We start from the raw sequence: 57,671 nt of genomic DNA, 5'->3' as shown, positions 1-57,671 counted from the left end.
CTATCATTCCGACGACGACCGGTGCTGCGAAAGCCGTATCGTTAGTGCTTCCGGAACTAGAAGGGAAATTGAACGGCTTCTCCCTGCGCGTTCCCGTTCCTAACGTATCTGTCGTCGATTTGGTCGTCAATTTAGAACGTAACGCCAGCAAAGAAGAGATCAATGGGGCGCTCCGGAACGCTGCCGCAGGGGAACTAAAGGGTATTCTGGCCGTTTGTGACGATCCGCTTGTGTCGAGTGATTTTAACGGAAGTCATTTCTCCTCGATCGTCGATGCCATGTCCACGATGGGAACCAAGAGCGGAAAAATGGCCAAAGTAGTCGCTTGGTATGATAATGAATGGGGCTACTCCTGCCGTGTACTTGATCTAGCCGCGAAAGTGGGAAGTTTGCTATAATTTAGATCAAAAGGCAGGGGGGATATTGTGGAGGCTCGCTGCATGCTTTGCGGAAGAAAAGAAGTCATCGGACCAGATCACCCGAAATGGACCGATTTTGAGGGCAAAACGAAAATCTCCGCTTATATCTGTTTACGTTGTACCGCCAAAGTAAACTATGAAGCCAATGAAAACCAAAAAGTCCCTAAACCGATGTGAGAGCAGCCTTCGCTGCTCTTGCTTTTTTGTCGGAACTAGGAATTGCAGGGTTGACAGGTCTTTCGGTAAGGAGTAAATTAAATGAGGATCATGTCAATAATCGCATAAAGGAGTTCTCGTTAGGTGAGGCTCCTGTACAGACATAGGCTACTGCCCAGAAATGTCGAGAGACGCCGATGGGTTGAACAGGCTTGTACCGAATTAAGGTCTAGCTTAATGTAGCTGAGCATGGCTCTAAGCTGTACAGTGCTAAAACTGGACGAAGGGGAGTTCATTAGGATTATTCTGCGTATAAGCTTCCCTTTTTCGGGGAAGCTTTTTCCGTTCAGCCTTTTTACTGCTTGACAACGAGGAGGTGGTGATTCCGTGGACAGTTTACCTGGTAGACAGATGCAGAAAAAAGACAACAAAATGTGCGGGTTACCGCGGAACGCCCTGCAATGGAGTCGGCGGAGCCCCTAAGGGAGGGCTAACGGTTGATCAAGACGTACTTGTACAATGCCCAAGCGGATCAAGTACTTCATGATATCGAACTGGGACAGACTAATCAATGGCTGTCACATCCCGATAATTTGCTTTGGATTGATCTTTACGATTACAACGCCAAAGAGGTTAATTATATCGGACAAGTCTTCGACTTTCACCCCTTGGCCATTGAGGACGTACTGCATGGCAGTCCCCGTCCGAAGGTAGACCGGTATGATCGGTATTACTTCTTTGTCTTTCATGCCTTGCGTTATGATGAAGAGAGCGACGATGAACTGACACTATTTGATCTCCACGTATTTTTAGGGGAGAACTACATCGTCACCCTTCACCGAAATGCCCTTCCGGCGGTAGGGCGGGTAGCTTACCACTGCCTCAGAGGACCTAAGTTTATGAACAGAGGTCCCGATTACCTTCTCTATGCTATTGTAGACGGTATCATTGATGAATATTTCCCTATTGTCGATCGCTTAGGCGTTCGTATTGACGAACTGGAAGATGAGTTATATATCAACCCGGCGCGGGAAACAACGGACGAAATTTTAGCTTTAAAACGAACGTTGCTGCTTTTACGCAAGGCGATTTTACCGCAAAAACGGATTTTCTCGAATATTAACGGACGCTATTCTTTTGAAGTTCGCGAAGATAATCGGCCCTATTATCTTGACTTGGTCGACCACATGGAGCGGATTACTGACACCATTGACACCTATCGGGACTTGGTGAACAGTGCTATGGACACGTACTTTTCTATCATCTCGAACAAAACGAACGAAATCATGCGGGTTTTGACGATCATGTCGACCATTTTTATGCCGTTGACGGTGATCACCGGTGCCTTTGGTATGAATGTGCCGATTCCTTTTCAAGAAGATAAGTTTATGTTCTATCTCATATGGGTCAGCATGTTATTTCTTTCTGTGGCGATGATCTACTGGTTCAAACGGAAGAAATGGGTATGAGCTTTCTGATCGGTTGTAATAAAAAGACGCTGTTTGATAGCAGCGTCTTTTTTTCATTCTCTCAGTTAGCAGGGCAATCAGAGCGTTGGGAACTTAAAAACGAAAGAACCCGTAGCCGTAGTCGTTATGGTCACCTAACTGGATGGCATTTTTGACGAGAACTTTTCGAACATCGCTCGGTTTGACGTTAGGTATGGACTTTTTCCGCGCTGCCGCTAGGATCAGTGCAACGGCACCGCTGATGTGTGGTGCTGCCATACTGGTGCCGGAGAGGCGGACGTAACGGTTCCTCGGGTAGGTACTGAGAATGTCTACACCTGGAGCCGCGAGGTATAGCTCCGGTCCTTGACTAGAGAAAGGTGCCCGTTTGATGTTGCGATCTACGGCGGCTACGGTGATCACTAAATCAGACCAGCGCGCCGGGTAGTCGATCGAATCGAGGGATACTGTTTTTGTCGCGTCATTTCCGGCAGCGGCAACAAAAACTATACCTGCCTGGGTTGCTTTTTCAATAACGCTCCGCAGCTTTCCATTCGGCTTCTGACTGCCAAAGGAGAGATTTAATACTTGCACTCGGTTATCGACAGCCCAATCGATCGCTTCAATCACATGGCTTTCGCTGCCTTCACCATTTTCGTCGAGCACTTTTAGCGCGTAAATGTCTGTGCGGGGTGCCACGCCGACGACGCCAACACCATTGTCCGTTCCGGCAATAATCCCGGTGACGTGGGTGCCATGACCGTGGTTGTCGGCGTAATTATCGTTGCGGTCCAAAAAATTATAACCGCCTTTGATGTTGGGGGCTAAATCTGGATGAGCAATATCGACACCTGTATCTAACACAGCTACCTTGACACCTTCACCGCGGGTTTCCTTCCATACAATGGGTGCGTTGATCAACTGTACACCGTAATCGATGACTTGACCGGGCACACGATTATAAATACGATGAATAACATAAGGGAAAATTTGGGTTTTGCCATGGACCGTTTTCATTCGCTCACCTTCTTGATTCAAATGCCACTTAAAACCAATATATGGAAGATGAGTCATTTGACGTTCCTTCGTCTATTTCGACAAAACTATATAAATATTGATAGAGGAATCCCGGCGTGATTCAAGAATATATGGAATAAAATGGTAATAGGCGCCGGGGGTGGGTTTGCATAATGGGTATGCTGGTTAAATTGTTTCAACGTCGCGGTAACAGTTGGGGTAATTCCAATGTGGGGGAGCAAAGAACGTCCCAGACGATGACGGCACCGCAAAGCGGTTTTTCTAAACGGACGAATCTGCGTCCGCCAGGACCAGAGGAACCTTTTCTCTATGATGAAGAAGAACGCCGCATCTTGCGGGATATCAACCTGTCCTTGATCATCATCAAGATGACCTTTCAACTGGCTGACGATCGTCGATTGGCTTCTGGCGCAGTGGCCCGGAACTTACAGCCTTTTGTCGTTCTCGACATGGAGCGTCCTCGTAAGGAATACTTAAAGCTTTTGGCAAATGCGGCACGCACTGAATCGGCCAACTTCGCCACCAAGGCTGGCTTTGAAAGCTTTGAGGCATTGGGACGGAGATGGCAAAAATCAGGGAAAGATTTATACGACCAAACGCTCCTCTTAGGTCCGATGGGGGACCAATTCGAGAGCAAACTGCAGCATGTATTACGAAAATATGCCAAACTGGCCAAAGTGCCTTATCTGACGGTGGTAACCCGTCTGCCGGCAGAGCCTCTGCGGGTGGAAGTGCCGCGGTTTCAGGTAAACCGGCCTTTTGTATTGGGGGGAATTCCCTGCGCCAGCTTTGAAGATGCACGGCTCTTAGCCCAGACGCTGGCACCCGCCGTAGCTCGTGATGAAAAAGACGGGTTGATTGAACACTATACGAGCCATTATCTTGAATAGACGAATAGAAGTGCAACGTGGCTTGAAACGGATGCCCTCCTGCGGTAAACTGTTACAAGAATAGGGGGGAGGGGTATCCATGGACTCGGTTTCAATCGGTGTAGCTTTTATGGCTGGCATTGCGTCTTTTTTATCTCCCTGCATCTTACCGCTCGTACCAGCCTATATCACCTACCTAACGGGGACAAGGGTGGCCGAGTTACCGTCAGATGAGTCAGGGGGTACGTCTTTTGATGTTGGCACTTTTCAAAAAGCTTTAGCTTTCGTCTTTGGCTTTTCCACGGTTTTCATCGCTCTCGGTGCGTCGGCGACGGTCGTGGGACAATTACTGCTTATGTATCAAGATACATTTCGTATCGTGGCGGGGTCAATCATCATCGTTTTTGGCCTTCATCTTACAGGCCTCATGCCGATTCCAGGACTCTATCGAGAAGTTCGTTTCGGGGGAAAACCGAAGAGCGGTGGTTTAGTAGGTGCCTTTTTACTGGGGATGGCCTTCGTCGCCGGTTGGTCTCCTTGTGTCGGCCCAGTTCTTTCTGCCATCTACATCTACGCGGCGACCGGTGAGACGATGAAGCAAGGCATCGCCTTGTTAGGCGCCTTTTCTGCCGGACTTGCAGTTCCTTTCTTGATAACAGCTTTATCGCTGGCTAGAGTGGAAAAGTGGATGAAACGGTTCGTCCAATATTCATCGAAAATCTCTATGGCGAGCGGCGCCGTTATGGTGGCGATCGGTTTTCTCATTTTGACCGATCAGATGGGCCAAATCAGCGGTTATCTGGACTTTTTGCCTAGCTTCTAGGGGAATACTTATAGGGGAATATGTAAAGGTTTTCAGCAAAACAGAAAAGGAGTTAACCAATACATTTGTAACGGTTAACTCCTTTTTGTTTTGATTAAATATACTTCAATAAACCCGCGAAGCATAGTTTGCGGGTTAAACATTTTAGAAATGGCTGGGGAGGCTGGATTCGAACCAACGAATGGCGGAGTCAAAGTCCGCTGCCTTACCGCTTGGCTACACCCCAATGAAATGGTGGAGGGAGAAGGATTCGAACCTTCGAAGGCAGAGCCGGCAGATTTACAGTCTGCTCCCTTTGGCCACTCGGGAATCCCTCCAGAGGATGGTGCCTCGGGGCGGAATCGAACCACCGACACGAGGATTTTCAGTCCTCTGCTCTACCGACTGAGCTACCGAGGCGTTATGGTGACCCGTAGGGGATTCGAACCCCTGTAACCGCCGTGAAAGGGCGGTGTCTTAGACCGCTTGACCAACGGGCCAAATCTAAAATGCAAGATGTATTTTAGATCAGATGTGAACACAAATCAACCGTATTTTTTGTGATATAGGTTGAAAATTATTAAAAAACGCTAATTATAGTGATTTTACTGAGTTTAACTAAATATTTCTATGAATTGCACTATTTTAATAAGTCTTTAGACGAACGATCTCTTATAGAAACGAATAATTATCTAATTGCTCTCGCTGCTTTTCAATAGTCAACTCACGGGGTATAATAATCTAACTGAAAAGATTGTCGAGGAGTAGACTTGTGAGCGATAAGAACAACAAATATCTGATTTTGACATACGGTTGCCAGATGAATGAACGGGACTCTGAGTCCCTGGCTGGTTTTTTGAGACAGATGGGCTACGATGAAGCGGCCAGTCCTGATGAGGCGACTATCCTTTTGATCAATACTTGCTGTGTCCGTGAATCAGCAGAGCGAAAAATCTTAGGCAAACTCGGTGAACTTCGCAAATACAAGCTTGCTGACCCCGATGTGATCATCGGTATCGGCGGCTGTATGGTTCAACAACCGGGCATGAGCGAACGGATTCAGAAAGAATACCCCTATGTCGATCTAGTCTATGGTACCCACAACCTGCACCAACTTCCGGTGATGATTGAACAATGCCGCTCTGGACAGGTCGTGGACGTCTGGAACAGTGAAGGTGAAGTCGTCGAAGACCTGCCAGATCGCAAAGTAGACGGTATCAAGGCTCATGTGACCATCATGTATGGTTGCAATAACTTCTGCAGCTACTGCATCGTTCCCTACGTTCGCGGGCGAGAGCGAAGCCGAACACCGAAAGACATCGTCCGAGAAGTGACGAATTTGGTGGCTCAAGGAGTAAAAGAAGTCACCTTGTTGGGCCAGAATGTAAACTCCTATGGAAAAGACCTCGAGCCAGCGATCAATTTTGCTGGCTTGTTATTGGAAGTCAATAAAGTCGAAGGGTTGCAGCGCATCCGTTTTACTACATCTCACCCTAAAGATTTTGATCTCGAACTGATTCAGGCCATGGCTAAAGCAGATAAAGTGTGCGAACACATTCACCTTCCGGTACAGGCCGGAAGTAATCGAATTTTAGAAGAAATGAATCGCGGTTACAAACGGGAGTATTATATCGATCTCATCGCCAAGATCCGCGAAGCCATGCCGAATGTAGCTCTCACGACGGATTTAATCGTCGGATTCCCCGGAGAGAGCGATGACGACTTTGAGGACACGTTAGATCTTCTGGAAAAGGTCCGTTATGACAACGCCTTTACCTTCTTATACTCCAAACGTTCAGGTACACCGGCGGCGGAAATGGACGGACAGATTTCCGATGAGGTGAAAAAGAGCCGTTTCCAACGGTTGCTCAAGTTGCAGAATGTCATCAGCCTAGAACACAACCGGGCGCTGCTAGGAACGACGCAGGAAATCCTCGTGGAAGGCCCCAGCAAAAATAACAAGGAAATGATGTCAGGCCGAACGCGAGGAAACAAAATTGTCGTCTTTCCAGGTTCAGAAGAGATGATTGGCCGTTTGATCAATGTCAAGATTGAAGAGGCCCGCACATGGACGTTGATCGGCAAAGAAATCTGATGTAGACAGGCAACGATGATAGGGCTTCGGGAACACCCGAGGCTCTTCTATTTTCCACGTGGAGGTGGCAGATCTGAAAGCGGTAACACCGATGATGCGACAATATCAGGAAATCAAAAATCAAAACCCAGAGGCGATTCTCTTCTTTCGGTTGGGCGATTTTTATGAGATGTTCGGGCCTGACGCTATCCTGGCATCACGGGAGCTAGAGATTACCTTGACTGGGCGGGACGCCGGATTAGAGGAACGGATACCTATGTGTGGTGTCCCCTTTCATTCCGCTCAGGGCTATATTTCTCGGTTAGTGGAAAAAGGGTATAAAGTGGCCATTTGCGAGCAGGTGGAAGATCCGGCGGCAGCGAAGGGGATTGTCCGACGGGAAGTCGTCCGTGTCGTTACACCTGGCACGATCATGGATATGAATTTGATCGAGGAAAAGAGCAATAACTTTCTCGTCTGTGCAGCCTTAAACGCCGACGAGTGGGGACTTGCCGCCTTAGACGTGTTTACCGGTGATTTTCAAACGGCGCGTTGGAACGGCCGAGAGATGGCTGCTTTTCAGGCTGAAATCATGCGCCTGGCTCCAAAAGAGTTGCTTCTGCATCCATCATTAGCCAATGCTTATCCTGAACTCGTTTCCGGATGGAAAAAACAAGGCATACTGGTGAGTGAATACCCACGGGAAGGACTCACTTTGGAGCAAGCGGTGACGGTCCTCAAACGGCACTTCACCGTATCCAGTTTGGATGCTTTTGGCTGTGCCCACTGGCCAGGGGCTATCGTCGCTTCAGCTATCGCACTACGCTATGTACAGGAGACTCAGAAAGCGAATTTAAGGCATATTTCGCGGTTAACGTCCTATACGACGGAACAGTTTATGCGACTCGATCCAGCGACAAGACGAAATCTGGAACTGACGCAGACGATGCGAGAAGGTAGCCGAAAAGGTTCGCTCCTGGGGGTTATCGATAAGACAGTCACAGCCATGGGCGGACGGCTGATCAAACGGTGGATTGAACAACCCCTAACCCAGGTGACTGAAATTCATCACCGCCAACGGATCGTTTCGGCACTCGTCGATGAAGGGTTGCTAAGGCAGGATGTACGTGCTGGTTTGCGCAGTGTGTACGATCTGGAACGGTTGGCTGGTAAAGTAGCCTATGGTTCAGCGAACGGCCGGGACTTGTTAGCCTTAGCCACCTCTCTTCAAGCCCTTCCAGAGATTCTGGACAAGCTTCGGCAGGGACCTCCCATCTTAGCCGAAGTAGCTGCTCAAATTGACCCGCTTACAGCGATTGCGAGCCGGATCCGAGAAACAATAGTCGATGAACCGCCTGTATCCGTACGGGATGGTGGAATCATCCGGCCCGGTTTTCACGAGGAAGTCGATGAATTGCGGGAGGCAGCCGGTTCTGGCAAGGAGTGGCTCGCTCACCTGGAACAGCGGGAACGGGAACGGACCGGAATTCGATCTTTGAAAGTCGGCTTTAATAAGGTTTTTGGCTATTATATCGAAGTAACCCGGGCTCACATGGCCAGTGTACCTGAAGATTACATACGCAAACAAACCCTGGCCAACGGGGAGCGGTATATCACTCCCGAACTGAAAAATTATGAAGAGAAGATTCTTGGTGCAGAAGAAAAACTGACTCAATTGGAATACAGGCTGTTTACAGAGTTACGCAGTTCCATCGAGGAAGTATTACCGCAACTGCAAGTGACGGCTGACCAGGTCGCCCAGTTGGATGTATGGGCCTCTTTTGCCCAGGTGGCTGTAGAACAGGGGTACATTTGTCCAGAGATTCATGACAACATTGAGATTTCTATTCAGGGCGGTCGTCATCCTGTCGTCGAAGCTCATCTGGGACCGGGCCTGTTTGTCCCCAATGATACAGCTTTTAGCGACGACCAGACGTTGTTGCTCATCACCGGACCGAATATGGCCGGAAAGAGTACGTACATGCGTCAAGTGGCCCTGATCGTCCTGTTGGCTCAAGTGGGAGCTTTTGTTCCTGCTGCCTCAGCTTCCATAGGGGTGGTTGATCGCATTTTTACCCGGGTAGGTGCTTCCGATGACCTTGCAACCGGGCAGAGCACGTTTATGGTGGAAATGACCGAAGTCGCTCACATCTTACACCATGCCAGTTCCCGCAGTCTCGTCGTTCTTGATGAGGTTGGACGGGGGACCAGCACGTATGATGGAATGGCCATCGCATGGGCAGTTGCAGAGGCCATCCAGCGTCTAGGCGCCAAATCTCTGTTCGCGACCCACTATCACGAATTAGTCCACCTTAAAGAGACGCTATCAGGCGTTCGCTGTTACAACATCGCTGTACGGGAATCAGGCGATGATATCGCATTCCTGCACCAGATCCGCTTGGGTGGGGTAAACAAGAGCTACGGCATTCAGGTGGCCCGTTTGGCTGGATTGCCGTCAATGGTCATCAACCGAGCCAAAGAGATCCTGAGCGGATTGGAGCAAAAAGATGGGAAAAAAGCTATTCCTATACCAGCGGAAAGGGACGAGCAACCGTCACTTCAAAGGTCTTTGGTGCGGCAGGAATCGCACAACATTTCACCTGCAGCTTTTACTAGCGAGGGTTCTGTAACCAAAATAAATCATTTAACAGAAGCCGAAGTATTGGGTACCTTTAACGTTTCAGCCATGGGAATAAATGATTTAAACCAAGTAAATTATCCGGGGGCGAGCGTTGAAACAGAATCGATTAATCGATTAGAGTTTCAAGTCAGCCATGATAACAGCGAATCCGAAGCAAGCCAGATGCAACTGTTCTCTGGTACCGTTGAAGAAGGGGTTCAGTCACCGAAAAATGCTCAAATTGGCAAGGCTTTAGCAGAGGAACTTGCTAAGCTTGATATCAACCGCATGACACCGCTTGATGCGATGAACTGGCTCGCTAAGCAACAAAAGAAGCTGCGGCGGGGGAGGAATGAACGTTGGGTGTAATTCGACTCCTAGATACCCATACGGTCAACCAAATCGCCGCCGGGGAAGTAGTGGAGCGGCCAGCGTCCATCGTGAAAGAACTGATGGAAAATGCTCTTGACGCCGGCGCTACCCGTATTGATGTACATTTGACGGACGGCGGCCGTCAACTCATCCGGATCGTCGATAACGGATGCGGCATGTCGCCAGAAGATGCTGCTCTATGTATTGAACGTCATGCTACGAGTAAAATCGGCAGTGCTGAAGATTTGATGGCGATTGAAACCCTCGGTTTTCGCGGCGAAGCTCTTCCTTCGATTGCCTCGGTATCACGGATGGAATTCACCACTCGCCGCCACTGCGACAGCCAAGGTACACGATTGCGCGTAGAAGGCGGTGAAAGACAGCCTGTAGAAACGGTGGGTGCCCCGCCGGGAACGACGATTCAAGTGGAAGACCTCTTTTACAATACACCGGCTCGGCGAAAGTTTCTTCGATCGTCTACGGCAGAAGGGTCTGCCTGTGCCGAGGTCATCTGGCGCCTCGCCTTGGCCCATCCCCACGTAGCCGTATCGTTGACACAGGGGCGGCAGGTTACCTTTCGTTCCCCAGGGAATAATAAAACTCTAGAAACTTTGTCGGCCGTATACGGGAGGGAAGTCATTCCTCACCTGTTGGCACTTTCCCACAAATCCTCGGAGGGATGGGAATTGAACGGCTTCATCGGTGAGCCCTCCCTGAACCGAGCTAACCGCAACCATCAGACCTGGTTTATCAACCAGCGCTGGGTGCGCAGCCGCAGCCTCTCCCTGGCCGTAGAAGAAGTCTATCAAGGCTTGTTACCGGTACACCGTTTTCCTTTTTTCGTGCTCAACTTGCTCCTCCCTCCCCATAAGGTCGATGTAAACGCCCATCCTACGAAACAAGAGATAAAAATCGATCAAGAACGGGACATTTGTGAGTTTATTCAATCGGTTTTAAAGGAGACCTTACGAAGCCGGGCTTTGTCCCGACCGCTGTGGACCCGGGAAGGTTCCTCCCAGCCAGCCCTATCATCTGCGTACAACAGTCAATCCTCTTTAACGCCGGATAAAACGATCAAAGACCGACCGTCTTTAAACAACGTCGCCAAGATGACACCTCTGTGGACAGATTCCATTGAACCTAGCCCAAAGCCGGAAACTTCTGGTGTGTACCAGGAACCCAACAGGGGGAGAAGCGACGCAATCATTGGAGAAAGAGTTCAAAAAAACACCGGAGACTCCCCGGAAAAGAGTACTGACCATAATGGATTAGAAGCTGCCACAAATACAATAAATGATATTACGAAGACAGACTCAAAAGAAATCAGCAAGGGACTTTTCGACAAAACAAGTTACCCAAGTCCCCAGTACTGCGTCGAAACAGAGTCCCCGGAGAAGTATCCCGGAAATACCATTGTCGCGGAAAGTCTGCCCTGCTCTGAGGATTTGCCGAAAAGTCCGCTCTATGATGTGCCACTGAAGGCTGCTATGGTCGCCGAGTGGATCCCTATTGGACAATTTCAACGATCGTACATTCTTGCCGAAGGACAAGGTGCTTTATACCTGATCGATCAACATGCCGCTCACGAGCGGGTTCTCTACTATGCCTTGAAAGAAAAACTCGAACAAGCCATTGATGTCGAACAGTCATGCCAGCAACTGTTGATTCCCGTAACAGTCACATTGACACCAGCAGAGTTTGATGCCGTGATCGAACGGATTTCAGACCTGCGCGATGCAGGCATTATCATGGAGCATTTCGGTGGGAATACGTTACTCATCCGAGCCGTCCCCCTCGGTCTTCCGCCTGGTGAGGAAGAAGGGTTGCTTCGCGATATCATCGATCGCATCCAAGGGGGAGCCAAGCTAAAAAAGGAGGATCTCTGTAGAGAGGCCTTAAGCAGCCTGGCTTGCCGGGGGGCAGTCAAAGCGGGACAAACGATGAGCCATCCTGAGATGGTTGCTCTATTGCAACAAGTGGCCCGGTTGGAAGGCATGGACACATGCCCCCATGGCCGTCCTTACTTGTTACGTATTGACCGCAGCGAGTTGGAACACAGATTTCACCGCTCCTAGGAGTTGACGTTTTGGTAATCGTGACGACTGCGCTAGAAGCGAGCGGCGAACTGATAGAACGAGCAAAAGCAATTGCTGCCCAGCTAGAAGCCCCTTTCGCACTGCGAGAACAAAAATCTTTAGATACCTTACGCCGTGAGTACGATCGAGACCAATTTCTGATTGTCAAAAAAAATCGCCTTGTCCTTAGAATGGGCGATGAAGAATTTTTCTTTCACCCAAATATGGCGGTGCATCGAGTTCGTGCCTTAAAAAGAAGGCAAGCAGTTCCGCTTGTGGAAGCGCTAGATATTCGCTCAGGCGATTACATTTTGGATTGTACGATCGGCTTAGGATCTGACGCGATTGTTGCCGCCTGCGCTGCCGGAACGACGGGTAAAGTAACTGGCATAGAGCATAGTTCGTTGATCGCTTTGATCGTAAGGGAAGGTCTCCGTTCGACAAAAGAAAAACTAGAACCAGATGTGATAGCAGCAATGGGACGAATTGAAGTAGTCCAGGGAGATCATCGTCACATACTTCGAGAATTTCCTGACAACAGCTTTGACAGCGTCTATTTCGATCCCATGTTCCGTAACCCCCAAAAAAACTCTGACGGCATTGCCGGAATTCGCAGTCTCGCCGATTTAAAACCCTTGGAGCCTGCGGTGATTGAGGAAGCTTGTCGTGTCGCTCGCCGCCGGGTGGTTATGAAAGAACGCAGCAACAGCGACGAATGGTATCGACTACAACCAGACCAAGTCTTAGCGGGGAAATATGCCTCTGTAGGCTACGGAATTTGGTATGTAGGAGGTGAGGACCGTGGATAAGCCCCCCAGTCACCTACCAGAAAATGTTCTTTCGGAAGCTGCCCTATCGGAAGCGCTGCTTCCGTTGGTGCTCGTCGTCGGTCCAACCGCCGTCGGTAAATCAGATATCGGCATCGCCATCGCGCAGCACTTTAACGGGGAAATCATCTCCGGTGATTCCATGCAAGTGTACCGAGGAATGGACATTGGTTCGGCCAAAATACCGCCTGAGCAACGGGGAGGTATTCCCCATCACATGATCGACATCATCGATCCTGATGAACCTTTCAGCGTGGCTGACTTTCAGCGGCGTGTCACTGACCTCATCCCACAAATCGTTGCCCGAGGACGTCTGCCCATCATGGTCGGCGGAACAGGACTCTATGTCCGTTCCATCACTGACCATTACAAATTTAGCGAAGAGGCAAAAGATCTGGAACTGAGGGCACGATTGGAGACAAAGGCCGCTGAGTTAGGTCCTGAAGCTTTTCATCGACTCTTGGCGGAGATCGATCCTGATGCTGCAAAGCGGATACATTTCAATGACCGCAAACGAATCATCCGGGCGATGGAAGTCTATCACCTAACAGGCAAACGGCAAGGCGAATTTCATTACGCTGCTTCCGTACAAAAGCCCAAATACCGTCTGGCCCCGATCGCCTTGACGATGGACCGCCAGGAACTGTATCGTCGCATTGACCAACGTGCCCAAATCATGATAGAATTGGGACTAGTAGAAGAGGTGAAAGGGTTGTTGGAACGGGGATATGATCCGGCACTTCCTTCCATGCAAGGCTTGGGGTACAAGGAAATCGTCAATTATCTCCGGGGTGAATATAACCTTTCCCACGCCCTCTATCTGATCCAAAGGGATACACGACACTTTGCCAAGCGACAATATACCTGGTTTCGACGTGATCCCCGGTTGAACTGGTTTGCAGTAGATGTGATGGAGCGGGATTTTTTGCTTGAAAACATCTACGATAGCATCAGGAAGGCTCTTGGAGGGCACATAGAGAACATAAATTTTGGAGGGTCGCTTCAATGACGAAACAGCTGAACCTTCAGGATGCTTTCCTGAATCAGGTCCGCAAAGAAAATCTTCCTGTTACCATCTTTTTGGTCAACGGTTTTCAAATCAAAGGTATGGTCAAAGGATTTGATAGCTTTACAGTGTTCCTTGATGTTGAAGGCAAACAACAGATGGTATACAAACATGCCATTTCCACGATTATGCCCCTTCGACCGGTATCTTTGTCCATGGACGCTAATAAAGCGTAATCACGCAGAGAGAAAAAGCACCTGATTGTAGGTGCTTTTTTTTTGTCAATTTTTTTAGAGAAACTCACGTATAATGGCAGGATATGTAAATTATGCAGCGAATACATCTTCCATAATATTCCTACGAGGTGGATTTTTTATGGAACACGAATCTAACCTGCCCTTTTCCGAACAGACCCCGCTGAAAGAGGATGAATCTAGAAGCAAAAGAAGAGGGAAAATTTTGGCAACTGGTTTTCAGCAAGAGGCTGATGGAACGATCGCGCCTTCGTTGCCTCCGTACAAATATAAACGAAGAAAAAATCGTTCTCGCAAACAGGTCATCTTTAGCGCCACAGCGCTATCCCTGTTGCTCGTCGGGGCATTGGCTGGTGCGTGGTATACGGGAATATTGAAAACCCCGTCTTACCTGGGGCCCATCTCTCATATATTTGATCGAGAAGTAACAACTGGCGTCGTCGGTGAGCCGATAGAGGATAGCTCCTTTCCGTCGAAACCGGTGGAAGAGCATCAACAAGAGAGTACTGTCGTCACGACCCCGCCCGTTGCTGAAGCAGGCTCTTGGGAAAAGGGTGTATTATTCGAAGGTGCTTGGGTCGTTCCTCAAGAAGTTGAGAAGAAAGGGATCAAACAACGTTCTGTACGTGTCCTACCGCTACAGAGTGGAGAGTTCTTGGTCAACATCCCCGAAGAAGGTACGCTCTCGGCGTTGGACAAAGAGGGTAAGGTTCTTTGGACAAAACAACCGGAACCTTGGGGGGTGTCTGGGAAACAGCGAGTACAACGAAGCTGGGATGGACTGGTGCGAGCTTCTGACGGGAGAGCCGTCACTTTTACCAAAGGCGTTGAATCGGCCATCTGGTGGAGCAGTGCCCAACAGCCTGATGAAGAACGGCCTCTGCCGCCAGCGCGTACAAAGCTTCCTTTGACGATCAGTGCCGATAATTATTATGTAAACTTAACTTGGAATGAACAAGGTTGCGACATATTGGATTCTTGGGGAACTGTTAAAGGGAAAATCACCTTCCCGAAAACCCGCTTTTCTCCCACGGCTGCCGTTCCAATGGCACAGGGACGTTTGCTCATGGCTAACGTCGACGGGCTATTATATATCATCAATAAGGAAGGTTTGATCGAAAACAAAATCGGCCCCAGCAAAGCCGGTGAAAAAGCGGCCATTAAGAGCTTAGCTGTCGATCCAAAAGGTTACGTCTTTGTAGGCGCTGGCGATCGAGTGGAAATATGGAAAAGTTCTGGCGAGTTCGTTTTTGGCTTTACCGTCGACGGTGGATGTGCATCGGTCGCTTTAAGTGAAGAAGGGAAACTCTATGTGGGCGATTTGAGTGGAAAAATTAAAATATTTTCGGCGGTCTGACCAGGGAATTTAAAAGTTATGTCGAAATATCCTGAATAAAGGGGCATCTCTTCGAATTGGGAGATGGTAGAGGATGAGTTTATTTCCCTGGCAAAGCCAATTGGAAATGGTCGCATGGTTTGCCCTCTTTTCTGGGTTATGGAATTACAGCGACCAACTGTCAGCCTCCATGTTGCAACAAGGGTTTACTCGCCAAAATGCTTGGTGGCTTCGTTACGGCGCCGTCAGCCTCGCCGTCGGCTGCTTCCCCATCTTTTATTTAGGCTCAGACCTTCTTGTCGGGGAAGCGACAGGATTGGCTGAAATACCTTTGACCTTTACGGGGAGGATGACGGCTGCAGGCGTTATGGCATTTGGAGCGATGCTCCTGATTGCAACAGCACGACTCGTTTCGTTACAGCGAGAAGTATTAGTTCACAAGGTCTTGTTCAAGTGGGATTTTGAATTTGACGAATATCTTGATGAACAGGTGTGGATGGGTGGATCCATCCCGGAATTGTGCTCGCTGAACAGCCGTCTCGGAAGAGGGCGCTTATCGTTGGCCGTCATGAACAGCGATGGTGAAGTTGTTTCATTAGGTGTCCGGCGCTCTCACAGTCTCCATTTTGATCCGCAAGAACCCTTTCAGCTAACTTCCTGGGTTGCCCTTGAGGGAGGACATTCTGTAGCTGTTTGGTTTCGGACCGAAGAAGACCGGCGGTTGCCTCTGGAAGAAGAGATCAGCGAAGTGAACCGACTGGTGGCGGCTTTGACGGAAAAGAGATTAAAAGCCCGCCATGTCTTATTTCACAACGGTTCCCAGGTGCATACCCTTTACTCGGCGCCACCGACTCAGTTGCCCCAGACCGGTCAAGGTTTATTTCCCCTCAATCGGGAATCGACACATACCTTGTAGAAGCCAAGCAGTCATTTGCTTGGCTTTTTCCTTATTCTATTTCCCGTGCTTGCGTAATAATTATATCGGGAAGTCCGGGAGGTGAATTCTTTGAAGATCCGCGTGAACATAAACTCTGAGTCCAACCCGTTACATATTCCGAAACCCTCTTGGCTGACGTCGGCCCTCCCGAATCCATTGATTCGAGGAGGCTCTTCCAATAGACAAGATGATCTGATCATCGATAAAAACGGCGCCATCGGTAAGGTGAAAGAAAAGTCTCGCCAGAACAATCGACTGGACGCCATTCTAGAAGAATTAAACGATATGATCGGACTGCAACGAGTCAAAGATCTAATTTATGAAATACGCGCTTATGTAGATGTTCGTAACCTGAGAGAAAAAGAAACCCTTGTCAATGATCCCATGGCTCTCCACATGATTTACAAAGGAAATCCGGGAACTGGAAAAACAACAGTAGCTCGTATCGTCGGAAAACTGTTTAAGGAATTAAATATTCTCCCCAAGGGCCACCTCGTCGAAGTGGAGCGAGCTGACCTCGTGGGGGAATATATTGGACATACGGCGATCAAAGCTCGGGAGCAAGTCAAAAAGGCTTTAGGCGGAGTGCTTTTTATAGATGAGGCTTATTCGCTGGCCCGAGGCGGGGAAAAAGACTTCGGCAAAGAGGCTGTGGACAGTTTAATCAAAGCGATGGAGGATCACAGGGACAATTTGATTCTGATCCTTTCCGGATATAAAGATGAAATGGATTATTTCCTCCGCAGCAATCCCGGTATTCGCTCTCGTTTTCCCATCCAACTGGAATTTCCTGATTACACAACAGCTGAGCTTTTGGCCATTGCCGAAGTGATGATTTCGAGTCGCCAGTACATCCTATCGAGTGAGGCAAAGCTGGCCTTGCGTAACTTTTTGCTGGACCAGGAGAAGGTGGGCCACCAGCACCGGGGCAATGCCCGCATGGTACGAAACATTGTTGAGAAAGCTATCCGCCGGCAAGCTGTCCGCATCATCAATGTACACGAAAAGCAGAAAATCTCTCGTGATGCCTTGATGATTCTCGAAGCGCAAGACGTCATGGAAGGTTGCCAACAAGTCGTTGATGTTCGCGCCTAGGCAAATTCCGGGCCTTATGGTAACATTATAGGTATGAGTAATAATAAAATTCGTGGAAATGTGGAAGGGGTTTCGCGCAGTCGTTTGGAGCGACTGGAAGCCCTGTTACAAGTGCAGATGGATGCTACTTTGCTCCTTGACCCGGAAATCGGGAAGGAGCTTGTTTCGTTTACGTCCGAAACGGGCCGGGAGGTGGCCCTCTTTGTCGACCGGAGGGGCCGTCTCATCGATGTAGCTGTCGGCGATGCATCGACAGTTGGGTTAAGCGATCACGACCTCAGACGGGGCAGCCATCGCTTAGCTGGCGCTCGGTGTATTCACACCCATCCGGGAAACAGCGACCAGTTGAGTTCTGTCGATTTGTCTGCTCTTCGCCAACTTCGTCTGGATTGCATGGCTGTGATTGCCGCCGCAGAACCTCACCGAGGTTCTCTTGCTTATCTAGCTCCTAATGATTTGGGCGAGCCTACTGTTGAAGTGGCCGGCCCGATGAACTATGAACGGCTCTGCTCCTTTGCTTGGAAAGAGCCCGTTGATTTTTTTGAAAAAAGTCGCACCGCATCGCCCGCATGGACAAACAAGGAAGAGCCTGAAAAAGCTTTTCTCATCGGTTTGACTGTCTCCGGCGAAGAAGAGCCTTTAGCTGAACTAGCTCAGTTGGCAGAAACAGCGGGCGCCCTCGTCGTCGGCGCCATAACCCAACGGTTGGACAAGCCCGATCCGGCCACCTATCTCGGTTCTGGGAAAGTTCGAGAATTATCCTTAGCCGTTCAAGTCACCCATGCCGATCTGCTGATCGTCGATGATGAGGTCTCGCCGGCGCAACAGCGCCGTTTAGAAAATCTCACCGGGGCCCCTGTGGTTGACCGAACTGCCTTAATTTTAGATATCTTTGCGAGTCGCGCCCGGACTCGCGAAGGCCAGCTACAGGTGGAACTCGCCCAATTGCAATACCTGCTGCCACGGCTCATGGGCCAAGGAATTGCCTTGTCCCGCCTCGGTGGAGGCATCGGCACTCGTGGGCCCGGGGAAACAAAGCTGGAAACTGATCGCCGCCACTTACGACGGCGCATTTCGGAAATCGAAGCGGAACTTTCCCAAGTACGCAAACACCGGGAGCGCCTCCGCCAGTCGCGGCAGCGCTTTGATATGCCACTCTTGTCGATGGTGGGATATACGAATGCCGGTAAATCCACGTTGAGCAGCCGTCTCGTCGATATGTACGGTCCTCAAGGCGGCCCCAGCCCTGGTGGTGAGGACAAGCTTTTTGCGACCCTAGATCCGACGACGCGGCGGATCCGGATGCCTGGACAATTTGATTTTTTACTCTCTGACACGGTCGGCTTTATCCGAAAACTTCCCCATGGGCTAGTACGGGCTTTCCGGGCCACCTTAGAAGAAATCGTCGCCGCTGACTTGCTCCTGCATGTGGTCGATGCAGCGCATTCCGATGGCGTAGAACAGATGAATACGGTCGAAAAAGTGCTCGCCGAAATCGGCGCTGAGGATAAACCCGTCATAACAGTCTTAAATAAAATCGATAAATTGCAAAGTGACACCATCGATCCCTTGCTGGTTCCGAAGGGGCCTTGGGTTGCCGTTTCAGCCCACACAGGAGAGGGTCTGGAAAAGCTTCTGACGATGGTGACCTCACTTCTCCCCAGACAACTCGTCACTGTAGATGCATTAATCCCCTATGAACAGGGAAAAATGATAGATCAAGCCCACCGTCTTGGAAAAGTGCATTGCGTAAAATATCAGACCGATGGGATTTTGATTGGTGCTGAGATACCACAGGCGCTGGCTGGGGTTTGGCAGAAAGAAGGATGGACATTCACTGATGGAGGAAATAGGGAATAAGATGAGCGATGGAATGACCATAGATCAGGATGGATTAATCGAATACTTACAGCAAAAAGGCCGTCTAGCACCAGGGATCGCCCGGTTGGCATACCAGGCGATCTCCGATGCCGCTCCGATCATCCGACAACTGTCCAACCGGCGCGATCGCCATCAAATGCGCATTCTGGAGGCCTTTCATGAAGAAAGGGTTTCCGATTATCATCTAGGAATTACGACAGGGTATGGCTACGGTGACTCAGCTCGAGAGACTCTCGATGCCATCGCAGGGCGAATTCTCTTTGCGGAAAGCGCACTCCTTCGGGAACAGTTCGTATCGGGTACTCATGCGATTGCTACAGCCCTCTTTGGGATTTTACGTCCCGGTGATGAGATGCTCTCGGCCACTGGAACACCCTATGACACCCTATGGGAAGTGATCGGACTAGGCGATAGACCGTCGGCTGGCAGTTTACGTGAGTTTGGTGTCGCTTATCGTCAAGTTGAATTGACAGAATCAGGTGAACTAAATCCTGAAGCCATCTTAGAAAATTTGCGACCCAATACGAGGCTGGTATCGTTCCAACGTTCCCGTGGTTACAGTCTCCGCCCCTCCCTTTCAGCTCAGGCGCTCGGACAAGTCTGTCAAGCGATACATAAGCTTCGTCCCGATGTGGTTTGCTTTGTCGACAACTGTTACGGTGAACTGGTGGAAGATGAGGAACCGACAGCCCTTGGTGCCGATCTGATGGCTGGTTCGTTGATCAAGAACTTAGGCGGCGGACTCGCTCCGACGGGCGGTTATATCGCCGGTCGGGACGATTTAGTACAACTGGCAGCTACGCGCTTAACGGCACCTGGCATTGGCGCACACGTAGGAAGCAGCCCCGGGGGCCGAAGGCTCTATTTCCAAGGGTTATTCTTAGCCCCACAGGTCGTCTTCGAGGCCCTCTCTGGCGCTGTTTTCGCCGCCAGGCTCTTCGAGCTACTTGGCTTTGAAGTAACGCCTTCTTTTGATAGTCCGCGCAGCGATATCATACAAGCCATCACACTCGATAACGCCGAACGCGTCGTCGCTTTTTGTCAAGGCCTACAAAAAGCTTGCCCTGTCGACGGTCATGTCGTTCCCCAACCGGCACCGATGCCCGGTTATGCCGACCCGGTCATCATGGCCGGTGGGACCTTTATTCAAGGATCCACCAGTGAATTAAGTGTCGATGCGCCGATCCGTTCGCCCTTCGCTGTCTATTTTCAAGGAGGTTTGTCTCAAACATTTGTCCGCATTGGCGCTTTGTCAGCAGCTCAGACCTTGTTTGAACGCAACTTGTTACCCTGATGTACCCTGACGGTTAAATCCTGAACAACGTAGTAGGGGAGAAGACGAAAATGTACGATTACTGGTTAATCGGTGCCATTGTCGTCATGTTCATCGGTGTCTTAGGAACGTTTTTACCGGTAATTCCAGGTATCCCTTTGATCTTTATCGCCATGATCGGCTATGGTTTTGCGGAAGGATTTCATTTGATGACGCCTCTCTTTTTGGGCATCAACCTTGTCGTGGTGATTTTGGCGACGGTACTGGATTACTTAGGTACGGCTTGGGGTGCCCGGCGTTTTGGTGCTTCTTCTTCAGGCACCTGGGGTGCGGCGGCCGGCGGCGTTCTCGGACTGATAGTACTCGGGCCAATCGGATTGATTGCCGGCCCCTTTATTGGCGCTGTGGCTGGTGAACTATGGAATGGTCGATCATTAGACTCCGCCTTGGAAGCAGGCGTTGGAACCATGTTGGGGTTAGCTGGAGCGTCAGCAGTTCGGTTTGTTTTTGCCCTTTCTATGGTCATTGCGTTCATTTGGCGGGTATGGTGAATATACAATTAAGCAGTGGTTTTTGAAATCGGATAAGGGGGGACCCGACGAATGAAACAGAGAATCGCCGTTATTTGTGGAGGACGTTCCGGGGAGCACGAGGTTTCTCTCGTCTCAGCGAAGTCAATCGCTGCGGCTTTGGATAGTTCTCGTTTTGATGTGCAGGTCATTGGTATCGATCGATCGGGAAGCTGGTGGATGGGTCCTGACGTGATTGAGCATCTACAGTCTGGAAGATCGCCTTATGGCGAGCGGGTTTGTTTTCTTGCCGATCCGGCTCAACCGGGTATTTTTCTGATTACCCATGCGGGCCTTCGCCCCGTACCCATTGACGTCTTTTTTCCCGTGCTGCACGGACCTAATGGTGAAGACGGAACGATCCAAGGGCTATTCGAAACAGCCAATGTTCCCTATGTAGGATGCGGCGTGTTGGCATCGGCTTGTGGTATGGATAAAGCGGTCATGAAGGCCCTGTTCGCCCAAGCGGATCTGCCTCAAGTCCCCTATAGTGTAGTTCTGCGCAGCCAGTGGGAAACAAACCGGGAACCAGTGATAGAAGAGGTAGAAACGAAGTTAGGTTACCCGGTGTTTGTCAAACCGGCCAATATGGGTTCCAGCGTAGGTATTTCGAAAGCTTCCGATCGGGAGGAACTAATCGATGCCTTTACGGAAGCTTGCCGATACGATCGTAAACTAGTCGTAGAAAAGGGGATCGATCCCCGAGAGATCGAAGTCAGTGTTCTTGGCAATGACGAGGTGACAGCGTCTGTTCCTGGTGAGATCGTTCCCTGCAACGACTTTTATGATTATGACGCCAAATATATCGATGACAATTCTCGCTTGGTCATCCCCGCTGAATTGGACGAAGCGAACACAGATCGTCTTCGGAAAATGGCGGTGCAGGCGTTTAAAGCGATTGATGGTTCTGGCTTATCTCGTGTCGATTTTTTATTTGATAAACAGACCGGTGAGATTTATCTAAATGAAATCAATACACTACCTGGTTTTACCTCTATTAGTATGTATCCAAAGCTTTGGGCAGTAACAGGTATATCCTATTCGGAACTGCTCAGCCGGATTATCGATCTCGGTGTAGCCCGGCATGCCGAGAAGCAGCGCAATGCCACAGAGCGGCTGCCAAAGGGATAAGCGCACATCCATCTATAGACTTATCAAATCGAAAAAGAATTTAATCCAGAGGATTCTTTTTTACTATCATTCAACATAAAAGAGCCTGTTCGGAATGTGCGTGATAACACGTTTCGAACAGGCTCTTAACTTTTTTGGGTTAACGTTTAGGGTTTAGTTATGTTGGTTTCTTATGGTTTTATTAAGTTTATCCTCAATTTATAGGAATCGACGAGTTACAAACGCCGGAGTACGGCAATAACTTTGCCGAGGACACGCACTTCTTTAATCAAAATAGGTTCCATGTGAGGATTCTCGGGCTGCAGCCTAAAATAATCTGTTTCCCTGTAAAAACGTTTAACCGTAGCTTCGTCGCCCAGTAGAGCTACAACGATATCGCCATTTTCAGCCGTATTTTGCATTCGAACGACAACCAGGTCACCGTCAAAAATACCGGCTTCAATCATGCTTTCACCGCGAACGCTAAGCATAAAGACTTTATCAGAACGGACAAAATTTTTCGGCAGTGGGAAGGTACCTTCTAGATTTTCCGTAGCCAAGATGGGTCGCCCAGCACTGATACGTCCCAGGATGGGAATATCGATCAAGCCATCGGAAGGATGATCGCTGTCGTCCGGTACCAGCAATTCCATTGCTCTTGGTTTAGAAGGATCTCGACGAATCAGTCCCGCCTTTTCCAGACGATTTAAATGCCCGTGTACCGTAGAACTGGACATCAAACCTACTGCGTCACCGATCTCCCGGACAGAGGGAGGATATCCACACCGACGTATTTCTGATCGTATGAATTCTAATATTCGTTTCTGGCGTTCACTTAGATCGTTCATTAAGTCGGATTCCTCCCGATGGTTCGGCATTTTCCAACACATTATAACATAATATTTTCTCAGGTTGATCGATAAACTAACGTATCTAAAAAGATTTTCGATTGTTCTTCGATTATTTTGGGAACACGGTTTTTGAATGAATTTGGACGACTTGTGCATGATAAAAAGGAAACGAACCTGTGCCAGGAGGTGAATTCTGGTGGTTATGCCGCCAGAAAAAATTTGAAATATCCTACCACAGATGGCAAGCTGCCTCGCGTCGCTTATTTTTGTATGGAATATGGGCTCCATGAAGAATTGCCTATTTACGCTGGCGGCCTCGGCGTATTGGCTGGAGATTATCTGAAAGCGGCCCATGATTCAGGTTTACCGATGGTCGCTATTGGAATCCTCTGGAACCAGGACTATACTCATCAATTTATCGGAGAACAGGGAAGACCTTATGACACCTACCCAAACATTCGGTTCGATTCGGTGAAAGATACGGGGGTCACCGTTCAGGTTCGAGTCCGGGGAGCCGACGTCGTTTGCAAAGTCCATAAAGTGGATAGTTATGGGAACGTACCTCTTTATCTCCTCGACACCAACTTTCCCGGTAGTGAACACGGTTGGATGACCAATCGACTTTACGGCGGCAGCGGTCAAGATCGGGTAGCTGCTGAGATTATTTTAGGTATCGGTGGGATCCGAGCTTTACGTGCCCTTGGGATCGAAGTAGATCTATATCATCTCAATGAAGGCCATGCAACTTTTTGCGGGTTCGAACTGATTCGCGAAAAGATGACCCATTATGGCATGACCTTTCATCAGGCTTGGGAAGATGTTCGCAAAGAACTTATCTTTACGACCCATACACCAGTGGAAGCTGGTAATGAGGTACATGGGCACGATTTGCTTCGTCTAATGGAAGCTTATAACGGTCTTACGTACGAGCAGGTTAAGGACATTGGCGGCGATCCTTTCAACATGACGGTGGCAGCCCTTCGTTTGTCTCATATAGCCAATGGCGTGTCAAAACTGCATGGTCAAACAGCCTGTAAAATGTGGAGTGACGTCCATAACGCGGCATGTATTATATCCGTCACGAACGGCGTCCATAACCGAACTTGGCAAGATCACTCTATCTCCGACGCATTTGAACACAAAGGAGATCTTTGGGAAGCTCATCTGAATAATAAATACAGACTTGTCGATTACATTGAGCGTCATAGAAATGTCCGGCTAAATCCGGATAATCTCATCGTCGGTTTTGCTCGCAGGGCGGCACCTTATAAACGAAGTGATTTAATCTTCCGTACAGCTGAAGTGATTGAACCTTTGTTACAGGAGAGGAAATTGCAGTTAGTCTTTTCAGGCAAGGCTCATCCAAACGATGGAATCGGCAAAGACATTATTCAGCAACTGGTGAGAATGTCCGAGAAGTACGGAAACAGTGTCGTATTCCTAGAGAACTATAACATGGAAGTCGCCCGCTACATGGTGCGGGGATGTGACGTGTGGCTGAACAATCCGAGAAGGCCATTAGAAGCCAGCGGCACTTCAGGGATGAAAGCCGCCATGAACGGTGTGTTGAACTTAAGCACCGTAGATGGATGGGTGGGTGAAGGTTTACAGCACCAGGTAAGCGGCTGGTTGATCAATCCCGATATCGAAGCACATTTGCAGGAGTGGGAACAGGACGAACGAGATCTTCGGGAACTATATCGCGTTCTATTGAACGAGGTCATTCCGACTTATTATAATAATCGAAATTATTGGATTCAGATGATGCGTGCCAGCATCGATATGGCCCGCTGGCAGTTCTCGTCTCACCGGATGATCCGTGAGTATTTTGATCTCATGTATGAGCTAACTCGCGATGCTCAAGAGATGGATTTGACATCCATGCCCATGCACCACCCCGAAATGGATCGAACAGAATCTCCTTTCCCGTCGCCGTACAATCAATAGAATTGAGCGCTTCAAGTACAGAAAAAACCGGAGGATCTCTTTCCATGGAGAACCTCCGGTTTTTACGCTTTTGATCAAGGCTGCCCTTTTACTTCACTTTCATTGATTGTAATAGGGCATAAGCAGCCTCAGCACGGGTCACCGCTTGCTGTGGTACCAAGGCATTCGCATCAGACTTGATTATGCCTAACCCCCATGCAAGAGCTACATAACCGATAGAACCGTCCGATAGAGATGACGTATCTTCAAAAGGAAGTTGGTAAATGTTTTTGACTTTTGCTGCTGGCTCCAGCTTCAGCATGCGCACCATCAATTTGGCCAGTTGTTCTCGAGTGACGGCGTCGCCCGGCTGAACCTCACCTTGAATCCAGCCAAAGGCTTTAGCGGAGGCGAGGACTTCTTGGTCAGTGATGGTCTTATTGTCTGAGAGGGGGGATTTGATCATCACCATGCCCCGGAGCAAGGAAATCATAGAAACGGATTCATCGGGATGGAAAGCTGAACCGTATTCACGGAAGAGGTTGATCTGACCGAGTTTATGAATCTCCGATTCCAATGGAATTCCTGAAATATCGTTGAATTTGAAATCGTACTTATTCTCATCGACGATATTGCCTTCCCAATCGAGGCTCTGCCCTGTCCGTGCTTCAAGCAACACCGGGTAATTAGCCATGGGAGAAGAGGATAGCGGTTGATAGATGAGTTTTACCGTCTGATTCCCTTTGGAGTCATCGGCTTGGGCGTAGGTTAAGGTAAGGGGGCGTTTGTTAAATAATGTCTCGTTGATACTTGCCGTGGACATGACCTGACTGGAAGAGGGAAATTCTTTTTCTGTCCAATCAAGATTATACTCCGTTACTTCTTTAGAAAGTGTGTTGACGGTTACATTAATCCGGTTATCAGGGAAGGGAATCCCGTTGACCTTTCGTACATAGGAAAAAGTCTGACCTATTGGATTTTGAATGAGTGGTCGGGGCTCTGGTAGGACCTGCTGACTGTCCAGTTGTACCTCTTGAAAGCGTTTCGGTTGAATCTTCTTCAAGAAGGATTCCGCCAGTTGTCGAGCACTCTCTCGGTTCAACTCTCCGCTTTTGGAATCATCCATGGACTTGTCCCAATGATAGTATCCTATTAGCTCACCGGTCAAAGCATTGACCCGGCAGGATAAGTTTTTTCCTTCCGCTCCGTCCCAGAACATGTTCCAGACGTACTGATTATCCCACTCCCGGGAAAGGCTTGCGTTTCTAAGAGTGATATCTTTAGGAATTTGAAGCCATTTTTTAATCGATTCAATCGCTTGATCACGACTGATGAATTTATCAGCTTGACCGATTTCTTTTAATTCTTCCGGTCGCAGTTCTGTTGCCTGGTCCATTCCTTTTGCCGGCACTGCACTTACACTCATCCCCATACCAGCGGCGAAACTGCCATAACCCTTTTGAATCCATCGTTCTTTAGGCATTAGCGGCTGACCGGTAAATGCATCAATTGCACCTTCGGAGGGATTGGTGAGTCGGTATACAAGAAAAGGTTTGCTCTCTGCCTTATCTCTACGGGGAAAATAGTATTGCAACTCCAACATGTTTGCATTGATAAAACTTTCTTTCGCCTTTTCAGGTGAAATGACACCCTTTGCATCAGGTAAGGCGGCAGAGGTCCAGTTAACCTGGTAGTTGACAACTTTCCCGGTTTTGGAGTCTACAGCGACTGAAATTCCGTTACCTGGGAATGGAATTTGGTTCTCTACCCGTTGCCAGTAAAAATTATACTGGCGGTTTCCCTCTTTCGAAACAAAGGGAGATCGATTAGTATCAAGTACCAGCTGTAACTTTTGCCATTTTTCCGAGTTTAGCTTTTGCACCAATTGACTTGCCGTTTCTTTGGCCGCTTCCATCGTCACATCGGGTATGTTTAGCGCTGTATTGGACGGTTCCGACTGCCAATCCCAATGATTCATACTTAAGAGTTCACCAGTAGTGCCGTCAACTTCAGCGGAAAAAGAACCATGGGGAGGTTTTGTTGCATTCCAACTGAGGTTCCAAACTTTTCGACCATTGAATTCGTTAAATCCAGATCGGAAATCATCCAATTCCTGAGGAACTTGAAAGTTGTCTTTTACGATACGAATGGCCTGTTCTAGAGATACTTTTGTTTGTTGGGAAATCAAAGCAGTTTCTTCGGCAAAAGCGTAAGAGGGGAGCGAAGCGGTGAGGAGGCATCCGGATACACAGAGTGAGAGAATGCGTTGGCTACGGCGGTTCATGGAATAATACACTCCTTTTAAGTAATCTAATTTCCTGCCATATAGACGATCAAGTCGGCCATTAAGTTTCCATCTATTTATTTTCGGATCATGTTTGTTGCAGTTCAGATTGTTCGTAAGAGGATTTTCTCAAATATACCTATTAATGTTCCTGGAAAAAGCTAAATGAAAGGACGTTTTTGGCCAAATTGAAGAAACAGGGTGTGAACGAATTGATTAGTTGACATAACGCCGAGACATTGAATATTCACTAAGATCGAGTTGTTCGGTCATGGTGGTAGCAATCTACGGTACAATTAAAACTCGGAAAGTTCCTAGAACGTGTATCAGTGATAATAATTTCAGAAAGCTAAATCTATTGTCCTGGTTATAAGATTAAAGGAGTTTTGCTTTGTGCGAAATTAACTTTTGCGCTCTTCTAGTGAATTGCTCCAAGCAAGTATAGTTTGATGGGTAAAGATATGACTTAACGTTCCAGTCGCCGAATATGCTCATTGGAATCTGACGAAAAAAGCCAGTTAACAGCTAAATATAGTGAGTTTGGTCTAGATACCAAAATTTCAAATCTCTTACTTCGCATAATAGATATTATGTAAACTTACGTGAGCTTACAGCAGGGATACACTGCCAAATCGCCGGGGTTTTTACCCAGGCTTCCAATTAGCCAAAAATAGTTATAAAATCACGATAACCATCCGCTTTATTTCTCCGTATAATAAGACAAAGTCAGTGATCCGGATTTTATATCTGGATCACTGACTTTGATTTAATCACTGACTTTGATTTAAGCCATTTTCATGATAGCCTGTGGCCCAATGGGCCATGAACGTTATATTTTAAGACATTGTTTTAGTCGTTTAGAACAGCTAAGGCCTAACCTACAGTCTGCAAATCGATTGAACGCCTCCACGTGTTTCGGATATGCCACTTTGATTGAGTGTGTCTGAATTGTTTCATTGATTCATGGATTCGCGGGAGCATCGCCATCTAAAGAAGCTTTCTTCATTTTGATCATAACCTTAAAGAGGTCTCCGTCGACGGTCACTTTTAAAACACCGCCGCAAGCGGCTATATTGCTTTGTGCAATGGCAAGCCCGAGCCCGCTTCCCTCGGTGGTTCTCGCCTGGTCTCCCCGAACGAAGCGCTCCAGAATTTCATCTTCATGGAAATTCATCTCGTAGTTGGCGATGTTTTTAAATTCTACATAGACATAGGTTTCATCTGCCGATACGGTAAGATAAACCCTCGTCTTGGTCAATGCGTATTTCAATACATTCTGAATTAAATTCTCCAGCACCCGGGAAAGCCGTTTTCCGTCGGCCATAACAAGGGCCTGCCCCTCTTGGGCATTCACTTTGAATTCTAGCTCCGACCCTTCAATTTGTTCTTCCAGCTCGGCCAAGGACTGATTGACCAAAACAGCCATGTCGATGCGTTCCATTTCCATGGTAATGTTGCCGCTTTGTACCCGGGAGATTTCGAACAAATCTTGGGTCATCTGTTTTAATCTTTCACTCTTTTTCTTGATGACAGCCACATATTCATTAGCCGACTCTGGAATTAGATTTTCCTTAGAAAGTAAATCGGCATAGTTAATAATCGAAGTTAAAGGGGTCTTCAAGTCGTGGGATACGTTGGTTACCAATTCGGACTTCATTCTTTCCGCTTTAATCTCTTTGGCCAAGGCACGCTTCAGTCCATCAGCCAAGGTATTTACGTCTCTTGCCAACGCAGCAAACAGGCTGTTTTCGTTGATTACGATCTCATGATCCAGTTGTCCCTTTTTAATGATTTTCACCCCGTCCATGATCACTTGTAAAGGTTTTACTACATATATGGTGTAATACACGGCAAAAGTCGTTAACGCGCCAAGAACTAGGAAAAAGAAGAACGCCAGCCGTGAACCGGCGGTAACCATCAAAGCGGACAAAACGAATACGGAAGCCACCAGCAGCACAATGGCTGCGGCTATTTTCATAAAGAGCGGACCTGAATTTAGAATGGTTCTGATCATGGTCCAGATTTTTGAGACCGCCTGATAGGTCAAGCTCTCCTTGAGCAAACTCCTATTTTTCAAGCGCCGAACCAAAGATAACAGCAACCATAAGCCTAGACTGCAACTTATCATATTAAACAGCGTAGCGGACAGGAAATCAGGCCGTAGAAAGTCCGAGATGAACAGCGGCGCATCCAAAAAGTTGCTTTGTATCAGTTGGACCATTAAAATCGCCCATGAGAACACCACAGTAAGGATACCGAAAAGAGCGATATCTGTGTACAGCCGGTCAATGAGTTGAAACTGTATTGTTTGTCCATCGTTCCCTCTTCCTGTTCCCCAGATCAGGTAAAGGAGACCAATGCAGATCAACAAGACGGCTCCCGCGATGACCCTCATGCCGTAGTGCAAATGCTCATACTGTCGATCCCATTCTTCCTGCTTTTGCGCTAAATACTCATCGTTAACTGCCAAGTAAATGGTGTTATTCGATGCGTAATCAAAAGCTGAATCGTAAAATCCCGTGTTGTCTTTGTTTGTCGGGTAGATTTTTGAGACGCTTTTGTCCACTACATAGTAGGCTTGGAATCCGGTAAAATAGTTTCGGTCCCTTTGCTCCGTATTGCTATAAGTAACAACACCATTGGTTGCATAGTAATAGAAGCCCGGTTGATTGCTCACTCTCTGTAACAGGGAACGATACTCCCGGAACTCGCTGTCAACCATTTCTTGACGAAGGTCGGCCAGTTTTCCGGCCATTTCCTGTTCAAATTTATTTTTGATCACCTGAGATTTCTGCAGCTTGCTTTCCACCGTTGAAGCGCTTGGTTTATCGTCGTTCGGTTGATCAGCGAGTTCCATCCGGCGATCCAGATCAGCACACCAATCGTCAAAGATTCGCTGCTTTCGAATTTCGAAATCTGTTTTATCGATACTATTGCCAGCTTTAATATTTTCTTCATTTCCATACTTAAGCAAATGATTAAGATCTTCAAGAAAACTCTGCTGGTGACTCGATAATTCGCTTGATTTGACATAGTCCCGCTCCGATAAAACTTCCAGGTTGTGCACGTTTTTCATTTGGTTCGCGAAAATGGTTGCAGCAATGCCAAAACTGACCACCACTAGCAAAAAAGCAAATACTGTTACAATGGGTGACCGCTTAATTTTTTTCAATTCGGTATCCAACACCCCACACCACCTTCAAATATTTCGGTTCTTTTGGATTTATTTCGATCTTCTCTCGAATTCTACGGACATGGACGGCGATGGTGTTGTCATTGACAAAGCCCTCTCCATTCCACACCCGGCGGTAAATCTCTTCCGCTGAAAAAACCCGGTTGGGATGCTTGCATAAAAGCTCCAATATGCCATATTCCAATGGCGTTAGCTTGACAAATTCTCCGTCTACAGCCACACTTTTGCATTCGGGATCCACTTGTAATCCGCTGATGATGATTTTGGAAGCAGTGTGGCTCTGGTCCATATTCCCTAGGCTCGTGTATCGCCGTAATTGAGACTTGACTCTTGCCAATAACTCCAAGGGATTGAAGGGTTTAGTGACATAATCGTCCGCCCCCACGGTGAGGCCGTGTATTTTATCCATATCCTCCGATTTAGCCGACACGATAATGATCGGAATGTTTTTCTCTTCCCGAATTTTCAATGTCGCTTTGATGCCATCCAACTTTGGCATCATAATGTCCATGAGCAACAGATGAACCGGCTTTGTATTGATGATCTCCAGAGCTTGCAAGCCGTCGTATGCCTTTAAAACTTCATAGCCCTCGTGACGGAGGTAGATGGACAAACTTTCCACAATATCTTGATCATCATCTACCACCAAAACGCTGTAGGATTGGATAACCGTCACCACCTTAAAAAAATTTCGTCGTCACTTTTCTGTTCTTGTTTTCTCTGATTTACGCTCTGTGCTACCGTTCTCCCTGTTATAAATTATAAAAGGTGATTATGAAGAAAGATCACATATATTTCTTAAGGCTTTCTGACATTTCTTGTTGTCCAACCAAACCACTTCAAAGCGAAAACGGCGCTATCCCTTATCCGGTTAGGGTTAGCGCCGTTTTTTGTTCAACAAAAAAATGGCGTGCCGATTGTGCAACTGACACGCCATTTAACCATTTGGGTTTTTCCGATTAACCGTTCAGCATGTCGTAGACCTGAGCTACGTCCTTGTCGCCCCGCCCCGAGAGGTTGACGATGATGATCTTGTCCGGGGAAAGCTGAGGGGCCAATTTTAGTGCGTAGGCGACCGCATGCGCGCTTTCTAATGCCGGGGTAATCCCTTCAGTCTTGGAGAGCGTTAGAAAAGCGTCGAAGGCCTCCTGGCGCGTCACCGCGACGTACTCCGCACGTCCACTCGCTTGCAAGTGGCTGTGTTCCGGTCCAACGCCGGGGTAATCTAATCCCGCAGCGATGGAATAGGTCGGCTGGGGGTTGCCCTGTTCATCGAGCAAGACCAGGCACTTAAAGCCATGAATCGTGCCGGGGATCCCTTCGGTTAGTGTCGCCGCCTCTTTCGGTTCTACGCCGATCAGCCGAACGGATGCATCTTCTATGTAGTGTGCGAAGGCTCCGATGGCGTTGCTGCCGCCGCCTACACAGGCGAGTATCGCATCAGGAAGCCGTCCTTCTTTGTCGAGGATTTGCCGCTTTGATTCTTCACTGACCACACTTTGAAAAAACTTGACCATCTCCGGAAAGGGATGGGGGCCGACAGCGGAACCGAGCAAGTAAAAGGTGTCTTGATAATTTTGCACAAAATCAGTGAGCGCTTCGTCCACAGCTTCTTTCAATCGGCCTTGGCCTTTGCCCACAGCGACGACTTTTGCGCCGAGAAGCTCCATTCGAAAGACGTTTAACGCTTGCCGGGCCACATCGGTTTTTCCCATGTAGATGACGCATTCCATATTGAACATGGCACAGGCGGTCGCGGTGGCCACGCCGTGTTGGCCTGCGCCTGTTTCGGCGATGACCCGTTTTGCGCCCATCCGCTTGGCTAATAAGATTTGCCCGATGGCGTTGTTGATTTTGTGGGAACCTGTGTGGTTTAGATCCTCACGCTTTAAATAGATTTTCGCCCCCTGGCATTTAGCAGTCAGATTTTGGGCGAAGGTCAATGGGTTATCGCGTCCCACATATTCCCGCAAGTAATGGCGGTACTCCTTCATGAATTCCGCATCCGTTTTCGCCGTCTGAAAGGCGTCGTCTAAGCGATCCAATACCGCTTGCAATGGGCCGGGCACAAAACTCCCGCCAAATTCTCCGTAAAACCCTTTTTGACTCATCCTTGGCTCTTCCTTTCTCCACTCAGCTCAAAATTTCCCGCATCTGATGTGCGGGTTTTTCTTCGTCAATGTTCGGGAAAATTCCTTTATTAATAATAATAATTATGCAAAGTAAATGAAAGCGAAAAACCCGACACACCCCTTGTCCCATAAGGGTATCGGGATTTACTACTTTGTTCCTGGGGCCAAAATGCCGGTTATGTGACCTAACCCTGTTTCTCGACCTCCTACCGTACTTTTAATGACCTTACCGACGGAAATATCTCCTTCCTAGGCGCCCGAATCAAAGCCTCGCCCTACCACTGGAAATAACAGACTACAAATCAACAAAGTTCTTGTGTTTGCTTAACTTATCCGAAACAAGATATATCAATTAGCCGAAAAGGGATTTATTCGATATGGTGATTTGTTAACCCGGAACCACAGTTTCGCCGTTCGGCCTATATCTGGTCTCGAAAAATAGTAAGGCACGGGATGTTTTCCTTGTTGCAGCTCCCGTTATGGAACAAGGTGCGACTTGATATATCGAGGGCATTGTGCAAATGAGCACAACGGTACGGTGCCGTGAACAATGTATGAGAGCACATATTTGTCTTTTTCTTCATAGTCAATAAATCATAGTAATAAGTTTAAATAAATTCCCATGTATTAAAAGGAAAAGCTTGTATTTTAGCGAATTTATCACTGGCAAACTCAAGAGAATTTTAAACAAGGTAACATTCGAGATCATTGGCAAAGTGAGTCCTAAGGAGACTGCTTGTGACGCAGTGAAGCGGAAAAGTCGAGTTTTTTTGTGTCGGTGAGTACAGTTTAATTGGAGGGTTGACGTTGGTTAGACGTTGGGTTACTCATAGCCTATCTGGACGTGTTGGTATTGTCGCTTTGGTATCAGTCGTCATCTTTGGTTCGGCCTTGGTGAGTATCTTGCTGATGATCGCTTACAAAGAAGGATTAAAAGAAGCAACCGAAAAAGCGTTGATCGAAGGGAGGTACCAAGCCGAAAAAATCCGGTTAGAATTTATGTCTTCCCGTGCAATCGCATCGACACTCGCCGATTCAATGATGGTCTCTAGGGAGCAAAAAATACCCCGTGATGTGGCATCATCAATACTTATCCAAACCATGAAGTCTCACTCGCAATTGACTGGAGTCGGAGCAATATTCGAACCGAATGCCTTTGATGAACGTGACCTTGATTTTGCAGGTACAGGTGGGTACCATGATCAAACCGGTCGTTTTATTCCTTATGCAACTCAAACCAATAACGGTATTGAACTTGTTCCGTCAGTAGGGTACGAAAGTGAATCCTTTTACCTGGAACCTCAAAAAACTAAGAAGATATTCATAACAGAACCCTATGTGTACCCGGTCAACGGCAACGATGTCCTAATGATCACCTTGTGCTATCCACTCTTGGATAATGGACAGTTTCGTGGGATGATTGGGTTGGACACAAGCTTATCGAATGTGCAAGAAATCGTAAGTAATGTTCGACCAATGGGAGGATATTCGTCACTGATTACTTCAGGTGGATTATACGCCGCACATGGAAACTCGGTTGACGTGATTGGCAAACATCTTACAGATGTTCCAGAAGGGGTACGCGTATCCGAACGGTTTGGCACAAGAGAAGAATTCGTATTTGAGGATACAGTAGCAGGAATATCTGGTACGGCACTGCGCACTTTTATTCCAATTCAATTGGATGATAGCGAGCGATCTTGGTATTTGGAAGTAACGATTCCAAAATCCCAAGCTTTGATAAATTTCTATGCTGTTTTGCGCTGGTCCTTAATCGTAGGGTCTATATGTCTCGTTGTTATGGCGCTTACCATTGTGGGGATGACTCGTCGTATTGTGAAACCCCTTACGTTGTTGGAAAACGAATTATACGGGCTTGCAGAGTCCGGGGGAGATTTGACTCGAGTATTTGAAATCCGGGGACACGATGAAATTGCTCGAGTGTCTGATGCTTTAAACCGTTTCTTAGCTAGTCTGAGAAATATTGTTTCTGCCATATCCCGTGACGCCAAAGAGGTCACTGCCTGTGGGGAAGAGATTAATAATACCTCCAATCAAGCTGGAGAAGCCGGCATGTCTATGGCAAAGGATATCGGTACGATTGCAGAAGGGGCTCGTCGACAGGCATCACTGGTTGCTCAAATACTATCCATCGGAGAGCGTGTGGTTCACCTTGTGGATATGAGTACTCAACGGGCTGCCGAAAGCCTTACACAAGCTGTGCGAAGCGCAGGAATCGCTAGAGAAGGATTAAAAAATACTGCCATCACTATCAAAGAAGTATCGGTGGTTAATGATAGTATGTCCAATGTAGGATCTGCAGTTGAATCTTTAGGTCATCACATAGTAGATATCGACAAATTGATGGTTACTGTGGGGTCAATAGCTGCGCAGACTAATTTATTGGCATTAAACGCTGCGATTGAGGCCGCCCATGCAGGTGAGCATGGACGCGGTTTCGCTATTGTAGCCGAAGAAGTACGTAAGCTTGCTGATGAATCGGCAAATGCAGCGAAACAAGTTTCTTCTGTAATCAGACTCATTCTTCAAGAAGCGGATACAGTTTCATCTACGGTGGAAACCAGTCGGAAGCTTTATGCAGCACTCGTTGATTCCATTCATGCCGGAAGCGTCTTACTAACACATATCACTGAGGAGGCGCAACGTCTTGAAGAAAACACGACAACAATAAAGAATGATCTGTACAAAGTGGCGGACGTAACCGCGGAAATCCTGGCAGCAACTCGGGAGATCTCAGTAATCGCCATTGAATTTGCCAATCACGCTGAAAGCGCTGCTGCCGTCGCTGAAGAACATGCTGCTTCAGTAGCAGAAATCAACGATGCATCGGAAAATTTAGTTATTTTAGGTAGGGACCTCCTTGGCGGCGTAAATCATTTTACGTATTAAAAAAACGTATGCGTCATAGTAAGCTCCCATACAATTCTTTTATAATCGACTAAAAAAACAACCTCCAGTTTGCTACCTAGCTGGAGGTTGTTTTTTACGCTTCCGATTGCATCTTTGATCAGTTACAACACCCATGACACTGATGAAATCCGCTGTAGGAAGACTCTTGCTCCTCTTTGGTACCTAGCTCCTGAGTGAGCAGATAAAGCAATATCTTGCCGCTATTCTCCAGATCGGTAAGCGGTGCGCCCTCATCAATTCCGTGGTAGTTTACAGGCGGGCCAAGATTGTCGGTAAACAATGCCCCTGCAGTGATCAATTCAAGACGGCCATGGGCATCGGTTGCTCCACCGATGGCCTGCATTGGGCAGTTATCTCCCATGATAGAACGGTAGGCCATATTTATTTTGAATAAATCAGCATTTCGGATGGAGCGAATGTCTGGACCGAAGATGCTCTCCGTTTTGAACGATATTCTTGCCCCACCTGTCTCAGATTGGTAACGATTGATGAGTTGATCGAAAACGGAATTAAATAGGCTATCCCCATCTATCTGACCTTCACGGCCATCCCACCCCTTGCCATGGTGACCTATAACATAACGAATATCTATTCCCAGAGAGATATCTTCAGACTCATTGTCTGTAAGCTGGGTTAGACCATAAGTAGTACCATTTCCATCACCGAACACAGTATCAAAACGTTTGAGCAGATCGGGATGGTGTTCACCGAATGCACGTGTTCCAAAAGCCCAGCGAATGAACCTACACATCTCACCCCTATGGTTGTTGGCAAGGATATCTCGATCAATCAGAAATGCGAGAAAATTAGTGAGCGATACAACAGGATTGGCACCATTGGACCGATTTTGGTGAGGCGCCGAGCCATGTTGGGCGCCAGCAACTTTGGTCGTAATCACAACTTCGGAGCCACAATAGGTCACATTGATGTCGGCTGGGTGATAATCTGGATCGTCAAAGGGACAAGTTCTATACCAATCATTTATTTTTTTGTAGAATTCATCCAATAACTCGTCTGGTCCCTTGATGCGAGCTTCAGCTGTAACCGGGATCATATTGACAGAACCATCGGGGGTACTCAATTTTTCAATTGTCAGCTTATCCGGAAGCGGTGACAGGACATCTGACGCATTAACAGTAAAGACAGGCCGTTCAATACCCTTTTCAGCTCGTACACTCCAAAAAGCATCGAAGACAATACCTAACGAAGGTTTCTTATTAGGATTGGCGGCAAAATACTTTGGTGTAGACATATCAGTCTCTTCTGAGGTATCAAAAAGCACCTCAAGAGTTACCTTATTAAGGACTTGTGGATCTGCAGCAGCCTTTTTCAGCGCACGCGAAAACGACTCGAATGCCACTACAGCGGGTCCTTTGTCGTCAATAGAGCCCCTTCCGATCAGGAAAGGGGTCGGTACACCTTTGTAGAGACGGGTCTCCTGACGTGGTACGAATGGCTGCCAACCGCTGTTGCCAGGAGGTACTGTATCTAAGTGGCAGATAAGCGACACTTTTCTTTCACCCGTGCCAGCGCGGAAACCAAAGACCCAGTATTTCTTGTCTTCTTCTTGTCCCTTCCATTCGAACGAACTCATCTTCACTTGCGGTGTATTATTATTAAAATCATTCATTTTCTCAATAAAAAAATCTTTAATTTTAACCAGATTCGCTATAACGACCTCTTCGTTACTACCATCGGACATTCGCCATGTCTCCAGCTTGATCAATTCTGATGTATCCCTGACAATAACTTGCTGCCAATTCCCATCATTAGAAGTCATAGAGACTTGTCTAGGATCAGGCATTCCAAACATCCTCCTATGCTTTTATACTCATCGAATGCTTACAAATAGCAGCGACTAATTGATTTTAGTTTTTATTTAAATCCTCTTCCTATATAAGGTACATGCAGCAATTTCGTTGCATTTGGTTTTATATCACACTTTACAACTTGTTCCACTTGCTCTTCCTGATCAGGAATTACGTAAGGTTTACTTAGTTCCAAAATGAACTCATCAATCAGCTTCTCCGTTACATGTCCCATAATGTACATATGACAGTACTTTCTCCTTTTACCATCTACATATAATTCCTCTTCTGACAGGGAATACTTGAATACTATATGATCATCAGGTTTTTTAAATCTGATTGTTAACGATAAAGGACTTCTTTCCACCCAAAGGTCAATTCCTAATTTTTGTTCCAGCTTTTTAAACTCTTGGAATGCATACTCCGCTAACCCTTCCATGTTAACAGCCATCTCAATTAGGCTGTCATAAGAGTTTTTGGAAAGACTGTTCCAAAGAATTATTGGAGAAAAACCATTACGTGAGCCAGCAAAGGTTGTGTCCGGTGAACCGATATATTGAGGATCGTCGGGTGGTTGAAGTTGATATTTGACTTTACTCATAAATATTCCTGTAGGCCATGGAGCCCCAAGCCATTTATGCCCGCTAAAGACAAGGGAATGCAATTCTTTGATACGAAAATCAAATTCTGGAAATGTATAACCATCTGGCAATTTTATCTTATTTTGTTTAATAGCCATCTCGATAAATGGCATATAACCTGCTCCTAAAGCACCATCAACATGAATCCAGAAGCCATTGCGAACGTCGAACTTACTTTTATCATTTGGATCATAGTGAACTTTGCGTTCATAAAGATTACGATTTTTAAAAACCGGTACAAGCTTTTCGACTGCATCTTTCACTCGATCATATGCGCCCTTGAAGGTTGTTCCATAGTTAAAGCTGATTAAAGGAGGATATCCTTTCTCAGCAAAAAAGTCGACAAGCTTTACAAGAGCAGGAATGTGAATGTTTCCATCTTTGTCTGATGGTACTTCTAAAGGCCAGCCACTTATTTCATCTATATATTCGTTAGAAAAATCGTCTGGATAATCGTCCTTTTCCAAGGGACATTTCAGCTTATTATTCACTGCGATTTCATAAAATGTTTGTATATTTAGTACACGCATAAACTTTATTATGGAATAGTGAGTATCTTGAGAATAAAAAGCGACAGGGGTATATTTATTGGGATTACATTCTGGTGCAATCGCCTGATAGTACATGGTACGTGGTTCAATGGATACTTTTCTGCCGCACTTGCTGGCTTCCTTTGCTTTATGTTCTACCTCTGCGTCTGTCATCAAAAACTTCCCCGAGAGATAATCACGGGCATTCCATAATGCATACACATTCCCTTCAGACGCACCCATTGTTAGAACATAGCCCCAATAAGAATCTTTTCTTTCTTCATAAGGCGTATTTTTATTATTATTATGAGGCCACTGGGCATTCCAAAGAGATGCAAAATAATCTAAAACAGCACGCTCTATAAATTTGCTGTTTAGAGTTAAATTGCCAGATTGGAATGGATCGCCAACATTGTTAAGGTGATAATTTAAGTATTGATGAAGTTCTTCGTCAAAATTTAACTTTTGATTTGTCTGATATCCTAAAAAGTGCTGTTTTTGAGCAAGTTCATATTCGTGGAGTTGTTGTAATGCAATCTTTCTCCAGGCTTCAGGGACCCCCTCAGGAGATAGTTTGAAATACTTATAATCAATTCCAGGAACTCGTGGATATACTTTTTCAGGATCATCAGTGGGCGATGTCGAAGTTATTTTATTCATAATACATCCTCCTATAACTCAAATTAACTATCGTATGTTTTTACAGTATTAATAGTAACAAGAAAACTGCACAAAGAGTTTTCATTATCTTCGACTGTACTTCACTATATACTTGTTGGATTTTTTCTTTAATTTCTTTAATATGACATTAATATTTGCGATAGTTTTTCTGATAACTTATGGTTTCAGTAGAACTAAGCTAAATAACTTGCTTCTCAGTAGCGTTAAAAGACACCCTCTCAATACCTTTTAAAGATAGTAGTTAATATTGCCCCCTTTCGTTTTTGTTTTATTTAGTTCCATATTTTGTATGAGTATTATTTCCATTTAATTTTACCTTGTTGGAACTTGAACTACAAGAGGTTAAAGAGTTTCTATTTTTGGAAGTATTTAACTTGAGTTCGGTAGCTTTTATAAGACCTACCCTCCCTACCCCCACTTTAAAAATCCTTTTTGTTCATTACCGTTACAAACCATATCGCACCTACCCATGCTACCTCACGAATTGCTCGTTTCAGCAGATTCTGACCACTTTTTATTGAATCAAAGTAATATGTGGATTATTGTTTCCGAAGGAGAGTAAAAGGCATTTCCCGGTATGAATACCAGTATGGAGTCTTTCCTTTACGGTTTATGGGGTTAACTATCGACTACTATGACTCGGCCTCGACCTTCTGCACTTCAGTCAAGCGGTCCTGGTTCTTCATGACCAGTTCGAAAGCTTTTAACTAGTACTTTTCGCTTTGGCTACCGCGTGCAATGGCTTTTAGGATGTTATACGCTTCGGCAAGGAAGTCTTTCATTGCTAATTTTGCAATAATTATCGTCAATTCACAGTAATCGTCAGTTCACCGTATTCGCGCCGGTTATCGCGCAACAAAAAAGCGACCCCGCTGTGAATGACGGTTCACCGCGTGTCGCCTTTGAGTTCAACCGTTATGTTAATTCCAATATAATTCTTCCGCAGCTTGCAACCCCAGCATCACAAACAGCAGATTTTCCAGTGTGCTCGTCAATATGTTAAGATTCTTCTGCTACTCTTAGGCAATAACTTGTAAAAGCGGAATTAGTCAGTCTCTTTCTCGTGGCAGCGATACACTTCTGTACCCAATCGCCGATTTGTTTTTTCTGTTCATCCTCTTCTAAGTAATGGAATGACTGTTTGATTGTGTTGCCTCTTCGGCAAGTTCACGGAACATTGGGTATCGCCTCCCTCTTTTTTGTTTTATCCGTTGCGCGACGGCTTTTCCACTCAAACCGCCGGATCATTAAGCCCGACTTTCGTCCCTGCTTTACTTCTTGAACGAGCTACCTATCAAGGAAAACGCTTCCGTTTGGCAGTTTCAAGTATTGTTGTTAGTCGTGCTCGTAGTTCATCTCTCTCCGCTGTTACCTCGGCCAGTTTTCCCAATAATCGTTCGACCTCCGCTTCTAACGCTGATAACTTCAGACGGGTTATATTAGAATGCTCCTCAATAAAACGGTGAAGGTCCGTCTCATCCACCTTCCAGCCAGCCGCTCGATGAAGACACTCTCCTTTGATTTTACCCTGTCGAAGCCATCGTCGAAGAATCTCGGGGCTGTTAGTGATACCGGCTTCCGTCAGTATGGCTACGGCTTCTACGACCGTAAGCATATTCATTCCTTCCCCCTTTATTTACTACCAAGTTGTATATGATTATACTACTACGTAGCAAATAATAGGGCAAGGAAAAAGGGATACTCAATACCAATCTTCTCATTGAGCCCCTTTTAATCAGAAACCTATATGCAGCAACATCACTTTTCTTCTTGCTAGGTAAGATGCACCGCCAGAATCATCACTACAAAGAAAAAACCAAAAAAGCCCCTCTGGCGATCTACTTTAGAGGGTTTGTTCTGGCATAAAAATACATTTTTTTAGAAAAAGGGATTTAATTCCTCTCCCAAAACGAATATAATCTAAGTGTCGATTGTAAAATTATGTAAAAGGAGTGTGTTTAGTTGCGAAAACTCATGAGTCTGCTTGTCATGGTCGGATTGTTTTTTCTAGCAGGTTGCTCCCTTTCTCCCAAACCGGAAACTACAGTCTCTAATTTTATTGAAGCGGGGAAAAAGTATGACACCACCAAAATGTCTGCGTTGGTCGCAAACGCTGATGCAAACGGCAAAGCAAAGCTTTCGGAACTCGGTAATGAAAATCAGTACCAAACCTATTTCCTTGATTATTTCAAAGAAAACGCAGGTAAAATTACATACACCATAACGAACGCACAAGTAAAGAACAATAGCGCTACCGTAACGGTTAACTTTAAATTCATCGATGGTTTGCCCCTTCTCAAGGCGACTCTCGGAAACGTTTTTACCAAGGCCTTAGCTGGTGCCTTCTCAGGCGTTAAAATGACCGAGGAAGAAACGAAACAGATGATTGTCACGGCTATAACGAAGCAAAAGGAAACCAACGCGGAATCATTCACCGATCAAACGATAGAAATTAAACTTGCAAAAGTCGATGATCAATGGTTTATCGTAGAACCAAGTGATGAACTCTTGAACGTATTTCTGTCAAACTTCAATTCAATTGGCAAGGAACTCGGTAAGTCTATGACTTCCAATATCACAAAGCAATCATAACGCATTTGGCTTCGGTCACATCATGAAAAAACCCGCACCCCTGTCACTTAAGGGATGCGGGTTTTTTCGTTTCAACTCGGCGCAGCGCTCACTCAACAAGGGGTTAAACCGATAGACTAGAAAGGTTCTGCTCGAATTCTTGACAACTTCTTGATATTTCCTCAATTAGTTTTGGCTTTTCCTAGTTTATCCTAGTTGATGTAACCCATTTATCTCATGGGAATTAGAAAGGAGTTTTTAAAATGAACGTTCGTTCGTTTCTTCCCGCCATTTCTATCCTGATGCTCAGTCCGACGGCGGCTTGGGCCGACGGTCCCCTGAAAGACCCTATCGCTCAGCAGGTTGATGTAAGCGGTAAAATCATCGTTCCCCTGCTCGCTGTCTCCCTTCTGCTGGCTGTCGTCGCCCGTTTCAGTAAGAACGGCACTATCTATGGCCTTCACCGCGGTCTCGGATTAATCGCAGGTTTAGGTGTATTCGGACACGCCATCTATGCGCTCATGCAAATGGGCTTTGATAAACCGGTCGCAAATGCCACAGGTATGATTGCCGCGATGGCTATCGCTGTTGTCGCCTACACCGGCTTCCAAAAATCACAACCTGCGATACATCGTTTAGCAACCCTTGTCGTAGTTGCCGGTTTCATCGCCCACAAAGTAGTTATATCGTAAGGATATCGGACAATAATTTTCATTAAAGCAAAGGGAGATTCAAATGGGTAAAAAAATGCTATTTTGGCCTTCCAAAAACCCCGTGTTGAGTATCCCCATTGCATTATGCCTCGGTTTTGCTGCGGGCTTATGGGTGGATACCCGTTTTCTAAGTGACTTTATTCTGATTTGCACCTTTTTAATGATTTATCCTACGATGATTGGCTTGAATCTCAAGGAGTCTTTTGATTTCAGCCATGCAAAAGTCGTAGGGGTCTCTTTAGTGATAAACTTCCTGTTGATTCCCCTCCTCGCTTGGGGATTAGGAAAGGCTTTTCTTGTATCAGATCCTACCATGATGGCAGGGTTGGCCATCGCAGGATTACTTCCGACAAGTGGTATGACCATTTCCTGGACGATGATGTTTAAAGGCAATGTTCCTGCCGCCGTAAAAATGACGGCACTCAGCCTTGTGATTGGCTCATTGCTGGCACCTTTTTACTTGTTGCTGATGGTAGGCAAGTATGTACACGTCGATCTGATGAAAACCTTCATCACCATCGCAATTGTTGTCTTTCTCCCATTGATTTTAGGACATCTTACCTTCAAACAAATTCTGAGCCACTATGGACGGGAACATTTCCAAAAAGTCATCAAACCCTACCTGCCAGCTGTCAGCTTCTGGGCCATGTTGGCGGTCATCTTCTCTTCCATCTCAATGAAATCAAAAGCCGTACTCGCTCAACCCCAATTGATCGGCGGTATTCTTATCGCACTAGTGGTGTTCTACATCATTAACTTTACCTTGAGCACCTTAGCAACCCGGCTGTTTTTCAACTATAGCGATGGCGTAGCCTTGATCTACGGCACCGTAATGAGAAACCTTTCTATCGCTCTCGGATTAGCAATTACCGCCTTCGGTCCTCAGGCTGCTCTTGTCGTTACATTGGCCTTCATTCTGCAGGTGCAAGCTGCCGCTTGGTTTGGTAAGCTGGCGGAGCGATATAAATTAATCGGGAGAAAACAAACAGATTCTATCCTAGCGGAAGAAAACTAACATCGTACAGATACAGGTTTATCTAAGCATATATAAAGGAAAAAGGCTGGCTTCAGGCCAGCCTTTCTTTCGCACTATGACAGGAAAGTTATGTTCTTAATTCAGTTGAAGTGTCGACTTAGCATTGTTCAGTAGGTCGACGATATCACTGCCGGTGATGATTTCAGCGGACGTAAGCAGTTCATCATTGGCAATCTTGTTGTGATGCAAACAGGCACCGCAGATTTTTAATTGGCCGCCCGATGCTAGGAAGTCTGCGAGAAGATCACGGACCGGGCGGAAAGGTTCGCCGATATTGATATCGTCCACATATCCTTCTTTCCCTAAATGAACACCGTCAACCAGCAACAACAGGCACGCTTGTTCTCCTTTTTTCTGGGCGGCTAAGGCCACCGTTAATGCTACAGTGACGTAATTTTCATTGTTGTTGTTAAAACCCAATGTAACTACGAATGAAGAATCTTTTGACATAGGTACTACTCCTTTATATTTTTTTCAAATGGCGGCGACAAACTTAATTGTTATCAGGGGTATAATCTTATCTTTCGTTGAAAACGCAATAAAATTAGCAGATGCCATTTGATTACGATTATATACCCCTTCGGGTATAAGATTCAAGTGCAGTTAAACAAATCCATCCCATATTTCCGCCATTTGATTTATACTAAAAATACTAGAAACTTTGTCTATACAGACCTAGAACGCTCAAGCAAGAATTGAGAAAACCCATACATATCAGATAAAGGCACAACGATGAGTTCGGGGGGAGTCAGTTGACGAAACTGTTAGTCGTCGAAGATGAAGTAAAGTTGCGCGATAATATCAGTCATTTTCTTGCCAGTGAAGGATTTTCGGTTATCACCGCTGCCGACGGTCTTGAGGCGCTCAAGATGGTACGGGAAGAAAGCCCAGACCTTCTGCTGTTGGACATCATGCTGCCCGAGCTAAATGGCATTCAAATCTGCAAAATCGTCCGTCAGGAAAGCGCTGTGCCGGTTATCATGCTGACAGCCTTAGGCGATGAAGAAAATGTGTTGTCAGGTCTAGAACAAGGTGCTGACGATTATATCATTAAGCCTTTTCGTATGCGAGAATTGGTTGCCCGTATACGAGCTGTTTTGCGCCGACATCGGGCCGCACCAGTCAGCGGAAACATGCTTCATTACGGTGACTTAGCACTCGACTTGGATGCCGTTCGCTTAGAGAAAAACGGGCAAGAAATCCCGTTGACACCAACCGAATTTAAGCTCTTATCGATGATGGCCCGTCAGCCTGGTCGTGCTTTCACAAGATTACAGCTACTTGAAGGTGCTATCGGAGAGGCTTTTGAGAATTACGAGCGCACCGTAGATACACACATTTTTAACTTACGTAAGAAAATCGAAGCCCAAGCTGGAAAACCGCGTTATATACAGACGGTTTTCGGCATCGGCTATCGGTTTGGAGAAAGATCATGATCCTGCGGCGAATGCTGATGTCTTTTTTTCTTTTCATCCTGTTGACGTCGTTGCTAAATATTGTTATCAGTCATTACTCGACGGAACAAGTATTGGAACATTTTACTTCAACTTTTAAGAACTCTCTTTCTGAATCGGTAACGAAAAATCTACAGGACTATTACAAAAAAGAGGGCTCTTTTTCAGGTGTGGCTGAGCCAATGATCTTACCTCGAGAACTTCAGCTCGTATTTACAGAACCCCATGCTCATGGTCCCCTATGGTCACCGATTGACTCCAACCATAATCATTATTTCACCTTAGCTGGTGATGGTTGGTGGGATGTGGTTTTGGTCGATGAGCAAGGCCGCATCTTGATAGGAAAAGAACTGGCAAACAATAGGATGGATGAAGGCTATCCTATCACCTCGGACGGAAAACAGCTTGGCACCTTCTGGCTCATTCCCAAAGCAAACAGTTTACTTGAGATCACTCACAGTTTTCTCTTGTTGCCGGTGACTCGCAATAACCTTCTAGCGGCATTCCTTTCTTCTGTTATCGCTTTCATATTCGCCTATTTGGTATCTCGTTTCTTCTCATCGAAAATCGAAACGCTGGCCCAAGCGGCTCATAACATTGCCCAGGGGAATTTGGAATACCGCGTACCTGTGCGGTCAGAAGAAGTACTGGGTAAATTGGCTGCTGATTTCAATACGATGGCCGATCGCCTACAAAAGGACAGGCAACTCCGTCGGCAACTTCAAGCTGATGTGGTACATGAATTGCGAACTCCCTTAGCAGTCAGTCAAGGAATTCTGGATTCGTTGGAGAGCGGATTCATTCCGTGGGATTCCAATTCCCTTTCTTCCTTACAGGAGGAGATTGGCCGGATGAACCGTCTCGTTACAGACCTTCATGACTTGAGCAAAGCAGAGACACGTCAACTCTCCATCCAAAAAGAATTGATCTATGCGGGCGATCTTCTCGAAAGGATCGAAGAATCGTTTCAAAAAACAGCAAAGCTATCGAACCTCGATTTCCTGGTCGATTTCCCCCTTGCTGAAAGGTCGGCCCTTCTCTATATTGATCCAGACCGTACTGTACAAATCTTTTTGAATTTGCTCCATAACGCAGTCCGTTACACCCCGGCCGGTGGGACCATCCAAATCACAGTCCGCTTCCAGAGGGAAATGAACAAAAACGGCATCGAACTTGCTGTCTCCGATACAGGTACCGGTATTGCTCCGGAGCATATGCCCCATATTTTTGATCGTTTCTACCGGGGAGACCAAAGCCGTAGTCGTCAAACTGGCGGTTCTGGTCTAGGTCTGGCGATTGCTAAGGAGTTTGTAGAACTTCAGGGCGGTATAATCACAGCAAAAAGTACTATCGGCAAGGGTACTACCTTTTACGTTTGGCTGCCGGTAGAGCTAGAAGCAGGGCTGGAGATTTAATCTCTCCCAAACATACATTTTGACGATTCATCATAAAAGGCGATTTCGTCGACTGACGAAATCGCCTGAGGAAGGTTAATGGGTTCTCCGACGTTCGAGCTCGTTCCTCGCTGATTCGGCTACCACCATCGCTGTCTCCAACCGGTCTTCCAAAAGCTCCTGAACATCTGTCGGCATGGGAATGCCCGAGGCAGTTACCCTGCGTAAAAATAACCAGAGGTCTCGCGACGATTGTTCGTAGCTTTCGTGAATGGTACACAGCGTTACCAGGTCTTCTGCCTCCTGCCGCTCCCGACTCTTCCGCCGTTGTTCAAAGATAGCCCATCACCTCCGTAGATTAGGATGTCCCTTATTCCGGGTTATGGTTCAATTACAAGGACTTTTTTAGATTCATATCGAGCGGAATGTAAAAAAGCAGGTCCCACAGACCTGCTTTTCCTTTTGATTTCATTTGTGATAGAGCAATGTACCCGCCTATGCCGTCGCGCCGTGGTTTCTAAACCTGCTACTCGCAGGTGGGCATCTCACAGTCGCTTTTGCCTTCCAAACTCAAGTTGGCCTGACAGCTACGTCTGGTCTTGAATCCCTAATGTTTCATGTAGGTTAGAAACATTCAGGGGCTTACGTACATCGCAGGTACATTGCTTTGTCGTCATTATACCACTCTCAGTGACGATTGTGAAATGGAAAATATGCCTCCAAGCCTACCGAGTCTTTTTCTCCAGTGTCTCCAGAGAGTTTCGCAGTTCCCGCAGCTTTTCGCCGTACCCGTTCCAGTCGCCCGCTTTTAGTCGTTCGTTTGCCTCGTCATAGAGTTGGCGAGCTTGGGTCGCCAGTTCAGCTACGGTCCGATTATCCGCCGATGGAGGTGGCACCGGTTGTCCTGGGACCACGATGTCAGGACCCGGCTGGGCTTGCTGCCCTGGGACAACCTCCCCTGGGGGTCCGGTAGATACGCCTTTGCCAAAGATACGTTGTAGAGCCGTATTTAAGTTTTCCTCCATGACGACCCGTTCGCCGAAGACGACGATGACTCGACGCAAAGCCGGCAATTTCCCCTGCTCCGACTGCAGGAAGAGCGGTTCAATGTACAGAAGCGAATTGTTCACAGGCAACACCATCAAGTTACCGCGGATCACCGATGACCCTCGCTGGTTCCAAAGGGTGAGTTTTTGAGAAATCTCTGAGTCCTGATCGATCCGTGCCTCGATTTGGGCCGGTCCGTAAATCAACTCTTGTTTGGGGAAGGTATAGACGAGCAGTTTTCCATAATTCTCACCGTCAGAACGAGCAGCCATCCAGGCGACCATATTGTCTTTCCGTGACGGTGTATAGGGGGTCATCAAGATGAATTCCGGACGATTGTCACCAGGCAGTTTTAACAGGGCGTAGTAAGGTTCCATCTCCCGTTGTTCCTTTTCTCCGGACCGAACTTGCGGGAGATGCCATTCATCCTCCCGGTTATAAAATACGCCAGTGTCTTCCATGTGATAGGTGGCGTATACACGGCTTTGGATCTTGAGCAACTCTTCCGGGTAGCGAATGTGTTCCCGCAGCGACAAAGACATGCTTTCCATCGGCTGGAACATGCCTGGGAAGACAGCCATATAGCTGCGAATGATCGGATCTTCCGGATCGATCAAATAAAAGGTCATTTTACCGGTGTAGGCATCGACAGTGGCTTTTACGGAGTTGCGAATGTAATTGCCTGCTCCGGGGGCCGGCTGTGCAAAAGGGTAGCGGTTCGAGGTGGTATAAGCGTCAGCTACCCAGACGAGACGACCGTCCTGAATGACCAAATAAGGATCATCGTCAAAATGTAAAAAGGGGGCCACTTTTTGCAAGCGATCGACGATGTTGCGCTCCATGAGCACCCGGCTTTCCGGCAAGACCTCTGACGACAGCAGCAGTTTCAGGTCGCCGAAATAGGCAGCGAAGACGAGCTTTTGCCAAAAGGATCCTACTGGCAGACCGGCATCGGCTTGATAGGTCGAATAGACATTATCGTCACCGGAGGGATAATCGAATTCTTTTGTCGCTGTTTTGACGATTACATAGTCGCCACTTGTTTCACCGAAATAGATCTCCGGGCGAGCGATCTGTAGACTCTCCGACGTCGCTTTTGGCGGAACGTCTTTTAAAAAGAATTTCGGCAGTCCCTCGGAGGTCGCTTCATTGACGGGGCTCATCGCCACTCCATAGCCGTGCGTGTAGAGCAAGCGCTGATTGATCCAGGTTTTTGCTGATTCGGGCAGTGCTGAAGTATCTAGTTCCCGAGCCGCCAGCATAACTTGCCGCTTTTGTCCATCTACCGTATACCGGTCGATATCGATGCCTTTGAACTTATAGTACAGGCGGATCTCTTGGAGCTGGCTGTATGTCTGTTGGAGAGGCCGCCAGTCCCATAAGCGGATACTGGAAAAGGTGTCATTGTTCGCGTTGATGCCGGTAGCACTCAAGTCGTTTTTGACAGAAAAAGGCACATGCTGAATGCGATCGAGTCCAAAGGCTAACTTGGTGAACTGGATATTCATATCAATATAGGGTTTTTCCATGACGAATTCATTCGGTTCCACCTTGAACCGCTGAACCAAAGCCGGATATATCTGACCTACAATGAGAGAAATAGCCACGAGTGTACCGACACCGTATAGGGCCCACCGGATCCTCCGTCCGATCACAGCGAAAAGCAGTAGTGCTGCCGTAGCAACTGCGGCAACGGTCAGTATCTGGTAAGCGGGTAGTTGAGCATGCACATCGGTATAGCTAGCGCCGACGACAACCCCTCGGGGCGAATAGACAAGATTACACATATCCAATTGATAGCCTAAAGCCTTACCGAGGAAAAATAGAGCCCCGATACCAGCTAGGTGGTATCGGGCGCGGGGAAGTTCACCCCACCCCACTTTGCCAAAGCCGTGTGTATTGGACACCTGGTAGACGATGAATAACAAAAAGGCTGTGAGCAGCAAAATCGCTTGGGTGATGTGGTAAACCAATTCCAAGAAGGGTAACTGGAAAAGATAAAATCCTACATCCCGCTGAAACAAGGGATCGGCAATGGCGAAACTCTCATTTTGCAGCGCTAACAGCAGGCTTTGCCACTCGCCGGAAGCCAACTGCGATACGGTTAGAGCTGCCAGAAAGCTGATGAACAAAAAGATTTTGTTCATGTACTCGGGTTTGAGCCAATCGCTCAAGGCAAAAAGCCGTGGATGGGATTCCATGTTCCGGGCGAATTGAAGAGCTTTGCCGACCACTTCCCTGGTCAAGCGCAGGTTGATGTAAGTAAAGAGAAAAGCGAGTGTGCCAATAGCGAGGGACAATCCCCAGGACGTTAGAAAACGAGTCGTAAATACACCAGCATAGCCTTCCGAACTAAACCAACGCCAGTCTACATAAAGTTTTAATATCGATGTGAGTACAGGCAAGACAACGAATACCGCGAAGAATACTAAGAATCCCAAGTATCGCCGCTTGTTCACCAGATTAAATATTCCCCTTTCTCTAATCGTCAGAGAGAATTGTTGGTTGAGAGTAAAAAGAGAAAGCCCGTAGAGACGGGCTGACTCCATTATAAACCGTAAACTTCTTCGCCTTTCAAGACGCCGATACCGTGAGATTGCAGCACTTGAATCGCATCATCGAGGCGTTCGACACGGAAAATCACTAATGCTTTATCAGGCGTTTTTTCGGGCAAGGCGTAAAGGTATTCGATATTGATTTTCGCTCCTGCCAAAACATCCATGATCCCAGCTAAACCGCCGGGATGGTCAGGAATGGCCACAGCGATGACCGACGTCTCGCTGACGGTGAAACCGGACCGTTTCAAGGCAAGGTAAGCGGCGTCCGGCTTATCGACGATCAAGCGTAGGATACCAAAATCAGTCGTATCGGCTATCGATAAAGCCCGAATATTGATGTTTTCGTTCGCGAGTGTGCGAGTCAAGGTGGCGAGACGTCCCGATTTATTTTCCAAGAAGACAGAAATCTGTTGAACTTTCATAAGATTGTCCCCTTTCTAGTATACTCAGATATTCAGCTTATGATAGCTTACGGCGATCAATGACTCGTTTGGCCTTTCCTTCACTGCGCTCAATTGATTTGGGTTCGACGAGACGAACTCGCGCCGTAAGTCCTAAGAGGCTCTCCAGTTCTCGCTGGATGGTACGTTCGATCCGTTCCATACTTCTGATTTCGTCGGAGAACATCTTTTCCGATACTTCCACCCATACTTCCAGTGTATCCAACGTGCCTACCCGGTCAATGACAAGCACATAGTGCGGCTCTGTGAGCCCTAAGCTGAGCAGGACGCTTTCTACCTGCGACGGGAAAACGTTGACACCGCGAATGATGACCATATCGTCCGTCCGTCCGCTGACCTTGGACATGCGGACATGAGTACGACCGCAGGCGCAAGGTTCCACATGTAACACCGAAATGTCCCGGGTCCGGTAACGAATGACCGGAAAACCTTCTTTGGTAATCGTCGTGAAGACGAGTTCACCTTTCTCCCCATACGGCAAAGGCTCTTCGGTCACAGGGTCAATGATTTCAGGAATGAAGTGATCTTCAAAGATATGTAATCCGTTTTTCACGGGACATTCGCTGGCCACACCCGGTCCCATGACTTCGCTGAGCCCGTATATATCGATGGCGGTGATCTGCAGTCGGTATTCCAATTCCCGGCGCATTTCTTCCGTCCAAGGTTCGGCACCGAAGATGCCTGCCTTTAAGCGAAGCTTGTCCCGGGGGATTCCGGACTCTTGCAGAGTCTCTGCGAGGAATAAGGCATATGACGGCGTGCAGGCCAAAATCGTCGTACCGAAATCTTGCATCAGTTTGATCTGCCGTTTCGTATTGCCGCCAGAGATAGGGACGACGGTGGCCCCGACCTTTTCAGCGCCGTAGTGGGCACCCAAACCGCCTGTGAAAAGCCCGTAGCCGTATCCCACTTGCACCACCGAATCGGCGTTGGCGCCGGCACAGGTCAATGTACGAGCCATCAATTCAGACCAATTATCTAAATCGCGCCGTGTATAACCGACCACGATGGGGTTTCCCGTGGTTCCCGAAGAGGCATGTAACCGTACGATATCTCTCATCGGAGAGGCAAAGAGCCCGAAGGGATAATGGTCACGAAGGTCCTGTTTTACCGTAAAGGGAAGCCGTCGAAGGTCTTCCAAACTTTGCATATCCATCGGGGTCAGCCCGGCAGCCTGCATTTTTTCACGATAGGCGGGCACATTGTGGTACACCCGTTCTACCGTCTTTTTCAGTCGTTCAAGCTGCAATTTCTCCAAGTCTGCTCGTTTCATCGATTCCATGGGGCGATTCCAGATCATCTCGCACTCTCCTCGCTCTAATCTCAACTAGGTTGTTTAATATTATGGTTTCTTCGGCGCCGAAGCCAACAGCTCGAAGGCTGTCAGTTGGTTTCGAGTGCCGAAGACGATGAGCAAATCACCGGGGAGTAACATCTGGGAGGCTCGAGGATTGGAAATCAGCTCCTGCCCTCGTCGAATAGCGACCACCATGGCCCCCGTTTTTTCTCGAAGCTGCGCTTCAGCTAATGTTTTGTTAGTTAAGGGAGAATGCTCTCTGAGCACGATCTCCTCGAGGTCGATCTCGTGCTCTTTGTCGTGCAATACCGTCTCCACGTATTCGACACTGGCCGGTTTGAGAATGGACATGGCCATTCTTCTGCCGCCGATAACGGCCGGTGAGACGACCTTATCGGCACCGGCGCGGTATAACTTATCTTCCGACTCCATGCGGTCTGCACGGGCAACGACGAGAATATCCGGGTTTAAGCCTTTCGCGGTCAAGGCGATATAGACATTATCCGCGTCGGTCGGCAAAGCCGCTACAACCCCGCGGGCATGGTCTATTCCGGCCTGCCGGAGTACGTCGTCCTCCCGGGCGTCACCTTGAATAAAAAGCAGATTCTGTTGACCATATTGCTGCAGTATGTCGATATGGGAATCGATGATCACGAATGGCACATCGTCTTTTGACAATTGCTCTGCTACCTGCCAACCAACTCGGCCGGCTCCGCAGACGATAATATGATTTTTCAGTTTAGAAATTTTCGTCTCCATTGCTCGTCTCCCCAAAAAGTTTAGCAACTGACCTTCTACCACCGAACCGGCGATGATACCGATAGCATAAGCAACAATGCCTACACCAAGCGGCATGATCAGCAAAGCGAACATCTGGCCGCTCACCGTTTTGGGTAAACGGTCACCGTATCCGACGGTCAACAAGGTTGTCTCTGTCAGCCAGGCCGCATCGAGCATGGTAAAGTCTTTTTCGAGCCACATAAAACCGACCGTGCCAAAGATCATAAAGCTGACGATGGATATGATAGCCCATTTAATCTGGCGCAGTTCCAAAGGCGGGTCACACTCCTGCGGTTCTAATCAAGCAGGTGATGATTGATTCCGAGCTATAGCCGCTTCTAGGTCGGCCATTACCCAATCAGGTATTTCGACGCCTCCTGGTTTAAAAGGCGCGTAGGGACCATGGTAGTCCGTTCCTCCAGTCATCAGCAGCCCTTTTTCCACAGCCAAATCGTAATATTGTTGAACCCACTTTTCCCGGTTCGGCCCATAATAACCGTAAAAGACTTCCAAACCGACGGGATAGCGTTCGATCATGTCCGGTAGAATCGATTGATTCGATAAAAGACCTGGATGGGCGATGACAGCCACTCCTCCAGCAGACCGGATGAGTTCAACCCCTTCGGCGAGGGAATGAGATAAATATTCCACATGGGCCAAACCCCTGGGATTCAAATAGTGTTTAATAAATTCCGAACCGGGGCGGTTTAACAAGCCACACTTATACAAGGCATAGACGATGTGACCTTTGCTCACGGCAACTCCCGGGTTGGCTACATCGAGCACATCTTGCCAAGACAGGGTGACTCCTTGTTCTTGTAACTTCTGCACCATCTGTTTTGCCACACGGGTTCGCGCCTCTCGCAGTTCTGTCAGGCGGGTCTTAAAAGCTTCACAGTGCAAATTAACGCCGTACCCAAGCAGGTGAACCTCTTCTCGTTGATAGGTGACCAATAGTTCCACGCCAGGGATAACACGGACTCCTCGACGTTGTGCTGCCGCAGCAATTTCAAAACAACCGTTCACAGATTCATGATCGGTAATGGATATATGAGTCAAGCCAGCCTTCGCCGCCATATCGAGCAGTTCAAGGGGCGAGTGAAGGCCGTCAGAGGCCGTTGTATGGAGATGGAGATCTATTTTCATGTCCTTTTCCCCTGTCCCATGACGGAGTTTTCTACACAGTATTCAATGTTTGCATTAAAAAACCCTTTTTCTACGAGCAAAAGGAGATTGGAAAAAAGAATACCATAAAAAAAGGAAGCCTTATCGGCCTAAGGCCATGGCTTCCCAAAGGGGAACTTATCTTAGTTCTGCGTTTAGTGTTTCTTGGCAGCCTCTATGACCGTCTGAGCAAGCCGGGCCGGAACTTCCTGGTAAGAGTGGAATTTGGCACGGTAAGTCCCTCGACCGTGGGTAATGGCCTGTAGTTGTAAGGGGAATTGAACTAGTTCTTGCTGGGGGACGAGTGCCTGAATCACTTGTCGGTTGCCGACCATATCGCTGCCTAAAACTCGGCCGCGCCGTCCATTGATGTCACCGAGAATATCGCCGAGATAATACTCAGGCACGTCGATTTCCACCTGCATGACCGGTTCGAGCAGATAGGGATCGGCTATCTCCATCCCCTTTTTAAAGGCTAAATGGGCCGCCATTTTAAAGGCCAGCTCTGACGAATCGACAGGGTGATATGAACCGTCAACCAGGTTTACTTTGATGTTGGTGACAGGATAACCAGCCAGAACGCCTTCGACCAAGCTTTCCCGGACACCTTTTTCGACAGCGGGAATGAAATTACGAGGGACAACTCCACCGAAAATCGATTCGTTAAATTCAAAATCACCCGTTAACGTAGGCTCCATAACCAGCCAAACGTGGCCGTATTGACCGTGACCGCCCGTTTGTTTTTTATGTTTTCCCTCTGCTTTCGCTATTTTACGGATAGACTCCCGGTAGGGCACTTTTGGCCAACTGGTTGTCACATTGACACCGTATTTTCGTTGCAGCCGTTCCACACAAACTTCTAAATGAAGTGTACCCATTCCAGTCAAGATCGTCTCTTTAGTTTCCGTATTTCGGTGGATTTTGATACAAGGATCTTCCTCCAAGAGGCGCTGTAATCCGCTGCCCAGTTTATCTTCATCGGCTTTGGTAGCAGGATGAAAAGCCATGGACAAGCCGGGACAGGGAAAAACAGTGGCAGGCAGCGGCTCCATCGATACCCCTTTAAGGGACAAGGTGTCGCCTGTGTGGGTATGTTGCAGTTTCGCCAGGGCGATGATTTCACCGGGACCGGCCGAATCTAGCGAATGCTGGCTTTTTCCCATCATGCTCAACGGTGGAACCGGTTTTTCATCTTTCTGTGCCGTAATGTTATAAAGGGGCGTATCGCTTTTTAGGATACCTTGGTAAATCCGTACATAGTTGACTTTGCCTAAATAGGGATCGATGACGGTCTTGTAGACTTGTGCTTTTAGGGGCGCTTTCTCGGCAGGCACTTCTCCTTGATCATCAAGCGGCGACGGGAGCAGTTCCACCAGTTTATCCAGCAAAGCCTTAACGGTGCTGTCGGCATGGATGGAACCACCTAAAAGAGGTATGATTTTTCCGTTTTTGATCGATTCGACCAAAGCAGGGCGAATCTCTTCGACAGTCAGCTCTTCCCCTTCCAGATAGCGCATCATTAATTCTTCGTCGATCTCGACCGCTGCTTCGACCAACTTTTCTCGCCACTGGGCTAGAGACTCCGATTCTTCTGGAGAAAGGGCAGGCATATCTTTGAATTTAGGATTAGCTGGAATAAAGACGCCGTCGAGGATGCTTACCATTCCTTGCCACTGCGGTCCAGTGCCCACAGGCCATTGCATCGGCAGGATCTGGGGTCCACCCAGCTCCCGCATCTGCTCTAAGGCTTTATCAAAATTTGCATTTTCTCGATCCAGTTTGTTGATGAAGATGAGGGGAATTCGACCTTTTTCTTGGCATTGCTTCCAGGCCACTTCTGTCTGTACTTGTACGCCGCTGACAGCACAAAGGACTACCAAAACCCCTTCGACGACCGAGATGGCACCAGCCACTTCCCCAAAGAAGTCGCTGTAGCCGGGTGTATCGATGATGTTGAGCTTGGCGCCGTTCCATTTTACTGGTGCTAGCGCAGCTTGGATGCTGACTTTGCGCTTCGTCTCTTCGGGCAAAAAATCGGTAATTGTATTCCCGTCTTCCACCTTGCCCTTGCGAGTTATGAGCCCTGCGTTGAACAGCATCGATTCCACCAAAGAGGTTTTTCCTGCTCCATTGTGGGCGAGTACAGCTATATTGCGGATGGCTTCCCTCGGTGTCGTCAAAACTGGACCCTCCTTTGCTTGCAATAATTCGAACTATTTTATTAATTATACGTTAAGCTTTAAACTCCTTTCCCGGTGGCTCACCTAGGTGGAATTTTTTTAAGGGGGATGATTATGGCCACCGCACTCACCTACGGTACAGTAATCCTCTTTGGAGCGACCCTCTTAAATCGTTTTTTAGCTTTCTTTAATCAGATCGTGATGATGAAATATATCGGTCCAGAAACGGTCGGACTCTTTCAAATGATATATCCGATATACATCCTGCTGCTCGTTGTGGCCACAGCGGGAATACCTGTCGCTTTGACCAAGCGTGTCGCCGAAGAAGCAGCTCGCGGTCAATGGGGCAATGTCCGGCAGATGGTCAGTACATCGATGGTTTTGCTTGCTTTAGGGGGAGTGATCATCACCGGGGCAGCGGCGATCCTGCCTCAGTATTTGTTTCCTGGGCTCGTGGCTGACCGCCGTGCCGAATCGGCTTTTTGGGTTCTTATCCCTAGCATATTTTTTATCTGTCTAGCATCAGGCCTCCGTGCCTTCTGCCAGGGGATGCAGTCAATGGAACCGCCCTCTCTCGCGTCGATGGTCGAGCAAGTGATCCGGATCGCCAGCGGTTTATCGCTGGCCTTGTGGCTGCTCCCACGGGGAATCGCCTATGCCGCCGCTGGTATCGCCCTTGGGATTACACTCGGTGAATTGTTCGGATTGGCCGCATTGCTCTGGTTGTCAGGCCCTTTTCTCTTCCAGCGACTGAAGCGATTTTGGAACAACAAGTCGATGCCAGCGACCTTTGGCCGCCGCTTTGCACTGCGTTCCCTCTGGCCGCTGGCCTATCCTGTGGCCAGCTCACGCATCATCGGCTGCCTGATGCTGACGTTAGATGCCTTCTTGATTCCCCGGTGTCTGCAATTGTCCGGCATGACCCTTTCTGAAGCGACTGCTGCCTTCGGCAGCCTCGTAGGCGGATTGGCACCGCTGATCACGATCCCCACAGTATTCACTATCCCGCTGTCGACCAGTCTCGTTTCGGGGATAGCCGAAAGCTGGGCTTTACGACAGACCGAGGCCGTCAGGTACCGTACCGTAAAAGCACTGCGTCTAACAGCGGTCATCGGCTGGCCTTGTGTCGGAATGATTCTGCTTGTCGGCGACGATGTCGCATCGTCCCTATTTGGCATCCAGGGCATGAGCGCCCCGCTGCACATATTGACCATAGGCGCCTTTTTCCTGTACATATACAGCACGACGACCGGCATCCTGCAAGGCATGGGGCAAGTCATGTTTCCCTTGGTGGTCACCGTGATTACATCGGCCTTACGGATTTTCCTGTTTATCTATGTGGCTTCTCTTCCTCTCTTCGGTTTAAAAGGCATTGCCTTGGGATATACCGTGACGAATCTGGTGACCGCTTGTTTGCATGTCTGGTGGTTCCGCGGAAAATTGGGCATGTCCGGATCAGACTTGCTTCATCTGCTGAGACCGGCCCTGGCTGCGGTGGCGATGATCGGCACTTTTCAGATCTATTTACAAGTATCAAGCTATTTGGGCTATACCTCGCCGTTTTTGTCAGGGCTCTCCGGTTTGCTGGCATTGCTGCTGTATCTTCTTCTCTTATTCCCGCTGGGATCCCTAACAAGGGAAGACTTACGAACGTTTCCTGGGGGAACCTTACTCGTTGGCTTTTTTCGTAAAAATTAAAGCCCCATTCCATGTTAGGAATGGGGCTTTGACCCATGATTTACTCGTAATAGATGGCTAGAAAGACGTAGACACTATTTTTGGGAAAAAGGAGGTATAAAGATGGCCCAGTTTTTTCCTCGAGAAAAGATATTTCCCGAAAATGTTCGCGATGAATTTAAGTATGAGATCGCCGATGAA

Annotated in this window: 43 protein-coding genes, 4 tRNA genes, 1 other RNA gene and 1 riboswitch (2 of these 49 running past the window's edge); of the genes, 27 read left to right on the top strand and 21 right to left on the bottom strand. The window is 47.5% G+C overall.

The features are described from left to right. From gap to corA, 3 genes are all read left to right on the top strand, one after another. On the top strand, window positions 1-398 hold the end of the coding sequence (gap, locus tag GJ688_RS03060) for a type I glyceraldehyde-3-phosphate dehydrogenase (protein ID WP_155475063.1). 610 nt of this gene lie to the left of the window's left edge; only the last 398 of its 1,008 coding nucleotides appear in the window; the start codon falls outside the window, past its left edge; the stop codon is at window positions 396-398. 42 nt (window positions 399-440) lie between these two features. Next, entirely contained in the window at window positions 441-596 is a 156-nt protein-coding gene (locus tag GJ688_RS03055) for a DUF2197 domain-containing protein (RefSeq protein WP_155475062.1), read from the top strand. Between the two features lie 108 nt (window positions 597-704). Next, window positions 705-871: riboswitch (M-box (ykoK) riboswitch) on the top strand. 201 nt (window positions 872-1,072) lie between these two features. Then, window positions 1,073-2,044 (top strand): magnesium/cobalt transporter CorA, encoded by a 972-nt coding sequence (gene corA / locus GJ688_RS03050; RefSeq protein ID WP_155475061.1) that lies wholly within the window; start codon window positions 1,073-1,075, stop codon window positions 2,042-2,044. 93 nt (window positions 2,045-2,137) lie between these two features. On the opposite strand, the gene GJ688_RS03045 is transcribed toward corA, so the two are convergent. Continuing rightward, window positions 2,138-3,040, bottom strand: coding sequence for a S8 family peptidase (locus GJ688_RS03045; protein WP_170291605.1), 903 nt, complete (start codon window positions 3,038-3,040; stop codon window positions 2,138-2,140). Between the two features lie 173 nt (window positions 3,041-3,213). On the opposite strand from GJ688_RS03045, the gene GJ688_RS03040 reads away from it, so the two are divergent. Together GJ688_RS03040 and GJ688_RS03035 are read left to right on the top strand one after the other, a co-directional pair. After that, a complete protein-coding gene (locus GJ688_RS03040) occupies window positions 3,214-3,951 on the top strand; it encodes a hypothetical protein (RefSeq protein WP_155475059.1) in 738 nt (245 codons plus the stop codon). 79 nt (window positions 3,952-4,030) lie between these two features. After that, window positions 4,031-4,753 (top strand): cytochrome c biogenesis CcdA family protein, encoded by a 723-nt coding sequence (locus GJ688_RS03035; protein ID WP_155475058.1) that lies wholly within the window; start codon window positions 4,031-4,033, stop codon window positions 4,751-4,753. A gap of 151 nt (window positions 4,754-4,904) precedes the next feature. Here the strand turns inward: GJ688_RS03035 and GJ688_RS03030 are convergent. The 4 genes from GJ688_RS03030 to GJ688_RS03015 form a co-directional block, all read right to left on the bottom strand. Then, a tRNA-Gln gene (locus tag GJ688_RS03030) sits at window positions 4,905-4,979 on the bottom strand. Window positions 4,980-4,985: 6 nt separating this feature from the next. Then, window positions 4,986-5,070, bottom strand: a tRNA-Tyr gene (locus GJ688_RS03025). A gap of 6 nt (window positions 5,071-5,076) precedes the next feature. Further along, window positions 5,077-5,152, bottom strand: a tRNA-Phe gene (locus tag GJ688_RS03020). Between the two features lie 4 nt (window positions 5,153-5,156). Further along, window positions 5,157-5,232 (bottom strand) — tRNA-Glu (locus GJ688_RS03015). Window positions 5,233-5,504: 272 nt separating this feature from the next. Between GJ688_RS03015 and miaB the strand changes: the two genes are divergently transcribed. From miaB to GJ688_RS02950, 13 genes are all read left to right on the top strand, one after another. Next, entirely contained in the window at window positions 5,505-6,827 is a 1,323-nt protein-coding gene (gene miaB / locus GJ688_RS03010; RefSeq protein ID WP_328597300.1) for a tRNA (N6-isopentenyl adenosine(37)-C2)-methylthiotransferase MiaB, read from the top strand. Between the two features lie 91 nt (window positions 6,828-6,918). Further along, entirely contained in the window at window positions 6,919-9,795 is a 2,877-nt protein-coding gene (gene mutS, locus GJ688_RS03005; RefSeq protein WP_235910733.1) for a DNA mismatch repair protein MutS, read from the top strand. After that, window positions 9,786-11,873, top strand: a complete 2,088-nt coding sequence (gene mutL, locus GJ688_RS03000; RefSeq protein WP_155475057.1) for a DNA mismatch repair endonuclease MutL — start codon at window positions 9,786-9,788, stop codon at window positions 11,871-11,873. The genes mutS and mutL overlap by 10 nt, the downstream gene beginning before the upstream one ends. Window positions 11,874-11,893: 20 nt before the next feature. Next, the gene (locus GJ688_RS02995) at window positions 11,894-12,682 is read left to right on the top strand and encodes a class I SAM-dependent methyltransferase (protein WP_328597311.1); all 789 of its coding nucleotides are present in this window, start codon (window positions 11,894-11,896) and stop codon (window positions 12,680-12,682) included. Beyond that, on the top strand, window positions 12,675-13,709 hold the full coding sequence (gene miaA / locus GJ688_RS02990) for a tRNA (adenosine(37)-N6)-dimethylallyltransferase MiaA (RefSeq protein ID WP_328597299.1): 1,035 nt from the start codon (window positions 12,675-12,677) through the stop codon (window positions 13,707-13,709). Before GJ688_RS02995 ends, miaA begins: the two co-directional genes overlap by 8 nt. Beyond that, window positions 13,706-13,942, top strand: a complete 237-nt coding sequence (hfq, locus tag GJ688_RS02985; RefSeq protein ID WP_012283609.1) for an RNA chaperone Hfq — start codon at window positions 13,706-13,708, stop codon at window positions 13,940-13,942. Before miaA ends, hfq begins: the two co-directional genes overlap by 4 nt. Before the next feature lie 139 nt (window positions 13,943-14,081). Next, window positions 14,082-15,317: an NHL repeat-containing protein gene (locus GJ688_RS02980; protein WP_155475055.1), complete on the top strand. Its 1,236-nt coding sequence runs from the start codon at window positions 14,082-14,084 to the stop codon at window positions 15,315-15,317. A 73-nt stretch (window positions 15,318-15,390) separates the two neighbouring features. Further along, window positions 15,391-16,212, top strand: coding sequence for a hypothetical protein (locus tag GJ688_RS02975; RefSeq protein ID WP_155475054.1), 822 nt, complete (start codon window positions 15,391-15,393; stop codon window positions 16,210-16,212). A 90-nt stretch (window positions 16,213-16,302) separates the two neighbouring features. Next, window positions 16,303-17,328 carry an AAA family ATPase gene (locus tag GJ688_RS02970; RefSeq protein WP_407928931.1) on the top strand — a complete coding sequence of 342 codons (1,026 nt, stop codon included), beginning with the start codon at window positions 16,303-16,305 and terminating at the stop codon, window positions 17,326-17,328. A 33-nt stretch (window positions 17,329-17,361) separates the two neighbouring features. After that, window positions 17,362-19,188 (top strand): GTPase HflX, encoded by a 1,827-nt coding sequence (hflX, locus tag GJ688_RS02965; RefSeq protein WP_155475053.1) that lies wholly within the window; start codon window positions 17,362-17,364, stop codon window positions 19,186-19,188. Further along, entirely contained in the window at window positions 19,169-20,503 is a 1,335-nt protein-coding gene (locus tag GJ688_RS02960; protein ID WP_235910732.1) for a methionine gamma-lyase family protein, read from the top strand. Before hflX ends, GJ688_RS02960 begins: the two co-directional genes overlap by 20 nt. Window positions 20,504-20,553: 50 nt before the next feature. After that, entirely contained in the window at window positions 20,554-21,033 is a 480-nt protein-coding gene (locus tag GJ688_RS02955) for a DUF456 domain-containing protein (RefSeq protein ID WP_155475052.1), read from the top strand. A 51-nt stretch (window positions 21,034-21,084) separates the two neighbouring features. Continuing rightward, on the top strand, window positions 21,085-22,182 hold the full coding sequence (locus GJ688_RS02950; protein ID WP_155475051.1) for a D-alanine--D-alanine ligase: 1,098 nt from the start codon (window positions 21,085-21,087) through the stop codon (window positions 22,180-22,182). 215 nt (window positions 22,183-22,397) lie between these two features. Here GJ688_RS02950 and lexA read toward each other — a convergent pair whose 3' ends face one another. Then, window positions 22,398-23,009: a transcriptional repressor LexA gene (gene lexA / locus GJ688_RS02945; protein ID WP_155475050.1), complete on the bottom strand. Its 612-nt coding sequence runs from the start codon at window positions 23,007-23,009 to the stop codon at window positions 22,398-22,400. 273 nt (window positions 23,010-23,282) lie between these two features. Here lexA and glgP point away from each other — a divergent pair, with 273 nt between their 5' ends. Continuing rightward, window positions 23,283-24,959 (top strand): alpha-glucan family phosphorylase, encoded by a 1,677-nt coding sequence (gene glgP, locus GJ688_RS02940; RefSeq protein ID WP_155475268.1) that lies wholly within the window; start codon window positions 23,283-23,285, stop codon window positions 24,957-24,959. An 88-nt stretch (window positions 24,960-25,047) separates the two neighbouring features. Here glgP and GJ688_RS02935 read toward each other — a convergent pair whose 3' ends face one another. From GJ688_RS02935 to trpB, 4 genes are all read right to left on the bottom strand, one after another. After that, window positions 25,048-27,222 carry a YcdB/YcdC domain-containing protein gene (locus GJ688_RS02935; protein WP_155475049.1) on the bottom strand — a complete coding sequence of 725 codons (2,175 nt, stop codon included), beginning with the start codon at window positions 27,220-27,222 and terminating at the stop codon, window positions 25,048-25,050. Window positions 27,223-28,183: 961 nt separating this feature from the next. Continuing rightward, window positions 28,184-30,406, bottom strand: a complete 2,223-nt coding sequence (locus tag GJ688_RS02930; protein ID WP_155475048.1) for a sensor histidine kinase — start codon at window positions 30,404-30,406, stop codon at window positions 28,184-28,186. Then, window positions 30,381-31,094, bottom strand: coding sequence for a response regulator transcription factor (locus GJ688_RS02925; protein WP_328597297.1), 714 nt, complete (start codon window positions 31,092-31,094; stop codon window positions 30,381-30,383). The genes GJ688_RS02930 and GJ688_RS02925 overlap by 26 nt, the downstream gene beginning before the upstream one ends. 280 nt (window positions 31,095-31,374) lie before the next feature. Then, window positions 31,375-32,526: a tryptophan synthase subunit beta gene (trpB, locus tag GJ688_RS02920; protein WP_155475047.1), complete on the bottom strand. Its 1,152-nt coding sequence runs from the start codon at window positions 32,524-32,526 to the stop codon at window positions 31,375-31,377. Window positions 32,527-33,354: 828 nt separating this feature from the next. Here trpB and GJ688_RS02915 point away from each other — a divergent pair. After that, complete coding sequence (locus GJ688_RS02915) at window positions 33,355-35,457, top strand: methyl-accepting chemotaxis protein (protein WP_155475046.1); 2,103 nt, start codon at window positions 33,355-33,357, stop codon at window positions 35,455-35,457. A 118-nt stretch (window positions 35,458-35,575) separates the two neighbouring features. On the opposite strand, the gene GJ688_RS02910 is transcribed toward GJ688_RS02915, so the two are convergent. The 3 genes from GJ688_RS02910 to GJ688_RS02900 all read right to left on the bottom strand — a co-directional run bounded on the left by GJ688_RS02910 (window position 35,576) and on the right by GJ688_RS02900 (window position 40,759). Then, complete coding sequence (locus tag GJ688_RS02910; protein ID WP_170291604.1) at window positions 35,576-37,282, bottom strand: M20/M25/M40 family metallo-hydrolase; 1,707 nt, start codon at window positions 37,280-37,282, stop codon at window positions 35,576-35,578. Between the two features lie 71 nt (window positions 37,283-37,353). After that, a complete protein-coding gene (locus GJ688_RS02905; RefSeq protein WP_155475044.1) occupies window positions 37,354-39,117 on the bottom strand; it encodes a pyridoxal-dependent decarboxylase in 1,764 nt (587 codons plus the stop codon). Between the two features lie 1,315 nt (window positions 39,118-40,432). After that, window positions 40,433-40,759 (bottom strand): hypothetical protein, encoded by a 327-nt coding sequence (locus tag GJ688_RS02900; protein ID WP_155475043.1) that lies wholly within the window; start codon window positions 40,757-40,759, stop codon window positions 40,433-40,435. Between the two features lie 341 nt (window positions 40,760-41,100). Between GJ688_RS02900 and GJ688_RS02895 the strand changes: the two genes are divergently transcribed. The 3 genes from GJ688_RS02895 (at window position 41,101) to GJ688_RS02885 (ending at window position 43,437) form a co-directional block, all read left to right on the top strand. Beyond that, the gene (locus GJ688_RS02895; RefSeq protein WP_155475042.1) at window positions 41,101-41,730 is read left to right on the top strand and encodes a DUF4878 domain-containing protein; all 630 of its coding nucleotides are present in this window, start codon (window positions 41,101-41,103) and stop codon (window positions 41,728-41,730) included. 242 nt (window positions 41,731-41,972) lie between these two features. Then, on the top strand, window positions 41,973-42,401 hold the full coding sequence (locus GJ688_RS02890; RefSeq protein ID WP_155475041.1) for a hypothetical protein: 429 nt from the start codon (window positions 41,973-41,975) through the stop codon (window positions 42,399-42,401). A gap of 43 nt (window positions 42,402-42,444) precedes the next feature. Further along, complete coding sequence (locus GJ688_RS02885; protein ID WP_155475040.1) at window positions 42,445-43,437, top strand: arsenic resistance protein; 993 nt, start codon at window positions 42,445-42,447, stop codon at window positions 43,435-43,437. A 96-nt stretch (window positions 43,438-43,533) separates the two neighbouring features. Here GJ688_RS02885 and GJ688_RS02880 read toward each other — a convergent pair whose 3' ends face one another. Next, window positions 43,534-43,908, bottom strand: a complete 375-nt coding sequence (locus GJ688_RS02880; protein ID WP_155475039.1) for a DsrE family protein — start codon at window positions 43,906-43,908, stop codon at window positions 43,534-43,536. 302 nt (window positions 43,909-44,210) lie between these two features. Here GJ688_RS02880 and GJ688_RS02875 point away from each other — a divergent pair, with 302 nt between their 5' ends. Continuing rightward, window positions 44,211-44,894: a response regulator transcription factor gene (locus GJ688_RS02875; protein ID WP_155475038.1), complete on the top strand. Its 684-nt coding sequence runs from the start codon at window positions 44,211-44,213 to the stop codon at window positions 44,892-44,894. Then, the gene (locus GJ688_RS02870) at window positions 44,891-46,327 is read left to right on the top strand and encodes a sensor histidine kinase (protein WP_155475037.1); all 1,437 of its coding nucleotides are present in this window, start codon (window positions 44,891-44,893) and stop codon (window positions 46,325-46,327) included. Before GJ688_RS02875 ends, GJ688_RS02870 begins: the two co-directional genes overlap by 4 nt. Window positions 46,328-46,790: 463 nt before the next feature. Here the strand turns inward: GJ688_RS02870 and ssrS are convergent. The 7 genes from ssrS to fusA all read right to left on the bottom strand — a co-directional run bounded on the left by ssrS (window position 46,791) and on the right by fusA (window position 55,793). After that, a non-coding RNA gene (ssrS, locus tag GJ688_RS02865) (6S RNA) lies at window positions 46,791-46,969 on the bottom strand. 62 nt (window positions 46,970-47,031) lie between these two features. Continuing rightward, entirely contained in the window at window positions 47,032-49,812 is a 2,781-nt protein-coding gene (locus GJ688_RS02860; RefSeq protein ID WP_328597296.1) for a UPF0182 family membrane protein, read from the bottom strand. An 89-nt stretch (window positions 49,813-49,901) separates the two neighbouring features. Next, window positions 49,902-50,333 (bottom strand): ACT domain-containing protein, encoded by a 432-nt coding sequence (locus GJ688_RS02855; protein ID WP_155475035.1) that lies wholly within the window; start codon window positions 50,331-50,333, stop codon window positions 49,902-49,904. A 37-nt stretch (window positions 50,334-50,370) separates the two neighbouring features. Further along, entirely contained in the window at window positions 50,371-51,672 is a 1,302-nt protein-coding gene (locus tag GJ688_RS02850) for a phenylacetate--CoA ligase family protein (protein ID WP_155475034.1), read from the bottom strand. A 42-nt stretch (window positions 51,673-51,714) separates the two neighbouring features. Continuing rightward, window positions 51,715-52,722, bottom strand: a complete 1,008-nt coding sequence (locus GJ688_RS02845; protein ID WP_207708739.1) for a potassium channel family protein — start codon at window positions 52,720-52,722, stop codon at window positions 51,715-51,717. 27 nt (window positions 52,723-52,749) lie between these two features. After that, window positions 52,750-53,595 carry a PHP domain-containing protein gene (locus GJ688_RS02840; RefSeq protein WP_155475033.1) on the bottom strand — a complete coding sequence of 282 codons (846 nt, stop codon included), beginning with the start codon at window positions 53,593-53,595 and terminating at the stop codon, window positions 52,750-52,752. Window positions 53,596-53,768: 173 nt separating this feature from the next. Continuing rightward, window positions 53,769-55,793, bottom strand: coding sequence for an elongation factor G (gene fusA / locus GJ688_RS02835; RefSeq protein ID WP_155475032.1), 2,025 nt, complete (start codon window positions 55,791-55,793; stop codon window positions 53,769-53,771). Window positions 55,794-55,907: 114 nt separating this feature from the next. Here fusA and GJ688_RS02830 point away from each other — a divergent pair, with 114 nt between their 5' ends. After that, window positions 55,908-57,491: a putative polysaccharide biosynthesis protein gene (locus tag GJ688_RS02830; protein WP_170291603.1), complete on the top strand. Its 1,584-nt coding sequence runs from the start codon at window positions 55,908-55,910 to the stop codon at window positions 57,489-57,491. Window positions 57,492-57,593: 102 nt separating this feature from the next. Next, window positions 57,594-57,671 carry the start of an alpha/beta-type small acid-soluble spore protein gene (locus GJ688_RS02825; RefSeq protein WP_155475030.1) on the top strand. 159 nt of this gene lie beyond the right edge of the window, so 78 of the gene's 237 nt are visible here — the first part of the coding sequence; the start codon lies at window positions 57,594-57,596; the stop codon falls past the right edge of the window.

Origin of the sequence: Heliobacterium mobile, assembly GCF_009720735.1 — a bacterium.
GTDB lineage: Bacteria > Bacillota > Desulfitobacteriia > Heliobacteriales > Heliobacteriaceae > Heliobacterium > Heliobacterium mobile.
Note: the sequence above shows the minus strand (reverse complement) of the source record. Positions and strands in the feature narration are given on the sequence as shown.

Excerpts from the sequence above, each read along its gene's own strand:
- GJ688_RS03055 (WP_155475062.1), top strand. The coding sequence starts at position 441 with ATGCTTTGCGGAAGAAAAGAAGTCATCGGACCAGATCACCCGAAATGG.
- GJ688_RS03045 (WP_170291605.1), bottom strand. The coding sequence starts at position 3,040 with ATGAAAACGGTCCATGGCAAAACCCAAATTTTCCCTTATGTTATTCAT.
- GJ688_RS03040 (WP_155475059.1), top strand. The coding sequence starts at position 3,214 with ATGGGTATGCTGGTTAAATTGTTTCAACGTCGCGGTAACAGTTGGGGT.
- GJ688_RS03035 (WP_155475058.1), top strand. The coding sequence starts at position 4,031 with ATGGACTCGGTTTCAATCGGTGTAGCTTTTATGGCTGGCATTGCGTCT.
- mutS (WP_235910733.1), top strand. The coding sequence starts at position 6,919 with ATGATGCGACAATATCAGGAAATCAAAAATCAAAACCCAGAGGCGATT.
- hfq (WP_012283609.1), top strand. The coding sequence starts at position 13,706 with ATGACGAAACAGCTGAACCTTCAGGATGCTTTCCTGAATCAGGTCCGC.
- GJ688_RS02980 (WP_155475055.1), top strand. The coding sequence starts at position 14,082 with ATGGAACACGAATCTAACCTGCCCTTTTCCGAACAGACCCCGCTGAAA.
- GJ688_RS02975 (WP_155475054.1), top strand. The coding sequence starts at position 15,391 with ATGAGTTTATTTCCCTGGCAAAGCCAATTGGAAATGGTCGCATGGTTT.
- hflX (WP_155475053.1), top strand. The coding sequence starts at position 17,362 with ATGAGTAATAATAAAATTCGTGGAAATGTGGAAGGGGTTTCGCGCAGT.
- GJ688_RS02960 (WP_235910732.1), top strand. The coding sequence starts at position 19,169 with ATGGAGGAAATAGGGAATAAGATGAGCGATGGAATGACCATAGATCAG.
- GJ688_RS02955 (WP_155475052.1), top strand. The coding sequence starts at position 20,554 with ATGTACGATTACTGGTTAATCGGTGCCATTGTCGTCATGTTCATCGGT.
- GJ688_RS02950 (WP_155475051.1), top strand. The coding sequence starts at position 21,085 with ATGAAACAGAGAATCGCCGTTATTTGTGGAGGACGTTCCGGGGAGCAC.
- lexA (WP_155475050.1), bottom strand. The coding sequence starts at position 23,009 with ATGAACGATCTAAGTGAACGCCAGAAACGAATATTAGAATTCATACGA.
- glgP (WP_155475268.1), top strand. The coding sequence starts at position 23,283 with ATGGAATATGGGCTCCATGAAGAATTGCCTATTTACGCTGGCGGCCTC.
- GJ688_RS02935 (WP_155475049.1), bottom strand. The coding sequence starts at position 27,222 with ATGAACCGCCGTAGCCAACGCATTCTCTCACTCTGTGTATCCGGATGC.
- trpB (WP_155475047.1), bottom strand. The coding sequence starts at position 32,526 with ATGAGTCAAAAAGGGTTTTACGGAGAATTTGGCGGGAGTTTTGTGCCC.
- GJ688_RS02910 (WP_170291604.1), bottom strand. The coding sequence starts at position 37,282 with ATGCCTGATCCTAGACAAGTCTCTATGACTTCTAATGATGGGAATTGG.
- GJ688_RS02905 (WP_155475044.1), bottom strand. The coding sequence starts at position 39,117 with ATGAATAAAATAACTTCGACATCGCCCACTGATGATCCTGAAAAAGTA.
- GJ688_RS02900 (WP_155475043.1), bottom strand. The coding sequence starts at position 40,759 with ATGAATATGCTTACGGTCGTAGAAGCCGTAGCCATACTGACGGAAGCC.
- GJ688_RS02890 (WP_155475041.1), top strand. The coding sequence starts at position 41,973 with ATGAACGTTCGTTCGTTTCTTCCCGCCATTTCTATCCTGATGCTCAGT.
- GJ688_RS02885 (WP_155475040.1), top strand. The coding sequence starts at position 42,445 with ATGGGTAAAAAAATGCTATTTTGGCCTTCCAAAAACCCCGTGTTGAGT.
- GJ688_RS02880 (WP_155475039.1), bottom strand. The coding sequence starts at position 43,908 with ATGTCAAAAGATTCTTCATTCGTAGTTACATTGGGTTTTAACAACAAC.
- GJ688_RS02870 (WP_155475037.1), top strand. The coding sequence starts at position 44,891 with ATGATCCTGCGGCGAATGCTGATGTCTTTTTTTCTTTTCATCCTGTTG.
- GJ688_RS02855 (WP_155475035.1), bottom strand. The coding sequence starts at position 50,333 with ATGAAAGTTCAACAGATTTCTGTCTTCTTGGAAAATAAATCGGGACGT.
- GJ688_RS02850 (WP_155475034.1), bottom strand. The coding sequence starts at position 51,672 with ATGATCTGGAATCGCCCCATGGAATCGATGAAACGAGCAGACTTGGAG.
- GJ688_RS02840 (WP_155475033.1), bottom strand. The coding sequence starts at position 53,595 with ATGAAAATAGATCTCCATCTCCATACAACGGCCTCTGACGGCCTTCAC.
- GJ688_RS02830 (WP_170291603.1), top strand. The coding sequence starts at position 55,908 with ATGGCCACCGCACTCACCTACGGTACAGTAATCCTCTTTGGAGCGACC.